This is a genomic window from Corynebacterium sp. HMSC074C03 (assembly GCF_001838285.1).
Taxonomy (GTDB): Bacteria; Actinomycetota; Actinomycetes; order Mycobacteriales; family Mycobacteriaceae; genus Corynebacterium; species Corynebacterium amycolatum.
Genome location: NZ_KV836214.1, coordinates 1 through 57,671 on the forward strand (window position 1 = coordinate 1; position 57,671 = coordinate 57,671).

At 58.1% G+C, this 57,671-nt stretch carries 55 protein-coding genes, 4 tRNA genes and 1 pseudogene (1 of these 60 running past the window's edge); 7 read left to right on the forward strand and 53 right to left on the reverse strand.

Annotated elements, in window-relative coordinates; genetic code table 11:
* From HMPREF2847_RS05210 to secY, 3 genes are all read right to left on the reverse strand, one after another.
* Positions 1–1,592: HNH endonuclease signature motif containing protein (locus HMPREF2847_RS05210; RefSeq protein WP_070851781.1), on the reverse strand; the 1,592-nt coding region annotated here is incomplete at its 3' end.
* Between the two features lie 303 nt (positions 1,593–1,895).
* Positions 1,896–2,447, reverse strand: coding sequence for an adenylate kinase (locus HMPREF2847_RS05215; protein ID WP_005509947.1), 552 nt, complete (start codon positions 2,445–2,447; stop codon positions 1,896–1,898).
* The gene (gene secY / locus HMPREF2847_RS05220; protein ID WP_141765057.1) at positions 2,447–3,778 is read right to left on the reverse strand and encodes a preprotein translocase subunit SecY; all 1,332 of its coding nucleotides are present in this window, start codon (positions 3,776–3,778) and stop codon (positions 2,447–2,449) included. Before secY ends, HMPREF2847_RS05215 begins: the two co-directional genes overlap by 1 nt.
* A 353-nt stretch (positions 3,779–4,131) precedes the next feature.
* Between secY and HMPREF2847_RS11950 the strand changes: the two are divergent.
* Positions 4,132–4,794: pseudogene (locus tag HMPREF2847_RS11950) on the forward strand (6-carboxyhexanoate--CoA ligase); the annotation flags it as partial.
* Positions 4,795–4,803: 9 nt separating this feature from the next.
* Positions 4,804–5,991 carry an aminotransferase class I/II-fold pyridoxal phosphate-dependent enzyme gene (locus HMPREF2847_RS11955; protein ID WP_370523100.1) on the forward strand — a complete coding sequence of 396 codons (1,188 nt, stop codon included), beginning with the start codon at positions 4,804–4,806 and terminating at the stop codon, positions 5,989–5,991.
* Between the two features lie 97 nt (positions 5,992–6,088).
* Here the strand turns inward: HMPREF2847_RS11955 and rplO are convergent, their stop codons facing one another.
* The 10 genes from rplO to rplN all read right to left on the reverse strand — a co-directional run bounded on the left by rplO (position 6,089) and on the right by rplN (position 11,657).
* Positions 6,089–6,535: a 50S ribosomal protein L15 gene (rplO, locus tag HMPREF2847_RS05230; protein WP_070851738.1), complete on the reverse strand. Its 447-nt coding sequence runs from the start codon at positions 6,533–6,535 to the stop codon at positions 6,089–6,091.
* A 7-nt stretch (positions 6,536–6,542) separates the two neighbouring features.
* Positions 6,543–6,728 (reverse strand): 50S ribosomal protein L30, encoded by a 186-nt coding sequence (gene rpmD / locus HMPREF2847_RS05235; RefSeq protein WP_005509843.1) that lies wholly within the window; start codon positions 6,726–6,728, stop codon positions 6,543–6,545.
* A gap of 5 nt (positions 6,729–6,733) precedes the next feature.
* Positions 6,734–7,351 carry a 30S ribosomal protein S5 gene (rpsE, locus tag HMPREF2847_RS05240; protein WP_005510059.1) on the reverse strand — a complete coding sequence of 206 codons (618 nt, stop codon included), beginning with the start codon at positions 7,349–7,351 and terminating at the stop codon, positions 6,734–6,736.
* A gap of 34 nt (positions 7,352–7,385) precedes the next feature.
* Positions 7,386–7,784 (reverse strand): 50S ribosomal protein L18, encoded by a 399-nt coding sequence (rplR, locus tag HMPREF2847_RS05245; RefSeq protein ID WP_005510009.1) that lies wholly within the window; start codon positions 7,782–7,784, stop codon positions 7,386–7,388.
* Positions 7,784–8,320 (reverse strand): 50S ribosomal protein L6, encoded by a 537-nt coding sequence (rplF, locus tag HMPREF2847_RS05250; protein ID WP_005509895.1) that lies wholly within the window; start codon positions 8,318–8,320, stop codon positions 7,784–7,786. Before rplF ends, rplR begins: the two co-directional genes overlap by 1 nt.
* Positions 8,321–8,335: 15 nt before the next feature.
* A complete protein-coding gene (gene rpsH / locus HMPREF2847_RS05255; protein ID WP_005509822.1) occupies positions 8,336–8,734 on the reverse strand; it encodes a 30S ribosomal protein S8 in 399 nt (132 codons plus the stop codon).
* Between the two features lie 403 nt (positions 8,735–9,137).
* On the reverse strand, positions 9,138–10,034 hold the full coding sequence (locus tag HMPREF2847_RS05260) for a GDSL-type esterase/lipase family protein (RefSeq protein ID WP_070851739.1): 897 nt from the start codon (positions 10,032–10,034) through the stop codon (positions 9,138–9,140).
* A 382-nt stretch (positions 10,035–10,416) separates the two neighbouring features.
* Positions 10,417–10,971, reverse strand: a complete 555-nt coding sequence (gene rplE, locus HMPREF2847_RS05265; protein ID WP_005509901.1) for a 50S ribosomal protein L5 — start codon at positions 10,969–10,971, stop codon at positions 10,417–10,419.
* Positions 10,972–10,973: 2 nt separating this feature from the next.
* On the reverse strand, positions 10,974–11,288 hold the full coding sequence (rplX, locus tag HMPREF2847_RS05270; RefSeq protein WP_005509963.1) for a 50S ribosomal protein L24: 315 nt from the start codon (positions 11,286–11,288) through the stop codon (positions 10,974–10,976).
* Complete coding sequence (gene rplN / locus HMPREF2847_RS05275) at positions 11,289–11,657, reverse strand: 50S ribosomal protein L14 (RefSeq protein ID WP_070653456.1); 369 nt, start codon at positions 11,655–11,657, stop codon at positions 11,289–11,291. It lies immediately after the preceding gene.
* A gap of 297 nt (positions 11,658–11,954) precedes the next feature.
* Here rplN and HMPREF2847_RS05280 point away from each other — a divergent pair, with 297 nt between their 5' ends.
* Together HMPREF2847_RS05280 and HMPREF2847_RS05285 are read left to right on the forward strand one after the other, a co-directional pair.
* A complete protein-coding gene (locus HMPREF2847_RS05280; RefSeq protein WP_070851740.1) occupies positions 11,955–13,196 on the forward strand; it encodes a multidrug effflux MFS transporter in 1,242 nt (413 codons plus the stop codon).
* 129 nt (positions 13,197–13,325) lie between these two features.
* Entirely contained in the window at positions 13,326–14,042 is a 717-nt protein-coding gene (locus tag HMPREF2847_RS05285) for a VIT1/CCC1 transporter family protein (RefSeq protein ID WP_070851741.1), read from the forward strand.
* Between the two features lie 44 nt (positions 14,043–14,086).
* On the opposite strand, the gene HMPREF2847_RS05290 is transcribed toward HMPREF2847_RS05285, so the two are convergent.
* The 3 genes from HMPREF2847_RS05290 to HMPREF2847_RS05300 all read right to left on the reverse strand — a co-directional run bounded on the left by HMPREF2847_RS05290 (position 14,087) and on the right by HMPREF2847_RS05300 (position 18,496).
* Positions 14,087–14,869 carry a formate/nitrite transporter family protein gene (locus HMPREF2847_RS05290; protein ID WP_070767584.1) on the reverse strand — a complete coding sequence of 261 codons (783 nt, stop codon included), beginning with the start codon at positions 14,867–14,869 and terminating at the stop codon, positions 14,087–14,089.
* Between the two features lie 162 nt (positions 14,870–15,031).
* Positions 15,032–17,044: a sucrose-specific PTS transporter subunit IIBC gene (locus tag HMPREF2847_RS05295; RefSeq protein ID WP_070851742.1), complete on the reverse strand. Its 2,013-nt coding sequence runs from the start codon at positions 17,042–17,044 to the stop codon at positions 15,032–15,034.
* Positions 17,045–17,146: 102 nt separating this feature from the next.
* On the reverse strand, positions 17,147–18,496 hold the full coding sequence (locus tag HMPREF2847_RS05300; protein WP_070851743.1) for a glycoside hydrolase family 32 protein: 1,350 nt from the start codon (positions 18,494–18,496) through the stop codon (positions 17,147–17,149).
* Between the two features lie 22 nt (positions 18,497–18,518).
* Here HMPREF2847_RS05300 and HMPREF2847_RS05305 point away from each other — a divergent pair, with 22 nt between their 5' ends.
* Positions 18,519–19,415, forward strand: coding sequence for a carbohydrate kinase family protein (locus HMPREF2847_RS05305; RefSeq protein WP_070767581.1), 897 nt, complete (start codon positions 18,519–18,521; stop codon positions 19,413–19,415).
* Here HMPREF2847_RS05305 and HMPREF2847_RS05310 read toward each other — a convergent pair.
* From HMPREF2847_RS05310 to HMPREF2847_RS05400, 19 genes are all read right to left on the reverse strand, one after another.
* Positions 19,395–20,081: a class I SAM-dependent methyltransferase gene (locus HMPREF2847_RS05310; protein WP_083327324.1), complete on the reverse strand. Its 687-nt coding sequence runs from the start codon at positions 20,079–20,081 to the stop codon at positions 19,395–19,397. The genes HMPREF2847_RS05305 and HMPREF2847_RS05310 overlap by 21 nt on opposite strands.
* A 53-nt stretch (positions 20,082–20,134) precedes the next feature.
* A complete protein-coding gene (gene mgtE / locus HMPREF2847_RS05315) occupies positions 20,135–21,484 on the reverse strand; it encodes a magnesium transporter (RefSeq protein WP_070851744.1) in 1,350 nt (449 codons plus the stop codon).
* Positions 21,485–21,683: 199 nt separating this feature from the next.
* Positions 21,684–21,962, reverse strand: a complete 279-nt coding sequence (gene rpsQ, locus HMPREF2847_RS05320; protein WP_048760623.1) for a 30S ribosomal protein S17 — start codon at positions 21,960–21,962, stop codon at positions 21,684–21,686.
* Positions 21,959–22,195: a 50S ribosomal protein L29 gene (gene rpmC, locus HMPREF2847_RS05325; RefSeq protein ID WP_005509851.1), complete on the reverse strand. Its 237-nt coding sequence runs from the start codon at positions 22,193–22,195 to the stop codon at positions 21,959–21,961. Before rpmC ends, rpsQ begins: the two co-directional genes overlap by 4 nt.
* Entirely contained in the window at positions 22,195–22,611 is a 417-nt protein-coding gene (rplP, locus tag HMPREF2847_RS05330; RefSeq protein ID WP_049170015.1) for a 50S ribosomal protein L16, read from the reverse strand. The genes rpmC and rplP overlap by 1 nt, the downstream gene beginning before the upstream one ends.
* A 3-nt stretch (positions 22,612–22,614) precedes the next feature.
* On the reverse strand, positions 22,615–23,355 hold the full coding sequence (rpsC, locus tag HMPREF2847_RS05335; RefSeq protein ID WP_005509954.1) for a 30S ribosomal protein S3: 741 nt from the start codon (positions 23,353–23,355) through the stop codon (positions 22,615–22,617).
* Entirely contained in the window at positions 23,355–23,717 is a 363-nt protein-coding gene (rplV, locus tag HMPREF2847_RS05340) for a 50S ribosomal protein L22 (protein ID WP_005509775.1), read from the reverse strand. Before rplV ends, rpsC begins: the two co-directional genes overlap by 1 nt.
* A gap of 3 nt (positions 23,718–23,720) precedes the next feature.
* Positions 23,721–23,999, reverse strand: a complete 279-nt coding sequence (rpsS, locus tag HMPREF2847_RS05345) for a 30S ribosomal protein S19 (RefSeq protein ID WP_005509882.1) — start codon at positions 23,997–23,999, stop codon at positions 23,721–23,723.
* Between the two features lie 14 nt (positions 24,000–24,013).
* On the reverse strand, positions 24,014–24,856 hold the full coding sequence (rplB, locus tag HMPREF2847_RS05350) for a 50S ribosomal protein L2 (RefSeq protein WP_070851745.1): 843 nt from the start codon (positions 24,854–24,856) through the stop codon (positions 24,014–24,016).
* Between the two features lie 37 nt (positions 24,857–24,893).
* Positions 24,894–25,199, reverse strand: coding sequence for a 50S ribosomal protein L23 (rplW, locus tag HMPREF2847_RS05355; protein ID WP_005509869.1), 306 nt, complete (start codon positions 25,197–25,199; stop codon positions 24,894–24,896).
* Positions 25,199–25,846 carry a 50S ribosomal protein L4 gene (rplD, locus tag HMPREF2847_RS05360; protein ID WP_005510033.1) on the reverse strand — a complete coding sequence of 216 codons (648 nt, stop codon included), beginning with the start codon at positions 25,844–25,846 and terminating at the stop codon, positions 25,199–25,201. The genes rplW and rplD overlap by 1 nt, the downstream gene beginning before the upstream one ends.
* On the reverse strand, positions 25,843–26,499 hold the full coding sequence (gene rplC, locus HMPREF2847_RS05365; protein WP_070767579.1) for a 50S ribosomal protein L3: 657 nt from the start codon (positions 26,497–26,499) through the stop codon (positions 25,843–25,845). Before rplC ends, rplD begins: the two co-directional genes overlap by 4 nt.
* A gap of 31 nt (positions 26,500–26,530) precedes the next feature.
* Positions 26,531–26,836, reverse strand: a complete 306-nt coding sequence (rpsJ, locus tag HMPREF2847_RS05370; protein WP_003938093.1) for a 30S ribosomal protein S10 — start codon at positions 26,834–26,836, stop codon at positions 26,531–26,533.
* 668 nt (positions 26,837–27,504) lie between these two features.
* Positions 27,505–28,695: an elongation factor Tu gene (gene tuf / locus HMPREF2847_RS05375; protein WP_070851746.1), complete on the reverse strand. Its 1,191-nt coding sequence runs from the start codon at positions 28,693–28,695 to the stop codon at positions 27,505–27,507.
* Between the two features lie 502 nt (positions 28,696–29,197).
* On the reverse strand, positions 29,198–31,330 hold the full coding sequence (gene fusA / locus HMPREF2847_RS05380) for an elongation factor G (RefSeq protein ID WP_083327325.1): 2,133 nt from the start codon (positions 31,328–31,330) through the stop codon (positions 29,198–29,200).
* 299 nt (positions 31,331–31,629) lie between these two features.
* Complete coding sequence (rpsG, locus tag HMPREF2847_RS05385) at positions 31,630–32,100, reverse strand: 30S ribosomal protein S7 (protein WP_049193220.1); 471 nt, start codon at positions 32,098–32,100, stop codon at positions 31,630–31,632.
* Between the two features lie 3 nt (positions 32,101–32,103).
* Positions 32,104–32,475 carry a 30S ribosomal protein S12 gene (rpsL, locus tag HMPREF2847_RS05390; protein ID WP_038627636.1) on the reverse strand — a complete coding sequence of 124 codons (372 nt, stop codon included), beginning with the start codon at positions 32,473–32,475 and terminating at the stop codon, positions 32,104–32,106.
* 388 nt (positions 32,476–32,863) lie between these two features.
* On the reverse strand, positions 32,864–34,168 hold the full coding sequence (locus HMPREF2847_RS05395) for an SAM-dependent methyltransferase (protein WP_070851747.1): 1,305 nt from the start codon (positions 34,166–34,168) through the stop codon (positions 32,864–32,866).
* A 91-nt stretch (positions 34,169–34,259) separates the two neighbouring features.
* The gene (locus tag HMPREF2847_RS05400) at positions 34,260–35,798 is read right to left on the reverse strand and encodes an FAD-binding oxidoreductase (protein WP_070851748.1); all 1,539 of its coding nucleotides are present in this window, start codon (positions 35,796–35,798) and stop codon (positions 34,260–34,262) included.
* 296 nt (positions 35,799–36,094) lie between these two features.
* Between HMPREF2847_RS05400 and HMPREF2847_RS05405 the strand changes: the two genes are divergently transcribed.
* Positions 36,095–36,742 (forward strand): SDR family oxidoreductase, encoded by a 648-nt coding sequence (locus tag HMPREF2847_RS05405; RefSeq protein ID WP_070767576.1) that lies wholly within the window; start codon positions 36,095–36,097, stop codon positions 36,740–36,742.
* A 253-nt stretch (positions 36,743–36,995) separates the two neighbouring features.
* Here HMPREF2847_RS05405 and HMPREF2847_RS05410 read toward each other — a convergent pair whose 3' ends face one another.
* The 15 genes from HMPREF2847_RS05410 to HMPREF2847_RS05480 all read right to left on the reverse strand — a co-directional run bounded on the left by HMPREF2847_RS05410 (position 36,996) and on the right by HMPREF2847_RS05480 (position 54,062).
* Positions 36,996–40,967: a DNA-directed RNA polymerase subunit beta' gene (locus HMPREF2847_RS05410; protein WP_070851749.1), complete on the reverse strand. Its 3,972-nt coding sequence runs from the start codon at positions 40,965–40,967 to the stop codon at positions 36,996–36,998.
* A 148-nt stretch (positions 40,968–41,115) separates the two neighbouring features.
* Positions 41,116–44,604: a DNA-directed RNA polymerase subunit beta gene (locus HMPREF2847_RS05415; RefSeq protein ID WP_070566356.1), complete on the reverse strand. Its 3,489-nt coding sequence runs from the start codon at positions 44,602–44,604 to the stop codon at positions 41,116–41,118.
* A gap of 435 nt (positions 44,605–45,039) precedes the next feature.
* On the reverse strand, positions 45,040–46,005 hold the full coding sequence (locus HMPREF2847_RS05420; protein ID WP_049190601.1) for a cell envelope lipid trafficking protein PgfA: 966 nt from the start codon (positions 46,003–46,005) through the stop codon (positions 45,040–45,042).
* A 224-nt stretch (positions 46,006–46,229) separates the two neighbouring features.
* A complete protein-coding gene (gene rplL / locus HMPREF2847_RS05425; RefSeq protein WP_038627619.1) occupies positions 46,230–46,613 on the reverse strand; it encodes a 50S ribosomal protein L7/L12 in 384 nt (127 codons plus the stop codon).
* 124 nt (positions 46,614–46,737) lie between these two features.
* Positions 46,738–47,250, reverse strand: a complete 513-nt coding sequence (gene rplJ / locus HMPREF2847_RS05430; protein ID WP_016422046.1) for a 50S ribosomal protein L10 — start codon at positions 47,248–47,250, stop codon at positions 46,738–46,740.
* Between the two features lie 387 nt (positions 47,251–47,637).
* On the reverse strand, positions 47,638–48,270 hold the full coding sequence (locus HMPREF2847_RS05435) for a hypothetical protein (RefSeq protein ID WP_069359387.1): 633 nt from the start codon (positions 48,268–48,270) through the stop codon (positions 47,638–47,640).
* 249 nt (positions 48,271–48,519) lie between these two features.
* Positions 48,520–49,224: a 50S ribosomal protein L1 gene (gene rplA, locus HMPREF2847_RS05440; protein ID WP_070851750.1), complete on the reverse strand. Its 705-nt coding sequence runs from the start codon at positions 49,222–49,224 to the stop codon at positions 48,520–48,522.
* Positions 49,225–49,326: 102 nt separating this feature from the next.
* On the reverse strand, positions 49,327–49,764 hold the full coding sequence (gene rplK / locus HMPREF2847_RS05445; protein WP_016422043.1) for a 50S ribosomal protein L11: 438 nt from the start codon (positions 49,762–49,764) through the stop codon (positions 49,327–49,329).
* 349 nt (positions 49,765–50,113) lie between these two features.
* A complete protein-coding gene (gene nusG, locus HMPREF2847_RS05450; protein WP_070851751.1) occupies positions 50,114–50,977 on the reverse strand; it encodes a transcription termination/antitermination protein NusG in 864 nt (287 codons plus the stop codon).
* 191 nt (positions 50,978–51,168) lie between these two features.
* Positions 51,169–51,477, reverse strand: coding sequence for a preprotein translocase subunit SecE (secE, locus tag HMPREF2847_RS05455; protein WP_070851752.1), 309 nt, complete (start codon positions 51,475–51,477; stop codon positions 51,169–51,171).
* 529 nt (positions 51,478–52,006) lie between these two features.
* A tRNA-Trp gene (locus tag HMPREF2847_RS05460) sits at positions 52,007–52,079 on the reverse strand.
* Between the two features lie 103 nt (positions 52,080–52,182).
* A tRNA-Met gene (locus HMPREF2847_RS05465) sits at positions 52,183–52,256 on the reverse strand.
* A gap of 39 nt (positions 52,257–52,295) precedes the next feature.
* Positions 52,296–52,368 (reverse strand) — tRNA-Thr (locus HMPREF2847_RS05470).
* A 360-nt stretch (positions 52,369–52,728) separates the two neighbouring features.
* Positions 52,729–52,810: transfer RNA gene (locus HMPREF2847_RS05475), tRNA-Tyr, on the reverse strand.
* A gap of 196 nt (positions 52,811–53,006) precedes the next feature.
* Positions 53,007–54,062, reverse strand: coding sequence for a polyprenyl synthetase family protein (locus HMPREF2847_RS05480; RefSeq protein ID WP_070851753.1), 1,056 nt, complete (start codon positions 54,060–54,062; stop codon positions 53,007–53,009).
* Between the two features lie 118 nt (positions 54,063–54,180).
* Here HMPREF2847_RS05480 and HMPREF2847_RS05485 point away from each other — a divergent pair, with 118 nt between their 5' ends.
* Positions 54,181–55,533, forward strand: a complete 1,353-nt coding sequence (locus HMPREF2847_RS05485; protein WP_222866885.1) for a geranylgeranyl reductase family protein — start codon at positions 54,181–54,183, stop codon at positions 55,531–55,533.
* A gap of 52 nt (positions 55,534–55,585) precedes the next feature.
* Here HMPREF2847_RS05485 and HMPREF2847_RS05490 read toward each other — a convergent pair whose 3' ends face one another.
* The 3 genes in view from HMPREF2847_RS05490 to HMPREF2847_RS05500 are tightly spaced (at most 10 nt apart) and all read right to left on the reverse strand, a layout consistent with a single transcriptional unit that may run on beyond the window.
* Complete coding sequence (locus tag HMPREF2847_RS05490; RefSeq protein ID WP_048732404.1) at positions 55,586–56,278, reverse strand: demethylmenaquinone methyltransferase; 693 nt, start codon at positions 56,276–56,278, stop codon at positions 55,586–55,588.
* A 10-nt stretch (positions 56,279–56,288) separates the two neighbouring features.
* The gene (locus tag HMPREF2847_RS05495) at positions 56,289–57,497 is read right to left on the reverse strand and encodes a glycosyltransferase family 4 protein (RefSeq protein ID WP_070851754.1); all 1,209 of its coding nucleotides are present in this window, start codon (positions 57,495–57,497) and stop codon (positions 56,289–56,291) included.
* Between the two features lie 4 nt (positions 57,498–57,501).
* Positions 57,502–57,671: the final stretch of a DUF3592 domain-containing protein gene (locus HMPREF2847_RS05500; RefSeq protein ID WP_038627602.1), read on the reverse strand. The gene runs 322 nt beyond the window's last position; 170 of the gene's 492 nt are visible here — the last part of the coding sequence; its start codon lies off the right edge, out of view; it ends in the stop codon at positions 57,502–57,504.

Here is a 57,671-nt window from a genome sequence, read left to right on the forward strand (position 1 = left end):
GGCACTTGACAAAAACATAGGGACACCCCCCCTTCGTCATCCACGTCCGCACCGCACCCGCCCGCACCGTTGGGGTCAGCGTCATCCTTATCGCCTTGGTTACGCTTCGCCCCTTTTTGCCGAAGTATTCGCCGCAACCAACGTCCTGGGTTATCAAAAGCGTTTGAATCTTGATTCGAATTCCTGTTGCCCCCTTCCGATGAATCATTCGTCTTTCGGTCTTTTCCTGGCTCAATCCACACCACCCGTTCCGTTTCGACAGGCTCCCCTTCACACTCATCCGGCCGCAACGTCCACCAGGATTTGTCATTCGACCGATTGTCATCAATCTTTCGATGCGTACCGGGGTCAACAAATGTCAGATTTGAAATGTCCGTTCCCCCGCCCCTCGCCCAGGATTCAATATGATGCATATCGCACATAGCCGGAGGCGTAGCTTTGCCCGGTGCGGAAGATCCGCCCTCCTCGCCGCACAGCGCAAGGTACTGGGCCATCGTCCCTAGTCTCTGCGATCGGCCAAGAAACAGACTCTGCCCCTTGTCTCCCAAAACCTGCAAGAACGAATTTCCGGCCGCAACCTTCTCTATCGCCTCAGCGATTGACATTCGCACACCACCATCGCTGATTGCTTTCCCCGCCCCCGGCAGCTTCCAACCATCCGTGCCTTGCAGCTTTACGCCCGCTATTTTCGCGATATCCGAAATATGGGCGACAGTGACAACCGACGTGGTGCCCCGCACCGGCTTTAAGGTCGCACCTATCCCAAAACCGGCATCGACCGCAGCCTCAAGTGCATCATGAAACCGCTGCTCTGGAGCGCGCTCATCCTTAGCGCCTTCCTCCAAGAGTCCACCCGGCCGCCCGTAGTCAGCCTGCAACCTCTTCAGCATCGCCGCGAAGTGCGGCGTAATCAGCCCCGTCAACCGACTCATACCGTCGGCTCGTTGTGGCCCGACCTTCACTCCCCGCAGCCGCTGTCTGTCCTCATCCGTATATGGGTCATCCAATCCCAACATCGCCCGCAGTCGATGTGACAGCGCACCCAAGTCGTCGACACGCACCTGTGTCACAACCTCACTGGCATGCTCATCCAAGGCCTGCGCCACCCGCGCATGTTCTGACTTCGGGAGATCTTTGACAGCTTTATCAATCTTTTGAACCGCATCCGCCCCTACGACCCCTTCGGATACCTTGTCCCGCAGAGCAGGCATTCTTTCATCATCGCTTTTCGACGAAAAAGGCTCCGCTTCCTTCCGGAGCCGCCCTAAACAACTAATTCGCTGACGAGCCTCCGCACGGGAAATATGAGACTCTTCCGCCAGCCAGGCAACTTTCCGGTGATTCGATGAAGGTATCTCCGGCGCAAGCGCCGCCAAGTACTCCGCGTCAACTATGGCTAGGCGCTTCCGAGCCCTCTCAATCAATGCATAGGCATCTCGCATATGAACTGGTGATAAATCACCGAAGCTCTCCACAACTAACCGCGACAGAGCTTCGAATTGAGTTATCAAGTCTAATATCTGCGACACCGACAGTGCTTGATTCAGCCCCCTTGACGGCTCCTGACCTTGCGGTTGATTAGGTCGCATCATTCCCCTCCCCTCGAATCCCCTAGAAATCGCTTTCGCTTTTACTTCCCTAACTATCCCCTACTGCATACAAATATCGCACACCCATTCGGGTACGTCAATACTCTTTTTCGTATTTCTTTTCCCTTTCAGCTCCACACCATTCAAGCCAACTAGGCCCCTTCCCGAGCCCACTCAACACAAAAGCCGCCCTTCCAAACCTCAACGGTTCGAAAGGGCGGCTTCAATAACCATCTATAATCGGCAAACCCATCGGCCCGACCAACGCAAAGTTGCCAGAGCACCAATTACCGGCACGCCAGGAGCTTAGTTCAGCTTCTCCAGCTCGGCCATCGTGCGCTCGTTAATCTCCTCAACGGATCCCTCAGCGGCAATCTTGATGATCTTTTCCGAGTAGTAATCCAGCAAAGGAGCGGTCTCATTGGTGTACACATGCATGCGATTGCGGATGACCTCTTCAGTGTCGTCTGCGCGACCACGGGCCAGCATGCGCTCGACTACGACATCCTCAGAAACGTCGAACTGTACGACCGCATCCAGCTCGGTACCGAGATTGGACAGCAGACGCTTCAGCTCTTCTGCCTGACCAACGGTGCGCGGGAAGCCATCCAACAAGAACCCCTTGGCGGCGTCGTCCTCGTTCAGACGGGACTCGACCATACGCACAGTCACGTCGTCCGGAACAAGGTTGCCGGCGTCGATGTAGGACTTCGCCTCAATGCCGAGCGGAGTGCCTTCACCGATGTTTGCGCGAAACAGGTCACCGGTGGAGATGTGTGGGACACCGAGCTTCTCCGAGAGGATAGCTGCCTGAGTGCCCTTACCTGCACCGGGAGGACCTACAAGTACGAGTCGCATTACTTCAAGAACCCTTCGTAGTTACGTTGCATCATTTGGCTTTCAACCTGCTTGACCGTCGTCAGCGCAACACTGACCAGAATCAGCAGGGCTGTACCTCCAAACATACCGCCTGTACCGGCGTTCGCGTCGCCAAGCCCCATATCAAGAGCGACATTCGGCAGAACGGCAATCAGCGCCAGGTACAGCGAGCCGACAGTCAGCAGGCGAATCAGGACGTAGGACAGGTATTCAGCAGTCGGACGCCCCGGACGGAAGCCCGGAATGAATCCGCCGTACTTCTTCATGTTCTCCGCCTGCTCGTGCGGGTCGTACTGCACGGAGGTGTAGAAGAAGGAGAAGAAGATGATCATCAGGAAGAACAGCAGAATGTACTGCCAACTGGACGGCGCCAGCAGGTACTGAATGACATTGCGCTGCCACCAGTTGTCCATGTTCGGATTCGACTGACCGGACTGAACGATCTGGGTAATCAGAACCGGCACGTAAATCAGCGAGGACGCGAAGATGACCGGGATAACACCGGCCTGGTTCACCTTCAGCGGCAGGTAGGTGGAAGATCCGCCGTACTGGCGACGACCAACCATGCGCTTTGCGTACTGCACCGGAATACGGCGCTGTCCCTGCTCAATGAAAATAACGCCGATGATGAGAATCAGCACCGCAACGATCACGGTGGCGAACACGACACCGGTAGTGGAGCGCAGAATGTTCGCGCCCTGTGCCGGCATACCAGCGGCGATACCGGAGAAAATCAGCAGCGACATACCGTTGCCGACACCTCGGTCCGTGATGAGCTCACCCATCCACATGACCAGCACGGCACCGGAGGTCATCACAACGACCATCACCACGAGGTCAAAGACACCCGCATCCTTGACCAGCAGCGACTGCGAGCCACCCAGCAGGGCGCCACGGTCTGCCATGGCCACAATGCCCGCAGACTGCAGCAACGCCAACGCTACTGTGAGGTAGCGGGTGTACTGGGTCATCTTCGTCTGACCCGACTGCCCTTCCTTCTTCAACTGCTCGAAGTGTGGAATCACCACCGTGAGCAGCTGGACGATAATCGAGGCCGTAATGTACGGCATAATGCCGATGCCGAAAATCGCCATCTGCAGCAGAGCGCCACCTGAGAACAGGTTGATCAGCGAGTAAACGCTGGACTGATCTTTCGAAATCTGCTCGAGCTGCGCGTTGACCAACTGGTAGTCGATACCAGGGGTTGGAATCTGCGAGCCGATTCGGTACAGAATGATCATCGTCAGAGTGAAGAAGATCTTCTTACGCAAATCGGGATCGCGCAACGCCGCAATGAGACCGGAAGCCACGTGCATCCTCCCGAGGTCAAGAAATCCGCTTCTCCCACGCTTTTCCCGAAAGACTTACCCGCTTGTCCGCCAGCAGTCTTCCGTTTTAGTTAAGCAACGCGGATGACGTATTCCTCAAACCTTTAATTGACAGTATTTGACGTAGTGAGTCTACCAGCGTTTCTCCATATCGTCGCAATACGCCTCTATATCACCGTTAGTACAGCGCCCCGCCAATCACCTCTTTTCGCTTGACGACGATTCCAGCGCTCATCCCCTCTGAGCCCACCCCCCTTCATGTGCTCCACCCAACCTTCTCAAACAAAACTTGAACAGTGTTAAAGTTTTGCTCTGTGAGTACCTACAGCCTTCGCATGCGCTCCAGCGCCGATGGTTGCCATATCTCTGGCGCTGAGCGTCTTGCACCGGCCACCGAACTACCTCAGCTGGCTTCTGCTATGACTAGCCGTGCACTTCACCACGACAAGGGTCGTCCCGACACAATTCACATCACTGTGGACAAGATCGAAGAGTCGACCATCAGCACCGTGCCGGCGTTAGTCCCCTTTCTAGAGTCGAACTCCAGCCCTGGGGACGCCCGCAAGCTCATTACTCAACGCCTACACGCTGCAGGTATAGAGGCCGCCGATATCGCCGTCGAGATGGCCTATTCACTCACGGGTCTTCGCGGCGCCGCTCTTATCGATGCCTCCTCCGGTGAGCGGCTCGACCCAAACCCAGCCCGCGGTGTACGGGTTTCCACTTTTGATGCCATCTCACACCCCAGCAAGGACTGTGCCAAGGACCATTTTCACGAGGCGCTCATCCTCGCATCCAAGGTTCACAGCGCCCCGGGCATCGTCGCAGAAATCTGCCTCTCCGACGATCCCTTTTACACGCGTGGCTATCTCGCACTGGACGGAATCTTTCACCGTATCCCCAATATCAAGGACCACGGCAGCACTCTTGGTACTCGCATTTTTATCGTTGAACCCGGCACCGATATCCCCGAGTTGATCGATTACCTGGAGAACACGCCGGTCTATATCGAGCTCCCAGCTGACGCCTGCTCCTCGACGGACACCACCGGCCTCAGCAGCGACCTCTCAGCAATCGCCGCCCAAAGGAACACGGCCTGGGCCGGTGCAGGACTAGCCCGCACACTGCGCACTTTCGAAACTGCACAACTACCGCACAGCCGAATTGACGGAGCCGACTATCTATTGTTTTCTTCTTCGGACTACCTCGGCCTGTCCACGCACCCTGAACTCGTCTCAGCTGCCATCGAGGCAATTGGGCATTTCGGCACCGGGTCCGGCGGCTCTCGCCTGACCACCGGCACGAGCATCCACAGCGCACTTGAAAGTGAACTCGCGCAGTTCTTCGGTTTCGACGATGCCGTTCTCTTTGCGACTGGCTACCAGGCGAACCACTCAACCATCGCAGCCATCGCCACCGCCGACGTTGAAATCTTCTCCGACGCCGCCAACCATGCTTCCATCATTGACGGATGCCGCAATGCCCGGGCTAAAGTCACGGTCTTTCCGCACGCTGACTATCAGACGCTCGACCGTCTCCTCGCAACATCCAGCGCCCGCCACAAACTTGTCATCTCCGACTCCGTGTTCTCTATGTCAGGCGAGGTCATCGACGGCCCGGCACTCGAGCGCACCTGTCGCCGTCGCAACGCATGGCTGATGCTTGACGACGCCCACGGCGTCGGCGTTATCGGAGAACAAGGTCGTGGCACTGCAGCGCACCTGGGCATTCGCCCGGACATTGTGGTCGGCACCGCGAGCAAGGCTCTCGGTGTCGAAGGAGGATACGTTCTCTGCTCGGCACCAGTTGGCGAACTACTACGCAATCAAGCCCGTAGCTTCGTGTACTCAACGTCCATGAACGCTGGTTCTGTCGCAGCTATCCGCGCAGCGTTGAAGCAGTTGGAGGTTGGGGACGTCGTCAAGCGATTGCAACGTAATATTGCGCGCGTCCGCTCCCTGGTTGGCGCGCAGTCAGACCCCGCATCTGCAATCATCCCGCTGCCCGTCGGGGACGAGACCGTAGCGATGGACACCTCAGCACAGTTAGCGGAGCTAGGCGTGTTCATACCTGCAATTCGCTTTCCGACGGTCCCCCGTGGTGAGGCAATGTTGCGATTGACCATTACCGCGCTCCATACGGACGCTGACATCGACCAACTGGAGCGGGCTCTGCGCAATACCGGCCTGCTGTAAGCCAGCGGTTCGCGCTGCTCTCTCCCCTTGCCCTCTTAATACAACGAGAGCTCCTAACCACGCGGGTTAAGAGCTCTCTTGTTAAAGCTTGAATGCTTTAGGCCTCAGTGACAGAGCCGCCTGCAGCCTCGATCTTGGACTTTGCGGAGCCCGAGAACTTGGTTGCGGTGACGTTGACAGAGACATTGATGTCGCCGTCGCCGAGGACCTTCACCGGCTGGTTAGCGCGGACAGCGCCCTTTGCAACCAGGTCGGCGATGGTAACGTCGCCACCGTCCGGGAACAGACGCTCCAGATCCGAAACGTTGACCACCTGGAAGGTGACCTTCGCCGGGTTCTTGAAGCCCTTCAACTTCGGCAGACGCATGTGAAGTGGCATCTGGCCACCCTCGAATGCTGCCGAAACCTGCTTGCGGGCCTTGGTGCCCTTGGTGCCGCGACCAGCGGTCTTACCCTTGGAAGCCTCACCACGGCCGACGCGAGTCTTCTTCTTCTTAGCTCCCGGAGCCGGGGCCAAGTCGTGGAGCTTAATTGGTTCGCTCATGGTTTACCTACTCCCCCGCTACTTCTTCAACCTCGACCAGGTGACGCACAACGTTCACGAGACCGCGCACAGCCGGAGTATCCGGGCGAACGGCGGAATCGTTGATGCGCTTCAGGCCGAGGGTGCGCAGCGAATCCTTCTGGTTCTGCTTGGTACCAGCGGTACCACGGACCTGGGTAATCTTCAGTGCCATGGAAATCACGCTCCCTGACCTGCGCGTGCGCGCAGCATACGTGCTGGGGTGACCTCTTCGAGGGACTTGCCACGACGTGCGGCGACCTCTTCAGGGCGAACCAGCTGCTTGAGAGCATCAACGGTTGCGTGAACAACGTTGATGGAGTTGTTGGTACCCAGCGACTTGGACAGAACATCCTGAACACCGGCGCACTCGAGAACCGGGCGGACAGCGCCGCCGGCAATCAGACCGGTACCCGGAGCAGCCGGGCGCAGCAGCACGATGCCAGCAGCGGTCTCACCCTGAACCGGGTGGGTGATGGTGCCAGCAATCATCGGGACGCGGAAGAAGTTCTTACGAGCCTCTTCAGCACCCTTCTGGATAGCTGCCGGTACTTCCTTGGCCTTGCCGTAGCCGACGCCGACCATGCCCTCGCCGTCACCGACGATGACCAGAGCGGTGAAGCTGAAGCGACGACCACCCTTGACGACCTTGGAAACTCGGTTGATAGTTACTACGCGCTCGATGTACTGCGAACGCTCGTCCTGCTGGCGACGGTCGTTACCGCGGCCACCACGACGGTTGTTGTTCTTGTTGTCAGCGGAGTTACGTCCGCCTTCGCGCTTATCGCGTTCCGACATCACGCATTCCTTCCGTTGGACTTGTAAGTGCGCATTAGAACTTCAGACCACCTTCACGGGCAGCCTCGGCCAGAGCAGCAACACGGCCGTGGTACTGGTAGCCACCGCGGTCGAAAACGACCTTCTCGATGCCAGCATCCTTAGCGCGAGCAGCAATCAACTCGCCGACCTTGGCGCTCTTGGCCTTCTTGTCGCCCTCGAAGCCACGGAGATCTGCGTCCAGAGTGGAAGCAGCTGCCAGGGTACGACCGATAGAATCGTCGATAACCTGAGCGGTGATGTGGCGGGAAGAGCGGTGCACGACGAGGCGCGGTGCCTCGGAGGTGCCGCGGACGTTCTTGCGCAAGCGTGCGTGACGGCGGGCGCGGGCGACACGACGACGAGTCGAGATGTCCTTGCCTACCGGGAGGCGCTTTTCGTTGGTGTTGCTCATTACTTACCCGTCTTTCCGATCTTGCGACGGATCTGCTCGCCATCGTAACGAATGCCCTTGCCCTTGTAAGGATCATCCTTACGCAGACGACGGATGTTAGCTGCGAGCTGTCCGACCTGCTGCTTATCAATACCTGTGATCGACAGCTTGGTGGTGCCGTCGACATCGAAGGTGATACCTTCCGGTGCTTCGATCAGGACTGGGTGCGAGTAGCCCAGGGAGAACTCGAGGTCCTTGCCCTTCTTGGCGACACGGTAACCGACACCGAAGATTTCCATCTTGATGGTGTAGCCCTCGGTCACACCGACAACCATATTGTTAATCAGCGAACGGGACAGGCCGTGCAGGGAGCGGCTCTTGCGGTGGTCATCCGGGCGGTTGACCACAATCTCATTGTCCTTCAGCTCAACGGTAATTGGAGCCGGGATAGAGACAGACAGCTCGCCCTTCGGGCCCTTGACGGAAACGTCCTGGCCGTTGACCTGGGCAGTAACGTTTGCCGGGACAACGACAGGGTTCTTACCAATACGAGACATTGTGTAGTTCCCCCTTTACCAGACGTAAGCGAGGACTTCCCCGCCAACCTTCTTCTCGTAAGCCTGACGGTCAGTCAGCAGGCCCTGAGACGTGGAGATGATAGCCACGCCCAGGCCACCGAGGACCTTCGGCAGGTTAGTGGACTTTGCGTAAACACGCAGACCCGGCTTGGAGACGCGACGCACGCCAGCGATCGAACGCTCGCGGGACGGGCCGTACTTCAGGTTCAGGGTCAGGGTCTTGCCGACCTTGGCATCCTCGACTGCGTAGTCCGCAATGTACCCCTCAGACTTGAGGATCTCGGCGATGTTAGCCTTCAGCTTGGACGACGGCATCGAGACAGAGTCGTGGTACGCGTTGTTAGCGTTGCGCACGCGCGACAGCATGTCGGCGATTGGGTCAGTCATGGTCATGGTTAGTGACCGCTTCCTTTCTCGCTGCGGTTCCTTCCCACCTCGTGGCTAACTCCAATGACCGCGCAAACAGCAACTGTCACACGGCAAAAGCTTATGATGGAGCGATTACCAATATCGTGATTCCGGCGATTTAAGGGCTACTGTTCGCCAACTCGGTTCAATAGCCGAGTCAGCTCGCCACCCAGGTGACGCCAGAGACGATGCGAGGCGAGGGGCCTACAGCAAAGTTCTTACATTTTTACTGCCGCACCTCTTATAGAGGGCAGACCTGGTGATACTAACAAATACCGACCGAAATGCAAAAACGCCGCAGACGGACGTTAGTCCGCTCGCGGCGTGAGGCCCCACCAATTAGCAGTGGAACTCAATTCCTAGCCGACGTGACGCCGGCTGCAGAAAACTAGTAGAGCTGGTCGGCGATGATGTTACCCATAGCCTTTTCGCCAGCCACCGTCGGGTGATTGGTCATCGGGCCCATCACCGGATCTGCGAAACCAGCGACGAAGCGCTCATCCGGGTTTGGGTTGCAGGTACCGTGGCCGAGGGTTGCCTCGTAGACGTCAATGAAGCCGGCACCTACGTGCTGAGATGCGGAGCGAATGCTGTCACGGAATGCACCCTGAACCTCGCTGGCACCCGGTGCCGGGATCGGGAAGGTCTGGTTCGGGGTGTTCACCAGGCACAGCTGGTCATCAGTGGCGTACTCAGGGTACGAAGCCAGGACGACCTGAGCGCCCGGAGCAACCTGGTGAACGCGGTCAGTGAACTGACGCAGCGTCTGCTTAAACAGCGACGGAGCCTTGGGGTCCGGCTTTGCGACAAGCTCGCCTGCCACGTCAACCCACTGGACCCAGTCCATGCCGCCGTACATCAGGACAACCTTCTCAGTGCCCTCTCCGATGTCGCCGTACTGGATGGAAGCTTCCAGGTATGCGAGGAGCTGACCCGGGAAGCCACCAAGACCGTTACAGGACCAGTCACCCAGGGACTTGTTCAGCTTCGACGCTGCAATCTTCGGCCAGTTTTCCATGTCGGTAGCGCAGTTAGCGACCAGTGCGTTCTGTCCCGGCGCCAGGCCACGCGGGCCACCCTTACCGGCATTAGCGGTGAAGGAGTCACCGAAGGTGACAATCTGCTTGACGCCCTTCGGGCCGGTGTCGCCGATACCCGGAATCGGAATGTTCGGCATTTCCGGCAGTGCCGGCTGTGCGTTGGCAGCACCGGCGCCCAAGCTCAGACCCAGAGCCGCAACAGTTGCAATAGCAGCCGAGCGGACGGCCACGGAGAAGTTCTTCATGTAGTTAATCCCTTTGCGTTTTAACTTAAGGACCGCTCTGTGTAGAACCACTGGCTCAACCACACAGAAGCTGAAGTCACTTAAATCTTGCCCAAATTGATAACGACCACAATGCATTTTGGCGGCCGTCACTATGACGAATGGCAGTTTACAACGAAATCATCACGAACGCCTAACTTTCATCTAAGAAAGCTTGTGACTTTACTAATTTTCAACCCCCAAAAAGGGTCAACTTTCACACCGGCAACACTGGTAACTTTTACGCAGGCCCCGCACAGTGACCTCACTCCCCCACGAACATAAGCAGTTAACAGAGCAGCAAAAAGCCCCGGACGCCAAGCGGCATCCGGGGCTTCAGATAGAAGCTACCGAAGAGGCAAAACTACTTCTTAAACGGGAAGCCCAGCTCGCGCAGCAGCGCGCGGCCTTCTTCATTGTTGGTAGCGGTGGTCACGACGGTGATGTCCATACCGCGCGGGCGGTCGATCTTGTCAACGTCGATCTCGTAGAACATGGTCTGCTCAGACAGGCCGAAGGTGTAGTTACCGTGACCATCGAACTGCTGATCAGACAGACCGCGGAAGTCGCGGATTCGCGGCAGAGCCACGGTCAGCAGACGATCCAGGAACTCCCACATACGGTCGCCACGCAGGGTGACGCGAGCGCCGATGGCGTCGCCTTCACGAAGCTTGAAGTTAGCAATCGACTTGCGAGCACGACGGGTCTCCGGCTTCTGGCCGGTAATCAGAGTCAGGTCGTTGATAGCACCGTTGATCTGCTTCTTGTCCTGAGCAGCAGCGCCGACGCCCATGTTGACGACGACCTTGGTAACGCCCGGAATCTGCATGACGTTCTCGTAGGAGAACTCTTCCTGCATCTTGCCGCGAATCTCATCGCGGTAACGGGCCTTCAGACGAGGGGTGTAATTTTCGCTCATGCTTAGATGTCCTTCCCGGTACGGCGGGAGATGCGAACCTTCTTGCCGTCCTCATCGAAGCGGTAACCAACGCGAGTCGGGGTACCATCTTCGTCGACCAGCATGACGTTCGACACGTGAATCGGAGCTTCCTGAGTGACAATGCCACCCGAGGATGCACCGCGCTCCGCAGCGGAGTTTGCAACGTGCTTCTTGATACGGTTAACGCCCTCGACCAGGACCTTGTCGCGCTTCGGGTAGGCCTCGATGACCTTGCCCTGAGCACCCTTGTCCGGACCGGAGATAACCAGCACGGTATCGCCCTTACGGATCTTCACTTAAATCACCTCCGGTGCGAGCGAGACAATCTTCATGAACTTCTTGTCACGCAGCTCACGCGCGACAGGGCCGAAAATACGGGTGCCCTTTGGCTCACCGTCGGCCTTGATGATGACAGCTGCATTCTCGTCGAACGAGATGTAGGAGCCGTCCGGACGACGGGTCTCCTTCTTCGCACGGACGATGACTGCCTTAACAATTTCGCCTGCCTTGACGTTGCCGCCCGGAGCAGCTTCCTTGACAGTTGCGACAATGGTGTCGCCAATGCCAGCGAAGCGTCGGGTCGAGCCGCCGAGAACGCGGATGCACTGGATTTCACGTGCACCAGTGTTGTCGGCAACGCGCAGACGGGATTCCTGCTGAATCACTGCGTTTCTCCTGACCTGGTTGCATTGTGCGTCAGATTTCCGTCCTAAACGCACGCGGTCTTTATGTCTTGCGTTTACGCTTTACGACGAAAGCACCTGCTAGAGGCAACTTCCATATCGCTTTGACCCCGTGCTAACTACGGCCATAGACCGTTGAGAGCAGCACGCAGCCACTTCGCGCAACCTGTGTATTATGGCACGTTCGTGCGGGACAACAAAATCTCTTAGTTTCATGCCCCCAACATGGTTTATACCCTCCGCAGCAACCCTATACCGCGGCAACCCTACACTGAAACAGTGACAAATCCACATTCCGAGAACGCTCAGACACAGCCAGCACAGACGCTTCCGGTATCGCTACTTGCCGGGTTAGCCTTATTATCCGCCGCCGCCCCGTTCGGCGCAGATACATACCTGGCCTCCTTCGTGGAGATAGCCAAGGAGTTCTCCGCGACCGAGTCAATGGTTCAGCTCACGCTGACAACCTTCATGATTGGCATGGCTGCAGGGCAGCTCGTCATTGGCGCTCTCTCCGATAGTTTGGGCCGTAGGAAGTTGCTTCTCATTGCGACTATGGTGTTCTTGGGCTCGTCAATCCTCTGTGCAATAGCACCGAATATTGGCACGCTTATTGCAATGCGCCTGTTCCAGGGGTTAGCTGGTGGCTCCACAGTGGTTCTGGCTCGTGCTGTAGTCCCAGACCTCTTGACGGGCAAGGCATCAGCGAGAGCTTTCTCCACGCTGATGGGCATTTCCTCCATCGCCCCGGCAATCGCTCCCCTTGTGGGTGGCTTTCTGGGCCCCACATTCGGCTGGCGCAGCGTGTTCTGGTTTCTCGCAGCCATCAACGTCGCGATGGTCGCGATTGTGGTTCTGATGGTTCCGGAAACTCTGCCACCAGAGCGACGCTCCACAGGCTCTCTGCGCAATCTCCTGCCTAATATCGGCAGGCTGCTACAGCGGCCCGTATTTGTCGGCTACTTGTTAGCTTTCGCTGGTGGCTTCTCGGTGATGTTCTCCTATATCGCTGCGTCACCCTTTATCTTCCAGGAGCTACTGGGGCTCACCCCTACTCAGTTCTCTCTCGTGTTCGCTTCCAATGCAGCGATGTTGACATTTGTGTCAATCCTCAACGGCAAGATGATCAACCGGCTTCATCCCCGTAAGGGCATTTTAGTTGCCCTTACGGTCATGCTCGTGACGTCGATAGGCCTGATTGTTAATGCCATCGTCGGGATTACCTTCTTCACTACTTGGCTGTTGCTGTTCATTACGGTACCGATGATGCCGCTGATCTTCGCCAATGCCACGGCACTCGGAATTGAGGAGGTTCGAGATATCGGAATTGGCTCAGGTTCCGGTCTCATGGGCTTCACACAGTTCCTCGCGGCCGCCACGGTTTCCCCGTTGGTGGGGCTTGGTTCCAATCTGCCCTTATCAATGGCTATATCAATGTTGACCTGCGCGCTGATTGCGCTAATCGCGGTATTGACATTGACGCGCGACGGCCTCCGCAAACACCCACATAAGCTGGCATAAAACTACATACGAGAGGACTGCCCTCGTTTCACTTCGCTGGTTGAGAATGTGCCCGAATCGGCATTAAATCGATGGTGAGGCCTCGTACCACCCGTAGGCGTGAGGCTGACATGGGAGAAAGGTCCTGCCATGACCACGTACGCGCATCCTCATGAACCGCATAAGTCTTCTGAGACGTCGAAGCTCAACTGGCTTCGCGCCGGAGTCCTCGGAGCCAACGACGGCATCGTCTCCACTGCTCTAATCTTGCTCAGCGTGATTGCAGCAGGTTCTTCTCGCGAAGCCATTCTGACTGCTGGTGCCGCCGCCGTTATCGCTGGTGCTATCTCGATGGCTCTGGGGGAATACGTCTCGGTTTCAACTCAGCGCGATACTGAGCGAGCACTGATTGCCAAAGAAAAGGCCGAGCTCAAGGACTTTCCAGATGAAGAGCATAAGGAGCTCGTGGGGATTCTCTCTGGCTACGGCATCCCACAGCATATCGCCGAAGATGCTGCCCACGGCATCGCACAAAATGATCCGCTGGCAGCTCACCTAAAGCTGGAATTGGGCATTGACGGCGAGGAACTTACCAACCCCTGGGCGGCTGCTGGTTCTTCGGCACTGTCGTTCCTACTCGGCGCCATCCTGCCGATGATTGCGGCTCTGGTGTTCACCGGCTCCACCTCCGGCGCGATTGCGGTCACCGTTGTCACCATCGTGACGTTGGCCTTGACCGGCTACATCAGCGCCAAGCTCAGCTCCACGCACTCCGGCAAGGCTGCGCTACGTCTGGTCATCGGTGGCGCGCTCGGTTTGATTGTGTCCTACTTCGTCGGCCTGCTCTTCGGGCAGGCCGTCGGATAGCCCTTGAGATAGGTCGTCGGATAGGCTCCGGCAAAGCTCAAAAGCTAATCAACATAGCTGGTCTTCGTCTGGTTCAACCAGGCGTAGACCGCGCCAATTCCCAGGCCACCGCCTACGAAGTTGCCCAACCACACTGCCACCCAGTTGCCTGTAATGTGCAGGCCATCGAAGCCGGCAGGACGCGGATCGGCGAAAAAGGCCAAGGAAAACAGCGAGAAGTTCGCAATCACATGCTCAAGCCCGAGCCCAACGAACACCGCAATAATCGGCAGAATCACAGCGAACTTCGAAATGATTTCTTTGGCTTGTAGCGCGCCTAAAACAGCCATATTGACCACGAAGTTCGCGCCCATCGCCTCTACGAAAGCACCGAAGAACGGCTTGGCTAGCTTCCCCTCGGTCAAGGTGGAAATCAGATGTGTGTCATCAATCCCACCGAGTTTGGCGCTCTGGCTTAGCACCAGCGCCACAATCGCGGCACCGATGAAGTTGTAGAACGTGGCGACGGCCACCATCCGAAGAGCCACTCCCCACGGCATGCGACCGCGGGTGGCGGACCAGGACACAAACATCATGCTGCCGGTAGCCAGCTCCGCGCCGAGCACCACAATGGCGAACAGCCCAAGCCCGAACAGGCACGCAAAAACCAGTCCCCCGGTCCCCGGCGCGACGCCCTCTGCTACTTGGCCAGCGACCGCTGCAAAGGCCGTCCCGAGCGTCAGGTACATGCCCGCCAGGACCGCTCGCACGGCAAAACGTCCGTAGTCCTGCGTCAGCAGTTCCTGTTTCTTGTCGCCAGCCGTATCCAGCGTTTCGTATAGCGTCACCGCCGAAGCCTTTCCCTGCGTGCCGTTAATTGCAGTTATTCGCATAAAAGAATAACGACAGGCCGGCACAGAATCGCAACTGCTTTACGACGATCACAGCGCTTTACCCCCACTTAGGCACTGTAACCAGGAACGGCAATCCACCGCCGAAGAGCAGCAGATTTACTTCTTTTCTGCTGTGGTAGCTGGCTCTGGCTTCGGCTCATCCTTAACCTTTGGATCAACCGTTAGCAATGGTGCCCCAAACGAAATTGGTTGGCCATCGCGGAAGCCTTCAGCTGGCAGCACAGGGCCGGTCTTCTTCGAGTTGGAAATAACGACCGGCGTAGTTACCGGGTATCCAGCGGCCTTGATTGCCTCGATATCAAACTCGGCCAATGTATCTCCCTGCTGAACTTCGTCGCCCTTATTGACCAACGAAGTGAAGTGCTCACCCTTCAAGTTCACGGTGTCAAAACCGATGTGCATGAGGATGTCCACCTTGTTACCTTCAGCATCGAAGCCGCGCATGGCGTAGGCGTGCTTTGTTGGGAAGGTCACCATGACCTTTCCTGAAATAGGAGCCACCAGCTTTCCGACGGTCGGCTCCACAGCCACTCCCTGACCGAGCTTGCCGCCGGCAAACATCGGGTCGGACACAGTTGGTAGCGCAACTGCCGTCCCCTCCAGCGGGGAGGCCACTGGGAATGCGTTCTCCGCAGCGTCGGAAACAAACTCGACCGTGCTGGTCGGAGTTGCAGTACCTACCTCGTCGGGATCGACCGAACCATTCTTGGAGACCAGGAACCGTCCGTAGAGGAACGCACAGGTAAACGAAATGGCAAGTGAGACCAGCGCACAGAGGAAGAACTGCATAATGTCCGTTGGGCGCATCGAAACAAAGCCAACGAAACCAGCTGCGCCAAGTGCGGTCGCCTTTACGTCAAGGATTGCAATCATTGTTGAGGCAATGGCCGAGGCACCCATGCCGATGTAAAACGGCCAGCGCAAACGTAGGTTCACACCGAAGATGGCTGGCTCGGTAATTCCGAATAGTGCCGACATACCGGACGCACCAGCCAGGCCCTTGAGCTTCTCGCTCTTGGCCAGGAAGTACACTGCCAGCGCGGCACCACCTTGGGCAATATTGGCCATCGATGCCGTCGCGAAAATGAATGAGCCTCCCTGGTCCCACAGCATGTACTCGATTGGTGGGAAGGACTGGTGCAGACCGGTAATGACAATTGGCGAGTAAACCAAGCCGAACAAGAAGCCGCCCACAGGGCCCGCGAATTCGTACAGATTTGCCAGGCCGATACCCAGCCATTCACCTGCAGTGCGCAGTACTGGGCCAATGGCGGCAAAGGTGATGAAACCAGTGATGAGCAACGTCAACAGTGGTGTCAGCATGAAGTCGACAGTGCCCTTGAGACGCTTATGGAAGAACTTCTCAATCGTTGCCAAAATCCATGAAATAACCAGAATCGGCAAGATGGATCCCTGGTAACCAGCCTGCGCGACGTTGAGACCGAAAATGTCCCAATACGGCATTTCTCCGGCCTGAATTGCCTCCGCCACCTGGTACCCATTGACCAGGTCGGGCATCACCATCGCCATTGCAATACCGGCGCCCAGGAATTCATTGCCGCCGAAGCGCTTGGTCGCGGTAAAGCCAACCAGCACCGGCAGGAACGCAAATGGCGCCGAGGCCAATAGGTTAATAAGGCCCGCCACATCCTCCATTGCCGGGAACATCTGAATAACTGACTGCTCGCCAAAGAGTCCCTCGGCAGTCAGCACATTGTTCAGGGCCATCAGTAAACCGCCGCCGACCAGGATTGGAATCAGCGGCACGAAGATATCGGCCAGTACCTTGATGAAGCGAGAGAACCAATTTCCCGAGTTAGCAGCGATATCCTTCAACTTGTCCGTTGAGACCGCGATGTCCTTCGAGGACATCTTGCTGATCTCATCGAAGACGATATTGACGTCACCAGGGCCGACAATGACCTGGAACATACCGCCAGCTTCGAAGATGCCCTTGAGGTCTGGATCTGACTCCAGGGCGTTTTTGTCGACCTTCTTCGAGTCTTTGAGCACCATGCGCAGACGCGTCGCGCAGTGTGCCATACCCACTACATTTTCTTCACCGCCGATAGCTGCGAGAGTTCTGGCGGCAACTCCCCTATGATCCATTTTCAGACCCTTCAGTGATGCGGGTTAATTGTTACTAATACCAATTAGACCCATAATTCGCACATAACTCCAACAAATCCAACAATCTGTATGCAACGTCACTCAGGACGGCAGCTGAACCCAGCCTTTCCAGCGATGACCTCGGGTTGCGAACACCGATTGCGACGCCGCAATGGCACCATCTCCGGCATAGACTTCCACTACACAGCCATCGGCTACCAAAAACAGACTTCCGTTCGGGCACGCTATTCGACGCTGCTCTCCCCCACGCTCCAGTTGAAGAATTCCCTCCTGGAATTCCGCCTTGAAAGCCACGCGGTCAGCCTGGTCGACGAGCTCCCACGTGCCCTCGCCTTCAGCCTTAGCAACAACCACATTTCCGTAACCGTCTATCTCCGGAGTGTTACTGCCTCCTGCGACGGCGGAGAGGTTTTCCCACATCGGTTGCTGCCGGAGGGTGCCGTCGTAAAGCGAAACTCGACGCGGCAATGTGAGCGAATGTGCCCATCCGTCGGCGACGGTGGGCTTGTCATCCTGGGCGGGCAGGCCGACCCAGCCGAGCATGATGGCGTCGCCGGCTCCGGTTTCGATTAGTTGTGGTGCGTAGAATTCGAAGCCGTAATCGAGTTCGCTAAACCCGCGCTCAACGTGGAATGTGGCGCCATCGAGCGTGCCGACAAGATAGCCGCACTGATCAGACGAGGCGTAATGAGTTTGCCCATCGACGTTCACTGGGTCGAGCCCCTGCGGGCAGAAGACCAGAATCTGCTTCTCCTCCGCTGAGGCCTCATCAATCAATGTGATGAGGTTCGGGCATTCCCACATGTAGCCGCCGGGAAGAATATCTGGGCTCAGGCCCGGCTTGGTGCCGGTGATATCGAATTGCAGTGGCCCTTCGAAATGCCAGTTCACCAAATCAGCTGAGCGATAGAGGACCACTGTGCCTTTCTCGCCCTCGGTCTGGGCGCCGATAGCCATGCGCCAGCCATCTGCTTCACGAACAATCTGGGGGTCACGGAAGTGCCCGGTGAACCCCGGTTCGGTGTCAGGAATCAGAGGGGTAGCCGGATCGCGCAGATAGATGCCACCCTCCGGACCGGAGGGAGCAAGCGCACGGACGCGGTTCTGCGATGGTATACGGCGTCCGTCTACCTTCAAGTTGCCGGTATAGAAGAGCCACACATCATCGCCATCAACAGCCGCGCCGCCCGAATAACAACCATGCTTGTCATAGGGCATGTCTGGATACAGCGCATCGGGGTGATGACGCCACCGCTCGGCCGTAGTGAGCGACGCGGACGCATGTCCCCACCCAGTTCTCTTCGGCGCATGTGGAAAGCATGGATCATGCTGGTAGAACACATGCAGCGTCTCACCGTCCACGAAAAGGCCATTCGGGTCATTCAGTCGGCCCTGTGGCGGTGACAGATGGTAATTCGGCCGATAGCTCATACTCCCCGATATTATTGAAGTCATGGCTATTTGTGTTTGCGGCGAAGGTCTGGTTGACCTCGTTCCGGTATCTCCTGGCAGCCTCAATAACCACGTGCCGGCGCTAGGCGGGGGCCCCTACAACGTCGCGGTTACGGCCTCTCGCCTCGGTGCAGATGTTATTTTCCAGTCGCGCCTATCTACGGACGGATTCGGAAATGAGCTGGTCAAACACTTAGAAAACGAAGGGGTCGATACCTCTTACATCCAGCGTGGTCCGGAGCCAACCATTTTGGCTGTGACCACCATCCACGAAGATCGCTCCGCGACGTACACCTTCTATACCGATGGCACCGCCACTCCGCTTGTGGAGCCGAAGCTCATCGATGCGAATATCGCATGCTTCGGAACACTCTCGCTGGCGCTGGAACCAGGTGCCAGCCGGTACGCGGAATTGCTCAAACAGTTCGCTGCCAATGGCGCTTTGGTCGCTTTGGATCCAAATATTCGCCCCATTTACGCAACGGATGCACACCGCGAATTCCTCATGGGCTTGCTCCCCTACGCCAACTTATTGAAGCTTTCCGATGAGGAAGTCGAGTTCCTTGGCGAAGAGGCACTGACTAAAGTTCCGGTCGCCGTTATCACCCGAGGTGGCGATGGACTCACTTTGCTTGCCGACGGAAACCGCATTGATGTACCAGCCGTCAACGCGAATGTCGTTGACACCATCGGCGCTGGCGACACGATTATGGGAGCACTTTTGGCGCAACTTGAGGAACGAGGTCTGACGGCCGCTGACCTGACTTCCGTATCACCAGATCAGTGGCGCGAGATTCTGCACTATGCGGCCGCCGCGGCTGCCATCACTGTGTCCCGCAAGGGCGCGCAGCCGCCGACCAAGTCTGAGGTCGCAGCACTACTGGCCAAGGATTCCTAGTCCGCGCCACTTAGTCCGCTCGAGCACTGCAACCAGGAACTGAGACTCATCGTCAAAGGGACGAAGATTCCACGTGGAGTAACGCTGAATCACGGTGAGCCCGGTCTCCTGGGCAGCGGTTTCAAAATCCACAAAGTCCCAGCCCCGGCCGGCGCCGAAGCCGACGATGACACGGCCGCCCTCCGGATTTAGCACCTCTGCGAAGCCTTGCAACACCTTTGCGCGGTCTTCTGGCGCTACAAAAGTCAGCACATTGCCGGGGCAAATGATGACATCGAAAGCGGATGCCGTGTCATCGTGGGGCGTGTTCTCGAGGCCGTCGTCAAGCACGTGGGGCAATTGCGCCAAGTCCCCTACCAGCCACGTCGCATCCGGGAACTGTCGCTTCGCCTCATCGATGAGATAGGGGTCGACGTCGACGCCCATGACCTGGTGTCCAGCCTTCACCAGGTAACCGCCCACGCGCCCCTGTCCGCAGCCGGCATCCAGAATTCGAGAGTGGCGTGGCGCCATCGCATCCACCAGCCGCGCCTCGCCATCGATATCGCGGCCCTCGCGCACGAATCCCCGCCATCGGTTGGCGTAGCGCCGGGAATGCTGCGAATCGGCGGCAATAATTTCTTTCCAAGTACGGTGATTGTGGGTGCCATCGCTCATGGCCACCATTATGGCGCAGCTGGACACTTTTTATGTATCGGTGCAGCTGCGCACCGTGGGGTCTAAATCCCCAGTACCGACTTAGCGATCAGGAAGTAGATGATCAGACCGGAGGCGTCGACAAGCGTCGTAATGAACGGGTTAGCGAAGACTGCTGGGTCAATGCCAAACTTCTTACCAATCAGCGGCATAATGCCACCGACGGTTGCCGCGAGAGTACAAATACCCAGCAGCGTAAGGCCAATCACTAGGCCGATGTCCCAACCGTAAACCAAGCCAGCTAGCAGCAGGCCGAGAGTGCCAAGCAATAGACCGAGGAACGCGCCGACCCTCACCTCTCGGAGAATGACTTTGAATATATCGCGGGGTTGGACATCCCCCAGCGCCAACGCACGCGTAATCGTAGTTGCAGCCTGGTTACCGGTATTGCCACCTGTACCAATCAGCAGCGGCACGAACACCGAAAGAACCACCATCTGAGACAGCGTCTCTTCGAAGGTTTCCAGGACTTGCACGGTCAATGTCGCACCGATAGCAAGTACGAGCAGCCACACCACACGAGAGCGAACGATCTCGAAAATGGGCGTCGCGAGATAGGGCAATCGCAGAGGCTCAGAACCGGAAATACGAGCTTGGTCCTCGGAGTCTGCCTCCTCCAGAATCCGGAGTGCATCGTCCACCGTGAGCAGACCGATAACACGCTGCTCGCTGTCGACAATCGGCAGAGCTAGGCGCTTACGATCAGCGCACATGCGAGCCACCTTCTCTTCAGACTCGGTGGCCTCTGCGTAGTCTGCCTTCCGCAAAATCGCCGCAACATGGATATCACTGCTGGCGCGCATCAAATCACGAAGGCTGACCACGCCCACCAGGCGGCGATTCCGGTTCGACACCGGCAGGGTGTAGATGGATTCGGCATCATCCAGATGCTTGTAGACGGTCTCCAGAGCCTCCCCCACCGTCATATCGTCGTGAAGCGACACCAGCTCCGGGCTCATTCGACGCCCAATGGAACCATCGGCGTAACCGAGAACAATGTTGGTCAGCTCTCGCTCATCATCCGGTAGATCGGCGAGCAGTTTTGAAGCAACCGAGGCTGGTAGCTCATCGAGCAACTCAGCTCGGTCGTCCGGTTCCATCTCCGCAAAGACTGCGGTGACTTCGGGATCTCGGAGGCTTTCAATCAGGTGCGCCTGCAGAGCCGAGTCCAGCTCATCGAAGGTTTCAACCGCAGTGTCCTTCGGCAGTGTGCGGTAGAACAGTGCACGGTCCTCATGGCTGAGGCGGCGCATCTTTCGAGCGGCAGCCTTGGGCTCAATATCAGTTAAGAGCCGCGACAACGTCGCCACGTCGTGTGAGCGAAGTGCGGACTCCAGGTCTCGATCATCAATCCTGGTCACGTCAGTAGTCACCGAACTTCTCCCCTCACAAAGCATAAATCCTCGCCAATGCTATCAGAGATAAATACCCATCAAACCTTGACTGAGGCGACTAGAAACACGAGGAAACTTGGCTTGCCAAAAACAAAACCCCGCCACAGAAAACACTTGCGTGTTTCCCGCGGCGGGGTTCTCGTCGTAAAGCCCTAGCTGATTGCTCAGCTATCGGGTCTTACTTAGCCTTCTCGACGATCTCGAGCAGGCGGTAGTGCTTGTCCTTGGAGAGCGGACGGCACTCTTCGATGCGGACGCGGTCGCCCACGCCAGCCTCTTCGTTCTCGTCGTGCGCCTTGACCTTGGAGTTCGTGCGCATGATCTTGCCGTACAGGGCGTGCTGCTTGCGGTCCTCGAGCTCGACAACGATGGTCTTCTGCATCTTGTCGGACACGACGTAACCGGTGCGCACCTTACGTGCGCCAGCCTCGGTGGTGTTCATGTTTTCCTCACTCATGCTGCATCACCATCGGTTGGTGCAGCAGACAGGCCGAGCTCGCGCTCACGCATAACGGTGTAAATGCGAGCAATATCCTTGCGGACAGTGCGGAGACGGCGGTTGTTGGTCAGCTGACCGGTAGCGCTCTGGAAACGGAGGTTGAACAGCTCCTCCTTAGACTCCTTGAGCTTGGCAACCAGGTCATCGTTATCCAGCGAGCGAAGCTCGTGGGCGGGAATGCCGTTCGACATCAGTACTGATCCTCCTTCCGAACGATTCGGGTCTTAATCGGCAGCTTAGCGCCTGCGCGCTTCAGTGCCTCGACGGCAACTGCCTCGTCCGGGTAGGACATCTCGAACATGATGCGACCCGGCTTGACGTTTGCAATCCACTTCTCGACTGGGCCCTTACCGGAACCCATACGAACACCCAGCGGCTTCTGGGTCAGCGGACGGTCCGGGAAAATCTGAATCCAGACCTTACCACCACGCTTGACGTGGCGGTTGATGGCAATACGCGCTGCCTCAATCTGACGGTTGGTGATGTAGGCCGGCTCGAGAGCCTGGAGACCGTATTCACCGAAAGTCACCTTGTTGCCGCCCTTGGACATACCAGAACGGGTCGGGCGGTGCTGGCGACGGAACTTAACGCGCTTCGGGATGAGCATGAATTAGCCCTCCTTCTTCTCAGATGCACGCTGACGACGCTTGCCACCGCGACGCGGGCGGTCGTTGCCGCGACGCTGGCGGGCGTTGCCGGCGTTGATCTCGGACTCGCGACGGCCACCGATCACGTCACCCTTGTAGATCCACACCTTGACGCCAATGCGGCCGAAGGTGGTGTGAGCTTCGTGGGTGCCGTAGTCGATCTCCGCACGCAGGGTGTGCAGCGGAACGCGACCCTCGTGGTAGCGCTCGGTGCGGCCCATCTCGGCACCGCCGAGACGACCGGAGCAGACAACCTTGATGCCCTTGACGTGCGGCTGACGCATTGCAGACTGGATAGCCTTGCGCATTGCACGACGGAAAGCGACACGGTTGGCGAGCTGCTCAGCGATGGACTGAGCAACCAGCTTCGCATCCGCGTCAATGTTCTTGACCTCGAGGATGTTCAGCTGAACCTGCTTGCCGGTGAGCTTCTCGAGCTGGCCGCGGATGCGGTCAGCCTCGGAGCCACGACGACCGATAACGATGCCCGGGCGTGCCGTGTGGATGTCCACACGCACGCGGTCACGGGTGCGCTCGATAACGACATCGGAGATGCCGGCGCGCTCAAGACCGGTGGACAGCAGATCGCGGATCTTGATGTCCTCGGCCAGGTAGTCAGCGTACTGCTTGTCGGCGTACCAGCGGGACTTCCAGTCGCTGGAAATACCGAGGCGAAGACCGTGTGGATGGATCTTCTGTCCCACTATCGGTCACCTTCCTTCTGGCTCTCGACGACCACGGTGATGTGGCTGGTGCGCTTGCGGACGTGGAAAGCACGGCCCTGCGCACGCGGGCGGAAGCGCTTCATGGTCGGTCCCTCGTTGGCGTAAGCCTCGGAGATGACCAGAGTACGACGGTCCAGGCCGAAGTTGTTCTCAGCGTTTGCAGCTGCAGATGCAACAACCTTGGCAACTGGATCAGCAGCACCCTGCGGAGCGTACTCCAGGATGTTCAGTGCCTCGTCCACGGACTTACCGCGAACGGTGTCCAGGACGCGACGTGCCTTCATCGGAGTAACGCGGACGAAGCGCGCAGTTGCGCGTGCAGAAGTAATGTCGTTGCTCATGGCTTATCGACGTCCCTTCTTGTCATCCTTGACGTGACCCTTGAAGGTCTTGGTCGGGGCGAATTCGCCCAGCTTGTGGCCGACCATAGAGTCATCCACGAACACCGGCACGTGCTTGCGACCGTCGTGAACGGCGAAGGTGTGGCCGATGAAATCGGGGAGAATCGTGGAGCGGCGAGACCAGGTCTTGATGACCTGCTTGGTGCCCTTCTCGTTCTGTGCATCGACCTTCGCGAGGAGGTGCTCATCGACGAACGGGCCCTTCTTAAGGCTGCGTGGCATTCTCAGTTCCCTCCTTAGCGCTTCTTATTCTTGTTGGTACGACGGCGACGAACGATCAGCTGGTCGCTCGGGCGGTTCGGCTTACGGGTGCGGCCTTCCTTCTGGCCCCACGGGGAAACCGGGTGGCGACCACCGGAGGTCTTACCCTCACCACCACCGTGCGGGTGGTCGACCGGGTTCATAACAACACCGCGGACAGTCGGGCGCCAGCCCTTCCAGCGCATACGGCCGGCCTTGCCCCAACGAATGTTGATCTGATCCTGGTTTCCGACCTCACCGACGGTTGCACGGCAACGAGCGTCGACGCGACGGATCTCAGAGGACGGCATACGCAGAACTGCGTACTTGCCTTCCTTACCGAGAAGCTGAATAGAAGCACCAGCAGAACGTGCCAGCTGTGCGCCGGCACCCGGCTTGAGCTCCACACAGTGAACGGTGGAACCGGTCGGGATGTTACGCAGCGGCAGGTTGTTACCAACCTTGATGTCGGCATTAGCGCCGGACTCAACGATGGCACCCTGCTTCAGGTTCTTCGGAGCGATGATGTAACGCTTCTCACCGTCTGCGTAGTGCAGCAGTGCGATGTTGGCGGTACGGTTCGGGTCGTACTCGATGTGAGCGACCTTTGCCGGAATGCCGTCCTTGTCATTACGACGGAAGTCGATGACACGGTACTGGCGCTTGTGTCCGCCACCCTTGTGGCGAGTGGTGATGTGACCGTGTACGTTACGGCCACCAGTCTTCGACAGCGGGCGCAGCAGAGACTTCTCAGGAGTCGAGCGAGTAACCTCGCTGAACTCGGAGACGGAGCTCTGGCGGCGACCCGGCGTAGTCGGCTTGTACTTACGAATAGCCATACTTTTGCTCTTCCTTAACTTCCTCGTCGGCTAGCGGCTAGGCTGCCGAACCGCCGAAGATGTCGATGGGATCGCTGCCGGCCGCGAGAGTCACGTAGGCGCGCTTGGTGTTCTTGCGCTTGCCGTAGCCGGTGCGGGAACGCTTGCGCTTGCCCTCACGGTTGAGGGTGTTGACGGAAGCGACCTTGGCACCGAAAATCTCCTGGACCGCGATCTTGATCTGGGTCTTGTTAGCGTCGGTGTGAACCAGGAACGTGTAAACGCCCTGCTCCATAAGTCCGTAGGACTTCTCAGACACTACCGGTGCAACAATGATGTCGCGGGGATCTGCGATGGTAGCCATTACTTCTCCTCCTTACCGGCGGTGCGAGTGATGAAGTCATTGAGTGCCTGAACGGCGAAAATGACGTCATCGGCCTTCAGAACGTCGTAGGTGTTCAGCTGATCCTCAGACAGGATGTGGACACCTGGCAGGTTACGAACCGACTTCCACGAGTTGACGTCCTCGCGTGGCAGAACGACGAGCACGTTGTGGCGCTCAGTCAGACGCTCGACGAAAGTACGAGCTGCCTTGGTGGACGGGGTCTGGCCTGGGACCAGTTCCTCGACAACGTGGATGCGGTCGTGGCGAGCACGGTCAGAGAGTGCGCCGCGCAGAGCAGCTGCAATCATCTTCTTCGGGGTGCGCTGGCTGTAGTCGCGCGGCACCGGGCCGTGGACAATGCCACCGCCGGTCCAGTGCGGAGCACGAATCGAACCCTGACGGGCGCGACCGGTACCCTTCTGGCGCCACGGCTTGCGGCCACCGCCGCGAACCTCACCGCGGGTCTTGACCTTGTGGGTGCCCTGGCGAGCTGCTGCACGCTGTGCGACAACAACCTGGTGCATCAGGGCGATGGACACCTCCGCGTCGAACACGGAAGCAGGAAGCTCAACCGAACCGTTCACGCCGCCTTCAGCGGTGTGTACGTCTAGCTTGAGGTTGGTCATGCGTGAGCACCACCCTTCGTGGCAGTCTTAACAACCAGCAGGCCGCCGCGTGCACCCGGAACTGCGCCCTTGATGAGCAGCAGGTTCGCGTCAGCGTCAACCTTCTGGATCTTCAGGTTCTGGGTTGTGACCCGGTCGTTACCCATGCGGCCTGCCATGCGCTTGCCCTTGAAGACGCGTCCTGGCGTGGCGCAGGCGCCAATGCCACCAACACGACGGTGAGCAGCCTGGTTACCGTGAGCTGCACCCTGGCCAGCAAAGCCGTGGCGCTTCATACCACCGGCGAAGCCGTGGCCCTTGGAGGTACCAGTGACGTCGACGTACTCAATTTCGCCGAAGATGTCGACACCAACGGACTGGCCGACCTCGTAAGAGGAAGCGTCCGGGGTGCGAATCTCGACGCTGTGGCGACGCGGGGTCACACCGGCCTTCTTGAAGTGGCCGGATTCCGGCTTGTTGACCTTACGCGGGTCAATTTCGCCGTATGCAATCTGGACGGCGTCGTAGCCGTCGGTTTCCTTAGTGCGCACCTGAGTCACTACGCACGGCCCAGCCTCAACGACGGTAACCGGAACAACGCGGTTTTCCTCGTCGAAGATCTGAGTCATACCGAGCTTCGTGCCCAGGATGCCCTTGATCTCGTTTTCACTCATTTATCTTGTCTCCGCTACCAAAAGTCCAGGATCACTGAATGTTCACATCGACACTTGCCGGAAGGTCAATGCGCATAAGTGCATCGACGGTCTTCGGCGTTGGATCGAGAATGTCGATCAGACGCTTGTGAGTGCGCATCTCGAAGTGCTCGCGCGAGTCCTTGTACTTGTGCGGCGAACGGATAACGCAGTAAACGTTCTTTTCGGTTGGCAACGGCACCGGGCCAACGACGCGTGCACCCGTGCGGGTAACGGTCTCCACGATCTTTCGCGCAGAAGCGTCGATAGCCTCATGGTCGTAGGCCTTGAGCCTGATGCGGATCTTCTGTCCGGCCACGCTTGTCCTCTCCTCGGTCGGCGCGCCCCAATTAAAGGGGCGTCGACCCTGTCAATGTTTCTCGACGCCGTCAGCAACTATGGCCAGCGCCAGAAATTAAAACTGGGTTGTGCATTACTTCAAAGCGATTTCGTCTTCGATCGTCATGGCAAATTAACTTTTGGCCATGACCCGAGCGGACGAATAATGCCTGTACTCAAATCCCAGTGGAAAACAAGTCCCCCTCGTGGGGCTCTTCATTTTGCCTACTGCCGCTGTTAATTTGCCATGCCACCTCCGACCCCCGCGGTCGGGCGTGTCGCCCGTTTTCTCCGTGAGGCACGATTGGGAACAAAGTCCCTACGTGGTCATGCTCGCCTTACCATAGGCGCTAAGTCCAATTTCGTACTGGTTCCCAGCTGGGCCTGGTACGACAATTGGCGTGAACGCCTTTGTTAAAGCAACCTCCGTATTAAAGCACGTCCGCACTGCGAATGTAAAATCACGGTTCCAAAGTGCAACGTACATCACACCCATTACGGCACAGTCTGCTTAACGACGGCTATTGCGCCACGCTCATCCCGTCTAGTGTCGGCTATGTACAGATACAAAAAATCCCGACTTCCGCTTACGCGGAGTCGGGATTCTTCTAAGACCTACTTAAAGCATCTCCCCTTTGGGGAGAAGACTTACTTAATGATCTTGGTAACGCGGCCAGCGCCGACGGTGCGGCCACCCTCGCGGATAGCGAAACGCAGGCCCTCGTCCATTGCGACCGGCTGGATCAGCTTGACAGACATGTCAACGTTGTCGCCCGGCATGACCATCTCGACACCTTCCGGCAGGGAAACGACGCCGGTGACGTCGGTGGTGCGGAAGTAGAACTGCGGACGGTAGTTGTTGAAGAACGGGGTGTGACGGCCACCCTCATCCTTGGACAGGATGTAGACGGAACCCTCGAACTCGGTGTGCGGGGTGTAAGCGCCCGGCTTAGCAACGATCTGACCGCGCTCGATGTCCTCACGCTTGGTACCGCGGAGCAGCAGACCACAGTTGTCGCCAGCCTCAGCGGAATCCAGCAGCTTGCGGAACATCTCGATACCGGTAACGGTGGTCTTCTGGGACTTCTCCTTGATGCCCAGGATCTCCACCTCGTCGTTGACGTTCAGAACGCCGCGCTCAACACGACCGGTAGCAACGGTGCCGCGACCGGTAATGGTGAAGATGTCCTCAATCGGCATCAGGAACGGCTTGTCGGTCTCGCGAACCGGATCCGGGATGTTCTCGTCGCAGGCTTCCATCAGCTCGACGATGGAGTTGACCCACTTCTCTTCGCCCTCAAGAGCCTTCAGAGCGGAGATGTGAACGATCGGAGCTTCCTCGTCGTAGTCCTGCTCAGCCAGCAGCTCGCGGACCTCCATCTCGACGAGCTCGATAATCTCTTCGTCGTCGACCATGTCGCACTTGTTCAGTGCAACGAGGATGTACGGAACGCCAACCTGGCGAGCCAGCAGAACGTGCTCGCGGGTCTGCGGCATCGGGCCGTCAGTAGCAGCAACAACCAGGATTGCGCCGTCCATCTGAGCAGCACCGGTGATCATGTTCTTGATGTAGTCGGCGTGGCCCGGGGCATCGACGTGAGCGTAGTGGCGCTTCTCCGTCTGGTACTCAACGTGGGAAACGTTGATGGTAATGCCACGTTCCTTCTCTTCCGGTGCCTTATCGATGGCATCGTAAGCGAACGACTCGTTCAGGTCCGGGAACTTGTCAGCCAGAACCTTGGTGATAGCGGCGGTAGTGGTGGTCTTACCGTGGTCAACGTGACCAATGGTACCGATGTTGACGTGCGGCTTCGTACGCTCGAACTTCGCCTTTGCCACTTTTAGTCCTCCTGGAGGTCTAGGTGGCCACGACTCTCGCAGCCACAATTTTGTGGTCACTCTATCCGCCTTCACAACATCAGAAGCCTTCAAACTGTTCGCTTACGACTTCGGAACGTGCGCGCGCAAAAGAGCACTATTCTTTCACTGTGCCAGTTACTCGATACTAGGGCAGGATACTGGAGTTTTCCAAACCAGACCAACCCCCTAGTTAAGGGTGGGTAACGGCCAGCAACTCACATCGTTATTTACCAGCATAAATGCTGGATATTTGAGTTGCGATCTAAAATCGCCCAACGATATGAATTGCGAGCAGCTACCCCCTAGAGCTTGCCTGTGCTAACACACGCCAACGGTCTGACGATGTCTCAGCACAGTCAAAGCTAGAGGGAATCTACTAAAGCTGCAGACCCTCGCACTGCGTTCCCTAAAAAGAGTGACAGTGCAGTGGGTGCAGGGGTGGGGTCAGCGCTGAATGAGTGCCCCACCCTACCGACACAACTTAAGCGCCGGTACGAGCTGCAATGATCTCCTCGGCCACGGAGGACGGAACCTCAGCGTAGGAGTCGAAGATCATGGTGTAGTTAGCGCGACCCTGGGTCTTGGAACGCAGGTCACCAACGTAGCCGAACATCTCGGACAGCGGAACCAGTGCCTTGACAGCCTTGACGCCGGTGCGGTCTTCCATGGAGTTGACCTGGCCACGACGGGAGTTGATGTCACCGATGACCTCGCCCATGTACTCTTCCGGAGTAATGACCTCAACGGCCATCATCGGCTCGAGCAGAACCGGCTTAGCCTTCTGAACAGCTTCCTTCAGAGCCTGCTGACCAGCGATCTTGAAGGCCATTTCAGAGGAGTCAACCTCGTGGTAAGCACCGTCGAGCAGGGTTGCCTTGATGTTCACCAGTGGGTAGCCGGCGACGGTACCGTACTGCATTGCATCCTGAATACCAGCGTCGACAGACGGGATGTACTCCTTCGGAACGCGGCCACCGGTGACCTCGTTTGCGAAGAGGTAAGTTGTGGACTCGCCTTCTTCCACCTCTTCAGCGGACGGGGAGTACGGCTCCAGAGCAATGATGACGCGGGCGAACTGACCCGAACCACCGGTCTGCTTCTTGTGGGTGTACTCGAACTTCTCGACAGGCTTGCGGATGGTCTCGCGGTAAGCAACCTGCGGGTTACCGATGTTTGCTTCGACCTTGAACTCGCGCTTCATGCGGTCAACCAGGACGTCGAGGTGGAGCTCGCCCATACCGCCGATAACGGTCTGGCCGGTCTCGTCGTCCAACTTGACGGTGAAGGTCGGGTCCTCTTCAGCCAGACGCTGAATAGCAGTACTCAGCTTCTCCTGATCAGCCTTGGACTTCGGCTCAATAGCAACGGAGATAACCGGATCCGGGAAGGACATGGACTCCAGAACAATCGGAGCATCCTGTGCACACAGGGTGTCACCGGTGGTGGTGTCCTTTAGACCGATGAAGGCGTAGATGTTACCTGCCACTGCCTCGTCAACAGGGTTCTCCTTGTTGGCGTGCATCTGGAACAGCTTACCGACGCGCTCCTTCTTGTCCTTGGTGGCGTTCAGGACCTGCTGGCCAGGCTCCACGCGACCGGAATAAACGCGGACGAAGGTCAGCTTGCCGAAGAATGGGTGAGCAGCGATCTTGAATGCGAGAGCGGAGAACGGCTCATCCTTAGACGGCTTACGGACCATATCGACGTCCTCGTCGCCCATCTGGTGGCCGTGAACTTCACCGATGTCCAGCGGATTCGGCAGGAAGTCAATGACAGCGTCGAGCAGCGGCTCAACACCCTTGTTCTTGTAAGCGGTACCACAGTAGACCGGGTAAACCTCAGAGTTCAGGACCATCTTGCGGATGGCGCCCTTGATCTCGTCCATGGTCAGCTCTTCGCCACCGAAGTACTTCTCCATGAGCTCCTCGTCGGACTCAGCGACGGTCTCAATGAGCTTCTCACGGTACTCGTTAGCCTTGTCGACCATGTCCGCCGGAATCTCCTCGACCTGCGCAGGAGTACCGATCTCAACCTTGCCCGGCCACATGAGGGCCTTCATCTCCAACAGGTCAACAACGCCGTCGAAGTCATCCTCAGCGCCAATCGGCAGCTGCATAACCAACGGCTTAGCACCGAGGCGGTCAACGATGGTGCCAACGGTGTAGTAGAAGTCAGCGCCCAGCTTGTCCATCTTGTTGACGAAGCAAATACGCGGGACATCGTACTTCTGAGCCTGACGCCAAACCTGCTCAGACTGCGGCTCGACACCTTCCTTACCGTCGAAGACTGCGACGGCACCGTCGAGCACACGCAGGGAACGCTCAACCTCAACGGTGAAGTCGACGTGGCCCGGGGTATCGATGATGTTGATCTGGTTGTCGTTCCAGAAACAGGTCACAGCAGCGGAGGTAATGGTAATACCGCGCTCCTTCTCCTGCTCCATCCAGTCGGTTGTGGACGCACCATCGTGAGTCTCGCCGACCTTGCGGTTAATACCCGTGTAGTACAGGATGCGCTCGGTCGTAGTCGTCTTACCAGCATCGATGTGCGCCATGATGCCGATGTTGCGGACCTTGTGGAGGTCCTTCTTAACGGGAAGTGCACCTTCAGCCACTTGATTCCCCACTCGTTTCAAATCGGTTTGGCGGTGAGACTCAATCACGGGATTGCAATTGGCCGTCAAATCCGCCGTCGGTCGGGTTTGCTTTATCTATAATGCCACCGTCTTGGCGCGAAGTCGCGCCGTGACGTACACCTATTGCGTAAATTCTACGCAAGACATCGGGTGTAAGCGCCGGGCTGGCCCCTATTGAGTGACCCTTAAAGATCTGTGGACCGCGACCGACGCGCGCCGTTGACATACCGGCTGCTGCTTTACGACGGTGACCACTCGCGGCCTCCGTCGATAAGCGATTACCAGCGGTAGTGAGCGAATGCGCGGTTAGCTTCCGCCATCTTGTGAGTGTCCTCACGACGCTTGACGGATGCACCCAGGCCGTTGGATGCATCGAGGATCTCGTTAGCGAGACGCTCGGTCATGGTGTTCTCACGGCGCTGACGGGAGAACATCAGCAGCCAGCGCAGTGCCAGCGTGGTGCCGCGGCCCGGGCGAACCTCGACCGGGACCTGGTAGGTGGCGCCACCAACGCGGCGGGAACGAACCTCAAGAGCCGGCTTGACGTTCTCGATTGCGCGCTTCAGAGTCAGCACCGGATCAGTACCGGTCTTCTCTTCGCACATCTCAAGTGCACCGTAGACGATGCGCTCTGCAGTCGACTTCTTACCGTCGATCAGAACCTTGTTGACCAGCTGCGACACCAGAGGGGAGCCGTAGACCGGGTCGTTGACGACAGGACGCTTCTGTACTGGGCCCTTACGTGGCATGGCTTACTTCTCCTTCTTTGCGCCGTAGCGGGAACGAGCCTGCTTGCGGTCCTTGACGCCCTGGGTGTCAAGGGAACCACGGACGATCTTGTAGCGGACACCCGGGAGGTCCTTAACACGACCACCGCGAACGAGCACCATGGAGTGCTCCTGCAGGTTGTGGCCCTCACCCGGAATGTAAGCCGAAACCTCGACACCGGAGGTCAGGCGAACACGAGCGACCTTACGAAGAGCCGAGTTCGGCTTCTTCGGGGTGGTGGTGTAAACACGGGTGCAAACGCCGCGGCGCTGAGGGGAACCCTTCAGAGCTGCGGTTGCAACCTTAGCCTTCTTGTCATGGCGGCCCTTGCGGACCAGCTGCTGAATAGTGGGCATGAAGCCTCTTTCTGTTTTCAATCCTCGCTGGACATTCTCACGACCGATGCCAACCGCAGCGGAGTAACCACCTTCCGTGTGAATGCATCACAAGAAAAGTTATTACTCATCCAGTGGTGAGCCCATCGGTTGAACGCAAGAAATGGAGGGATTTTGAACGTGCGAAACCCAGTCAGCCGCTCTCGCTGGCCTACTGGGTAATGTCTCAAGTTCCCAATTCTTTTCTGGGATCGTTGTATAACAGTACGCGAGCTGCGGGTTTAGTCCAAACACCCTGGTAACAGCGCAAAAATTTCAGCCACTTTGAGTGCAACTCCGGTTTGGGACCAAATTTTCGTCGTAAGGCGCGGCGCGCCTCACCCCACAACCTCTTGCGCCACTGGAGTCTCTAATCCTCCCACCACTGTCGCTCGGGGACATCGCCGCGGGAGCCGTCAGGAAGCAACTTAACTCCTAGCACCTGGTGCAGCTGGATGGCGTTATGACGGAAATTGTATTCCGAGCCGGCCATGTACATGCCCCACAACTTCGCCGTCTGTTCCCCGACGAGCTCAACTGCCTTATCCCAGTCGTTCTCCAGGTTTTCGCACCAGTCGTTGAGAGTGCGGGCATAGTCAAAGCGAAGGTTCTGCTGATTGACCATCTCGAATCCCTGGTCCTGCATGGCATGCATGATTGTGCCAACGCCAGTGAGCTCGCCATCCGGGAAGATGTAGCGATCAATGAAGGTGCCCTTGCGGGTGCGGTGATTATCCCAGTAAGTAATGCAATGGTTGAGCATCAAACCGCCCTCCTTCAGCTTTCCGTAAAGGAAACCAAAGAAGCTCGGGTAGTTCTTAACGCCAATATGCTCCAGGATGCCGATCGCAGAGATGGCATCGAAGTTCTGTTCGGAGACATCTCGGTAATCCTGAAAGCGCACCTCAGCCAGATCCTCGAGACCTTCTTCCTTGATTTTCGCCTGTGCCCACTCTGCCTGCTGTTCAGAGAGAGTCACGCCAATCGCCTTCACTCCACGCCTAGCTGCATAGAGAACCATGCCACCCCAACCGCAGCCAACGTCGAGAAGCCGGTCGCCTTCCTTTAGACGCAACTTATCGAACACCAGGCGGTACTTGTTCTCTTGAGCCTCTTCAAGCGTGGAGTCTTCATTCGGATAGTACGCACAGGTGTACGTCATCGAGGCGCCGAGTAGTAACTCATAGAATTCATTACTCACGTCGTAATGCGAAGAGATTGACGCTGCGTCGCGTTCCTTAGAATGGCGAGCCAAACCGTTGTGCAGGCGCTTCTTCCACCATGCGGTGCGCTCGATCTCCGGGATTTCAGGAACATATGGCAGCCCCATCGCCCGTAGCGAGCGGACGACCTTTGCCAAAGTTGCAGCAGGTGGAACCTCGAATTGATCATGCAAGTCCATCAACGCCCCGAAGGCCTCGATGGGGTGCCCGAGGCTCACGCGGGTCAGTTCCAGTTCACCGGTAACGAATGCGCGTCCAAAGCCGACATCGTCGCGCAGATGGGTCACGATGTGATTCAAAGCGTCGCGCGAGCGTACATTGATGCCAACTTTCGCATCCTCCGGGCCTGCAGCCGAACCGTCGAAAGCAGTCAAACGCAGCGGCAGTGGCTTTTCCGAAGTATCGATGAAGGTCTCGAAGATCTCTGCAACAGTCATTTGAGTAAACGCCATGATGAGTCCTTATCTGTGAAAGATGTGGCTAAGTGATCTGTTTTTGATTTAGACGTCAGCGCAGGGTTAAACACTCGGCACTGCGATTGAGTTAGGCGCCAGCAACGGTCTTGTCATAAAGGCGCGGGAACCGCGAGTTGGGATCGTAGATCTCCTTGAGCTCGTCGGGCAGACTGCCTCCATAGAGCTCTTCAAACTGCTCCGGCGAGTAGAAAGCCTCGGAATACAGTGACTTATGACCACCCAATTCACTGACTTTTTCCTCGATGACCCGGTTAAAGGCACCGGGACGCGAATCGCCGGGCACCAAATTGATTGGCACTGCTGACCAGAACCCCACGTTGACCCAGGTGGTCTCGGGATCAAGCGGATAGAGCGGCCACGGGCTGTCGCTATCGCCCAATTTGTCACCGCTACCAATAAGATTCTCTGAACCTTCCCGAAGGTGGATTGGGCACATCCACACTGGCTGGATATCGCAAGCTTCGAAGAACCAATCCAAAAACTCAGCCAGTCGGTCGACAGTGACTTCGATATCCTGAACGACGCGCTCGTTAGCTGGCAGGCCCTTCCGAGCCTTCATCTTGTTCTCAAGGTCATATTTCTTATCGAGTCCAATCAGCTTCCAATAGAAAGACGAACGCTTGAGCTCTCGCGGCCACATAGCCCGCACTGTCGGATTCTGGGTTCCAAAAGCTCGAGAGCACCAGAACCAGTCAACATCCCAGCGCCAGATGTAATCGCGAATGGTGAGACGATCTCGGGTGATTCCCGATGGATGCTGGAGCGAGCGGTAGTAAACCTTGTCCCGGGTGTAGTCCGAGACAGGACCTTCTTCCTCCGTCTTACGGCCGAGCACAAGGTAGATTTCTTCCGGCGAGAACGCCACACCATCAAGAAAATCAACGGGTTCGCCTTGGTATTCCTTCTCGGCGACAACGGTTGCGAGCTTTTCAGCCGCCTCTGTTGTGGAGTGGCATCGCACGTGCCGGAGTTCAACGTACGGCAGTACTTCTTCCAGCTCAATCTTTAGTCTCACGACGTACCCGAGCGACCCATAGGAATTAGGAAAGCCACGGAACAGGTCCACATTTTCAGTACGAGAGCAGGTAATAATCTCGCCAGTGCCCGTCAGAATATCCATTTCCAGGACCGATTCATGCGGCAGACCATTGCGAAACGCTGTGGACTCTACGCCCATGCCTGTGACAGCTCCGCCGAGCGTGATTGTCTTCAGTTCAGGGATTACAAAGGGCATGAGCCCATAGGGCAAGGTGGCATCCACCAAGTCTTCGTACGTGCACATTCCCTGCACATCGGCAGTCTTTGCAACAGGGTCAACGGCCACTACCCCACCGAGGCCACTGACATCGAGGCCAGGAACATCGGTTTCACTGCGGGTCCGAAAAAGGTTCGACGTTTGCTTCGCCAACCGCACTCGCTTATCGACGGGAATAGATTGAAAACTCTCCAGAAGTTTCTGCACTCCCTGCTCATGCGCGTACCAGCCCACCGGTTCAACACAGACCTGGTCAATCCCCCGCCCTGGTGCCAGCTTTGCTGCCGCGGCAGTGAGCCTTCCGGCTAAACGAGGGACAGTGCCAACACCAGGATTCTGTTGATGAGCCATGAAAGCTACCGTAACCGCAGGTCTTGGGTGACTTCTATGCAAGTTGACGGATTGTTTTTCGCATCTTCGTGGGAAGCCACCAAACTTTGCATTCTCCGTGGAGAGCAATTCATCGCCTGAAAAGGGGATTTACCTCTATATCTATAACTTGCTATGGGTAACCTTAGTGTCCAGTCGGCTTACCCTTTAAAAGGGGTGGCGACCGAATGCGGTATGAAACAGAATTTCGCCATGCTCACCACAGGCGAATGCCTTCTTCATTGCCAGCAGTGTACTGACAGCGTATAGGTGGGGACATGTCTAAGAAGGTTATTGTCATTGGCGGCCACGGCAAGGTGGCCCAAATCGCTACTCCCCTACTTATCTCCGATGGCTACGAGGTCACGTCTGTTATTCGCAACCCCGACCAGGTTCCGGATATCGAGGCTCTCGGTGCCACTCCAGCCGTTTACGACATCACCAGTCTCTCGACCGAGCAGTTTGCGGACCTCCTGCGCGGGCACGACGCTGTGATTTGGTCCGCCGGCGCTGGTGGAGGTTCACCAGAACGGACGTACGCGATCGACCGCGACGCAGCTATTACTTCGATTGCCGCAGCCGAGCAGGCTGGCGTTAAGCGCTACGTCATGGTCTCCTACTTTGGTGCGGGTCACGACCATGGCGTTCCAGAGGATCACAGCTTCTTTGCCTATGCCGAGTCCAAGGCTGCAGCCGACGAAGCGCTGCGCGCGTCAGACCTCGAATGGACCATTCTCGGCCCAAGCACACTTACCCTTGATAAGGGTCCGGATTCCATCGACACTGCTGCAACTAAGGCAGGCAAGGTCGCTCGCGCGACCGTCGCCAATGTCATCGCACAGACCGTATTCAACGACGCCACTGTTCGTCGCATGATCAACTTCAACGAGGGCAACACTCCGATTTCGGAGGCACTCAAGGCTTAAGCGACATCCGAGAGCGGTACATAATTAGCTCTCATCTTCTTGGAAACCGCTAACTCCTGACAAAGAAAAATCCTCCGGCACAACCGTGACGAACTAGCAATCCGCTAGTAAGCCACAACTGTGCCGGAGGATTTTTCCGGTTGCCACCTAACAGTTAGCGCACGAAGCCCCAACTGTCAGGCGAGGTGCTTTGCCCGACAGTGACCGAGGGAATTCTCCCGCTCCCCAGCCACTGCCGCAAAGCTATTGGTTTTTACTCGAAGGTTCCGATGTCATCCAGCGGAACTGCGGAACCGACCTGGTCGATGCCGTAGGTGTCCTCAGCGCCGTAGAAGCCCTCACCGAAGGAAGCGAACGGGGCGGCTGCCTGGCGGGCAGCTTCCTCAGTCGGCTCAACCGTGATGTTGCGGTAGCGCGAGATACCCGTACCAGCCGGGATCAGCTTACCGATGATCACGTTCTCCTTCAGGCCGATGAGCTTATCCGAGCGCTTGTTGATAGCGGCGTCGGTAAGCACGCGCGTCGTCTCCTGGAAGGAGGCGGCGGACAGCCAGGACTCGGTGGCCAGCGATGCCTTGGTAATACCCATCAGCACGCGACGACCCTCGATGACGCTGCCACCGGAGGCAACAATCTCGCGGTTCTTAGCCATGACCGTGGAGCGCTCGACCAGTGCACCTGGCAGCAGGTCGGAGTCACCCGGCTTAGACACAATCACGCGGCGCAGCATCTGGCTGACGATAACCTCGATGTGCTTGTCGTGAATGGCCACACCCTGGTCACGGTAGACCGACTGGACTTCCTCGATGAGGTGACGCTGAACGCCTCGGCGACCCAGGACCTCGAGGACCTCGTGCGGATCGGCAGCGCCCTTGAGCAGCTGCTGTCCCTTGACCACATGGTCACCATCGCGGATGGCGCGACGACGGCCATCGACGGTGATTTCAGCAAGGCCCTGACGCTTGGACAGCTTGTCGTAGACGACCTCGTCCTCGCTGTTGGCATCCGGGATGAGGGTGAGCGTGTAGAAGTGCTCATCCTCTTCCAGGCGCACGCGTCCGTTTTCGCGGACCAGCGGAGCCTTGTTCTTTGGCACGCGGGCCTCGAACAGCTCCTGGACACGCGGCAGACCACCGGTAATGTCGCCACCGACACCACCCTGGTGGAACGTACGCATGGTCAGCTGGGTACCCGGCTCACCAATGGACTGCGCAGCGACAATACCGACAGCCTCTCCGATGTCGACCAGCTTGCCAGTTGCCATCGAGCGACCGTAGCACTTGGCACAGACACCGGTTGCGGTGGAACAGGTCAGAACCGAGCGGACCTTGACTTCCTTGACACCGTGGCTGAGAGCCAGGGTGATGTGGTCGTCGTTCAGGTCGGTGTCAGCCTCGATAAGGACATTGCCCTCAGCGTCGGTGACATCGGCTGCCAGCACACGAGCGATCGCGGCGGTCTCGACGTACTTCGCACGACGGATCTCGCCGGTCGGGTTGCCGGTTGCGTCCAGGACATCCTCGCCAATCTCGACAACGACACCGTCGTGGGTGCCACAGTCCTCTTCGCGAACGATGACGTCCTGCGCAACGTCGACCAGACGACGGGTCAGGTAACCCGAGTCAGCGGTACGAAGCGCGGTATCGGCCAGCCCCTTTCGGGAACCGTGCGAGTTGTTGAAGTACTCGAGAACCGACAGGCCTTCGCGGAATGAGGTCTTAATCGGGCGGGTGATGTATTCACCACGCGGGTTCGTAACCATGCCCTTCATACCGGCCAGCGAGTGAATCTGGCCCATGTTACCGGCAGCACCCGACTTCACGATCATCGGAATCGGGTTGTCATCCGGGTACAGAGCCTCGACCTTTTCACCGACCTCAGAGGTCGCGGCCTTCCACAGGTTAACCAGCGACTCGTGACGCTCAGCAGCCGAGAGCTTACCGCGGCGGAACTTCTTCTCCACCGTGGCGGCCTTCTCTTCGTAGCCGTTCAGGATCTCACGCTTGTTCGGGAGGACCAGCACGTCAGACATAGCAATGGTGACACCAGAACGGGTAGCCCAGTAGAAACCAGCATCCTTGAGCTTGTCGACGGTCTGAGCGACCGTAATCATCGGGTACTTGGCAGCCAAGTCGTTGATGATCGCGGCCTGCGGCTTCTTAGCCATGACGCCTTCGACGTATGGGTAGTTCCACGGCAGCAGGTCGTTGAACATAACGCGGCCAAGCGTGGTCGAAGCCAGCCAGGTATCGCCCTTGTTCCAACCATCTGGGAACTGCTCGGCCTCAATCTCAGCCGGCGGACGCAGGTGGCTGATGCGCACCTTAATCGGGCTCTGCAGGCCAATTGCACCGCGGTCGTAAGCCATGATGGCCTCGGCCGGGCTGGTGTAAATACCCTGCTCCGGTGCGTCCTCGGTGGCATCCTGGTGGCCACCCGGCAGCTCCGGCTTCTCCAACGTCAGGAAGTACAGGCCAGTGACCATATCCAGACGCGGCATAGCCAGCGGCTTACCGGAAGCCGGCGACAGAATGTTGTTCGAGGACAGCATCAGGACGCGAGCCTCTGCCTGTGCCTCAGCGGACAGCGGCAGGTGAACTGCCATCTGGTCACCGTCGAAGTCGGCGTTGAAAGCCTCACATGCCAGTGGGTGCAGCTGAATTGCCTTACCCTCAACCAGGACCGGCTCGAACGCCTGAATACCCAGGCGGTGCAGCGTAGGTGCACGGTTCAGCAGGACCGGGTGTCCGGTAATGACATCTTCGAGGACGTCCCACACCTCTGGGCGCTGACGCTCAACCATGCGCTTCGCGCTCTTGATGTTCTGCGCGTAGCTCTTGGCCACGAGCTCCTTCATAACGAACGGCTTGAACAGCTCAAGAGCCATCAGCTTCGGCAGACCACACTGGTGCAGCTTCAGCTGCGGGCCGACGATAATAACCGAACGACCGGAGTAGTCCACACGCTTACCCAGCAGGTTCTGACGGAAACGACCCTGCTTACCCTTGAGCAGGTCGCTCAGGGACTTCAGCGGGCGGTTACCCGGACCAGTGACCGGACGACCGCGACGACCGTTGTCGAACAGTGCGTCAACGGATTCCTGAAGCATGCGCTTCTCGTTGTTGACGATGATCTCCGGAGCGCCGAGGTCAATCATGCGCTTCAGGCGGTTGTTGCGGTTGATGACACGACGGTAGAGGTCGTTCAGGTCGGAGGTCGCAAAGCGGCCACCGTCGAGCTGGACCATCGGGCGCAGCTCCGGTGGGATCACCGGGATGCAGTCGAGCACCATAGCGGCCGGATCGTTGCCGGACTGCAGGAATGCAGTGACAACCTTCAGGCGCTTCAGGGCGCGCATCTTCTTTTGACCCTTGCCGTCGCGAATAATCTCGCGCAGCTCCTCGGCCTCCTTGGCCAGGTCGAAGTTGCGGATCAGGGTCTGAATAGCCTCAGCACCCATACCACCGGTGAAGTAATCCTCGTAGCGGTCGACGAGCTCGGTGTAAATGCCCTCGTCGATAATCATCTGCTTCGGCTCAAGCTTGATGAAGGTGTTCCAAATCTCGTCGAGACGATCCAGCTCGCGCTGGGCGCGCTCACGGATGTGGCGCATCTCGCGCTCGGCTGCAGACTGAACCTTCTTACGGGCATCAGCCTTGGCACCCGCTGCCTCGAGTTCAGCCAGATCCTCTTCCAGGGTCTGGGCACGCTCGGCCAGCTCCTGGTCGCGATCGTCCTCAACCAGCTTCTTGTCCACGAGCATGTCTGCTTCGAGGGTTTCCTGGTCGTTGTGGCGAGCCTCTTCATCCACGGAGGTGATGATGTTGGCAGCGAAGTAGATGATCTTTTCCAGATCCTTCGGAGCCAGGTCGAGCAGGTAGCCGAGGCGGGACGGCACACCCTTGAAGTACCAGATGTGAGTGACCGGAGCGGCCAGCTCAATGTGGCCCATGCGCTCACGGCGAACCTTCGACTTGGTCACCTCAACGCCACAGCGTTCACAGATGATGCCCTTGAAGCGAACGCGCTTGTACTTACCACAAGCACACTCCCAGTCACGGGTCGGGCCGAAGATACGCTCACAGAAAAGACCATCCTTTTCCGGCTTCAGCGTACGGTAGTTAATCGTCTCGGGCTTCTTGACCTCACCGCGAGACCAGCGGCGGATGTCGTCGGCGGTAGCGAGCCCAATCCGGAGCTCGTCAAAGTTGTTGACGTCGAGCACCTGTTTTCCCTTTCCCTCCGCATCGAAGTAATGCGGAAACCAAATTCTCTGCGGAGGTTTTTGTACGTTGTCGTCTGTGTTGGGTTATTCGCGAGTTAGGGCTTCCCGACCCTGATACTCACGCAATGTTTCGTCGTGAAGCGAGAAACTATGCGGAGTCAGCGTCGGAACGCTCATCGCGGGACAGGTTAATGCCGAGGGAAGCGGTCGCGTGGTCGAGTTCCTCATCGTCGGAGGAGCCCAACTCAACCGGAACGCCGTCGGCCGAAAGGACCTCAACGTTCAGGCAGAGCGACTGCAGTTCCTTCAGAAGCACCTTGAACGACTCCGGAATACCCGGATCCGGAATGTTGTCGCCCTTCACGATTGCCTCGTAGACCTTGACGCGGCCAACCACGTCATCGGACTTGATGGTGAGCAGCTCCTGCAGGGTGTAGGCAGCGCCGTATGCCTGCATTGCCCACACCTCCATCTCACCGAAGCGCTGACCACCGAACTGAGCCTTACCACCCAGCGGCTGCTGGGTAATCATGGAGTACGGACCGGTGGAACGAGCGTGAATCTTCTCGTCGACCAGGTGGTGCAGCTTCAGCATGTACATGTAGCCCACCGAAACCGGGAACGGGAACTTCTCGCCAGAGCGGCCGTCGAACAGCGTGGCCTTACCGTCAGCGTTGACCAGCACCTCGCCGTCACGGTTCGGGCGGGACGACGCGAGCAGACCAGCGAGCTCCTCGTTCTCAGCACCGTCGAACACTGGGGTTGCAACCAGGGAGTCGGACGGAACGTCGTGCAGGTCGGCCGGAAGACGCTTAGCCCAATCCGGGTCGCCCTCAATGCTCCAGCCGGCCTTCGCCAGCCAGCCGAGGTGAACCTCGAGAACCTGGCCGATGTTCATACGACGCGGAACACCGTGGGTGTTCAGAATGATGTCGACCGGGGTGCCGTCCGGCAGGAACGGCATGTCCTCCTGCGGCAGAATCTTGCCGATAACGCCCTTGTTACCGTGGCGACCTGCCATCTTGTCGCCGTCCTGGATCTTGCGCTTCTGCGCAACGTACACGCGGACCATCTCGTTGACACCCGGTGCCAGGTCGTCATCGTCTTCACGGGAGAAGACGCGGACGCCGATGACCTTGCCGGACTCACCGTGCGGAACACGCATGGAAGTGTCACGGACCTCGCGGGACTTCTCGCCGAAGATAGCGCGCAGCAGGCGCTCCTCCGGAGTCAGCTCAGTCTCGCCCTTCGGCGTGGTCTTAGCGACCAGGATGTCACCGTCGCGAACGTCGGCACCGATGCGGACGATGCCGCGTTCATCCAGATCCTTCAGCATCTCCTCGGACGCGTTCGGGATGTCACGGGTGATTTCCTCCGGCCCCAGCTTGGTGTCGCGGGCGTCAATCTCGTGCTCCTCGATGTGAATCGAGGTCAGGATGTCCTCCTCAACCATGCGCTGGTTCAGGATGATGGCGTCCTCGTAGTTGTGACCTTCCCACGGCATGAATGCCACGAGCAGGTTCTTACCAAGTGCCATCTCACCGTTGTCGGTACCCGGACCGTCAGCGATGACCTGGCCGGCCTCAACGCGCTGGCCCTCGTCAACCAGTGGCTTCTGGTTGTAGCAGGTGCCCTGGTTGGTGCGCTCGAACTTGCGCAGCAGGTAGGTGTGGCGCTGGCCCTCATCGTCCATGATGGTGATGAAGTCTGCCGACACGGACTCGACCACACCGGTGGCCGAAGCGACAATGACATCGCCGGCGTCGTAAGCAGCACGCTGCTCCATACCGGTACCGACGAACGGAGCCTCCGAACGCAGCAGCGGCACAGCCTGACGCTGCATGTTCGCACCCATCAGGGCACGGTTGGCGTCGTCGTGCTCGAGGAACGGAATCATGGCAGTAGCCACGGAGACCATCTGACGCGGGGAAACATCGAGGTAGTCGACCTCATCGGCGCGGACGGACTCGACGTCACCACCCTTCTTACGAACAGACAGGGTCTCCTGAACGAAGCGGCCGTTCTCATCAATCGGGGTGTTAGCCTGCGCGACAACGTAGCGGTCTTCCTCATCAGCGGTGAGGTAGTCGACCTCGTCGGTGATGACACCATCGCGGACGCGGCGGTACGGAGTCTCAATGAAACCGAACGGGTTCACGCGTGCGTAGCAGGACAGCGAACCAATCAGGCCAATGTTCGGACCCTCTGGGGTCTCAATTGGACACATGCGGCCGTAGTGGGACGGGTGAACGTCTCGAACCTCGAGACCAGCACGGTCACGGGTCAGACCACCCGGACCCAGTGCGGACAGACGACGCTTGTGGGTCAGACCCGACAGCGAGTTGTTCTGGTCCATGAACTGGGACAGCTGGGAAGTACCGAAGAACTCACGGATAGCCGCGGAGACCGGGCGCACGTTAATCAGAGTGGTCGGCTGGATCGACTCCACGTCCTGAGTGGTCATGCGCTCACGAACCACGCGTTCCATGCGGGACAGCCCCACACGAACCTGGTTCTGAATCAGCTCGCCTACGGTACGCAGACGACGGTTACCGAAGTGGTCGATATCGTCGGTCTCAACCGGGATCTCGACCCCTTCCGGCGAGGTCATAACATTCTCGCCGTCGTGCAGGCGCACGAGGTATTCAATGGTGGTAGCGATATCCTGTTCGGTCAGGACCATCTCGCCAGAGACCTCAGTACCCAGGCCCAGCTTGCGGTTGACCTTGTAGCGACCGACCTTGGCCAGGTCGTAGCGCTTCGGCTTGAAGAAGTTGTTCTCCAGCAGAGCCAGTGCGGACTCGCGCGTCGGCGGCTCACCCGGGCGCTGCTTGCGGTAAATCTCCAGCAGAGCCTCGTCGGTGTTTGCAACACCGTCCTTCTCCAGGGTGGCCATCATAATCTCAGAGAAGCCGAAGCGCTCCTTGATTTCCTCAGTGGTCCAGCCGAAAGCCTTCAGCAGAACCGTGACCGGCTGGCGACGCTTACGGTCAATACGAACGCCGACGGTGTCCCGCTTGTCGACGTCGAACTCCAGCCACGCACCGCGCGACGGAATAATCTTCACCGAGTGCAGCGGGCGCTCGGTGGACTTGTCGATGGTCTCATCGAAGTAGACGCCCGGAGAGCGCACCAGCTGAGAAACAACGACACGCTCAGTTCCGTTGACGATGAACGTACCCTTATCCGTCATCATCGGGAAGTCGCCGATGAAGACAGTCTGGCTCTTAATCTCACCGGTCTCGCGGTTGGTGAACTCCGCGGTGACGTAGAGGGGAGCCGAGTAGTTGATGTCCTTATCCTTGGACTCATCCACGGTGTTCTTGACGGAGTCGAACCATGGGTCCGACAGCGTCAGAGACATCTTCTGGGAGTAGTCCTCAATCGGAGAGAGCTCTTCTAGAATATCTTCGAGACCGCTGGTAACCCGAGCGTCTTCTCCGAGCTCCTCCTGGCGACGAGCGCGCCACTCAGGCGTGCCAATGAGCCATGCGAAAGACTCACGCTGCAGGTCGAGCAGACCAGGAACCGCGATCGGCTCCTGAATCTTTGCAAACGAGTACCTCTTCGAAGCTCCGGGAATACCGGTTACTGCCTTGGTCTGGCGGGAGACTGCCAAGATGCGTCCTTCCAGCACCTCACGCGGTGGAGCACACCGGCAACCGGTGGTGCGCTCCGCCCGCTTGGTTTATACGCGATTCAAGTTGCAGGAATTATTTCTGTTGCGCACCGGGATACTTTGCGTCTAACCTTTGGTCACACACGAAAGTGATTCCCCCGCCACTTGGCCTCCAAGACCAGCCTTTAAAAGGCGAGCCCCCGAGCCCTAACGACGGCGCCGCGGCAACTCCTTTAACAGCTAGATGCACGAAAAACGGTGCTACATAATAGCCCCGAGCCCCGAGCGCAAACTATAAAAGAGCTGGCGACAGATACACTAATTCCAGCGCAACGATTTAGCCTATATCAAAAACTGGCAGTTGTCTAGTACAACTTGACAAATCGGGCGTGTCGCATTCACCCGTCACCGATATAAAGGGTGAGGCCTGGGCGCTATGGCCGTCGTAAAGCGTTACTCTGCTTTACGACGGGTCGAAGGACGCACGATGCCCACGATTGCGATGAATACCAGAATCGAACCGGACGTAATGAGACCGATTGACCACGGCTCTAGAGCCGGGCGCTGGAAATTCTGTATTGCGCCGAAGAGAAGCTGATTGGAAAGGCCTTCGTCCATCTTTCCGTTGAAGCGCAGGTAGTCCATGATCGGCTCGCCGTCGCGAGTCTCCCACCAAAGGTGGATGTCCTCGGCCATATCGATGACCGAGCCAGACTTCGGCTCAACCCACAAATCACGGGTGCCCTGGTACTGGAGGAACCCGGATTTGTCATCCTGAGTTAGCTGAGAGACGTAAGAACGGTACTTCTGGGCGAGATTCGTCTTCTCAATATCCTGACGGAAATGCAGAATGCGGTTGCCACCGCGCTCCTCTTCCCCGACAAACTTTGCCGGCAGGGAATCGTGGAGGAAATCATCAAAGATCAGGTATTCTTTTTCCTCAGTGTCGGCCGGGAGCTTCACCCAGTTCCCCTCGAAAGCCACTGATCGTGGAACGCCCGCCATTCGGTCGACAAGCGTCGCAGGAGCCAGCGCCTCGCCGGTGAGTCGGTCGATGGTCACTGTCCAGATATTGGCCTCGATAAGCTCGGTCAGCGGGTCGGTGCCCATGACCTCCGGGGGAAGCTCACGCATTTCAGTCACACCGACACGGAGCGAAACCTTGTCCGCATCGGCGGGTTCGATGAGCACGCCGTGGAGCTGTCGCTGCAGCGGCGAGTGCACTTCTTCCCGCTTGCCTTCTTCGTTAATCCTGGTGGACACGCCGTCTTCCGCCCGCAGGGTGTACGACACCGGCGGCAGGTCAAGCGGCATTTTGGGATCAACATTGAGCACTTTGGGCAGCAAGATGCCAGCAGCAAGCAGTGCGGTGCCTAGACCCAACAGAAGGATAGACAGAATTCTCGGCCGTGAGAGCATGTTAGATACTTTACAGGCCAATAGGGGCAATCAAGACAATGAGTGGTCTGGTTTTTGCCCCCAACTCCCTGTGACGGGTGAGATTAGTGAGGTTTTGCCGGGGTCGGGTGGGTTAGCAAAGGCCCCAGAAACAAAAGAACCGCCAACCCCGGGTAAAAATCCCAGAATTGGCGGTCAGAATCGGTAGCTTTAGGCCACTACCGGAGCCGAAGCAAGTAACTGAATTACTTGAGGGAGACCTTTGCGCCAGCCTCTTCCAGCTTAGCCTTAGCAGCCTCAGCGTCGTCCTTGGAAGCACCCTCCAGGATAGCCTTCGGAGCGGACTCAACCATCTCCTTAGCCTCCTTCAGGCCCAGGCCGGAGACGATCTCGCGGACAGCCTTAATAACGCCAATCTTCTTAGCGCCAGCGTCCTCGAGGACGACGTCGAACTCGTCCTTCTCCTCAGCAGCAGCCTCGCCGCCAGCAGCGCCTGCAGCAGCAACTGCAACCGGAGCAGCAGCGGTGACGTCGAACTCCTCCTCGAAAGCCTTCTTGAACTCGGTGAGCTCAACGAGGGTCATTTCCTTGAAAGCCTCGAGCAGTTCCTCAGTGGTGTACTTAGCCATGGATATTCTCCTATGAGTGTGGTGCGGCCGCTCCCCTCAGAGATCCCTGGGGTCGAAGCCGTCAAAGTGATATTTAAAAGTTTTTCGCGTGATTTAGTTCGCGTAGTTCGCGAGCCGCTCGGGATTACTTCTTTTCCTCGAGTGCCGCAGCAAGGCGGGCAACCGAGGAGGTCGGAGCATCGAGCAGGCCAGCGACGTTCGCCAGAACGCCGTTGAAGGCACCAGCCAGCTTTGCCAGCGTGGTCTCACGGTTATCCATATCCGCAAGAGCCTCGAACTGTGCTGCATCCATTGCAGCACCGTCCATGTAGCCGCCCTTGATCACGAGGTTCTTGTTGTCACCGGCGAACTTCTTAATCGCCTTAGCCGCATCCACAGCCTCGCCCTTGATGAAGGCGACTGCAGTCGGGCCGTTCAGGTGCTCATCAAGACCCTCAATCCCTGCCTCGTCGGCAGCGATCTTGATCATGGTGTTCTTGGCGACGGAGTACTTAACATCAGCACCGAGGGCGCGACGCAGTTCCGTGATTTCCGCAACGGACAGGCCGCGGTACTCAGTCAGCACGATAGCGTTAGACTCTTCGACGTCCTGCTTCAGTGCTGCAACAGCTGCAATCTTCTCAGCATTTGCTGCCATGTGTACTCTCGCCTCCTTCCTGGTCTTTGCAATTTTCCGCTCGGCCAAGTGAAGGAGTCTTTTGCGCAAATACAACAAACGCCCCAATCCTCGCACAAGGATGGGGCGCACAATTCTTTTGGCATGTTCCACTTCAACTCCGCCAACTCCAAGGTCAGCAGGTGAAGTCAAACTGCGCAAGCGCTTCCAAGTCCTCCTGCGTGGGCCGCTCACTGTATTCCTACAATGAAACCTTCAATCCGCTTCTTTCGAAGCGAATGACCGACGGTCTTCGGTGAAACTTGAGTACCAACCTCCATCTTCCCAACTCGATGTTGGTACCGATTGGAAGCCGGTCAAACTTCGTGAAGAAACTCTATACCAGACCCAGGCAATTAACCAAATCGCCTATCCAAACCGCGCTGCACCAGGCTCTCCAAAGCGGCCGAACTCCAGGTCCTTCTCACGTTGCTGCACAATCATCTCAAGCTCGGCAAAGTACGCATTCAGGTCATCGTCGGCAAGCCAGAGCACTTGGTCGGCGTAGTCGAGTACCACGCGCACCATGTCGTCGGGATGCGCGTCTAACCTAGCGGCGTCGAGAATATCCACGGTGAGTGTCAGCGCCACACGCACGACCGGCGGAATCTGCGATGCCAGGCACTGTTGCGCCACGACATTGCGCAGCTCCACGGCTTCCATCCGCGCGATAATGCGCAGCAGCCGCACTACGACGACTTGCGCCGCCCGAGCTTGCAGAGCTTCCTCCTCACTCATCCCCGGAAGCACCACAGAATCCTGGATATTGCGGCGAAGGACCTCAGCTACGCGCTCGTCCTCCCCTAGACCCGTCAGCACCTCGCCCAGCAGAGTCTGCCCCGCGATGCGCAGGCAGGGCATGTCATAGGCGTCGTCGCCCAACGAGTCGAGATACGAGATGAGCTGCGGTTCAATAATTCCGGAACCGTCGTCGAGCTGCGCCAGGCGATTAATCTCGCCGAGCGCCTCCAGCCCTTCTTCGGGTTCCAAAATCAACGTCATAGTCGCGATTTTAAGCAACAAACTTTGGCTGTGAGTCCATTTCGGCTCGATTAGTTGTTTGGATTAGCAATTCGCTTTACGACTACCGCGCCCAACCCCCCACCGCGCTATCGATATCCCTTACGAGAATGCAAAACCGCCGCCTCACACACTTGGGAAAGTGCGCGCGGCGGCGGTTTTAAAGAGCTTGGCTCTGAGTCACCCTCGAGCGACTTGTGAAGAGCAACTCGCCTATCGGCTGATGCTGATTTAGGCGGTGTAGTCCTTGATCACGCTGGTGTCAACCGGGATGCCCGGGCCGTTGGTGGCGGAGACGGTGATCTTCTTCAGGTACTTACCCTTAGCAGCGGACGGCTTGAGACGCATCAGCTCGTCGATAAGCGCACCGTAGTTCTCGGCCAGCTTCTCGGCGTCGAAGGAAGCCTTACCGATAACAGCCTGCAGGTTTGCAGCCTTGTCAACGCGGAAGGAAATCTTACCGCCCTTGATCTCGGTGACAGCCTTAGCGACATCCGGGGTAACGGTGCCGGTCTTCGGGTTCGGCATCAGACCACGCGGGCCGAGGATACGAGCCACGCGACCAACCTTGGCCATCTGGTCCGGGGTTGCGATCGCAGCATCGAAGTCGGTCCAGCCGCCCTGAATCTTTTCGATCAGTTCCTCGGAACCGACGAAGTCAGCGCCGGCCTCTTCAGCCTTGGTGGCGTTCTCGCCAGCAGCGAAAACAACAACGCGGACGGTCTTACCGGTGCCGTTCGGCAGGGAGACAGTGCCGCGAACCAGCTGGTCGGCCTTGCGCGGGTCAACGCCCAGGCGGATAGCGACGTCGATGGTGGCGTCGTAGTTCTTGGAGGAAGTCTCCTTGACCAGGTTAGCGGCCTCGAGCGGAGAGTAGATGCGGCCGGCGTCGATCTTCTCGGCGGCGGCGCGGTATGCCTTGGAGTTCTTGCTCATGAAAAGTCCAATCTCAATTAAGTGAAATGGTTGGATTGTGGTGTGTAGCGGGCCGAAGCTGGCCCTACCACTTGGTGAAGGTGCAGCTAAACGCTGACGGTTTTACTTAGCGCCCTCGACGGTGATGCCCATGGAGCGAGCGGTACCGGCGATGATGCGTGCACCCATCTCGATGTCGTTGGCGTTCAGGTCCGGCTTCTTCAGCTCGGCGATTTCCTTGCACTGCTCCCAGGTCACGGAACCGACCTTGTTGGTGTGCGGAACGCCCGAACCCTTCTGGATGCCAGCGGCCTTCAGCAGCAGCTTAGCTGCCGGCGGGGTCTTCAGAACGAAGGTGAAGGAGCGGTCTTCGTAGACGGAGATTTCAACCGGGACAACGTTGCCACGCTGGTTCTCAGTTGCTGCGTTGTAAGCCTTGCAGAACTCCATGATGTTGACACCATGGGCACCCAGTGCCGGACCAACCGGCGGAGCCGGGTTAGCCTGACCAGCCTGGATCTGCAGCTTAATAATCGCAGAAAGCTTCTTCTTCGGAGCCATCGGATTAACCTACTTCCTAGTTACCGGGGCACGCCGCCCCGATGAAAAGGCGACTCACCCCGTCCGGATGCCGACGCTTTACGACGACCCTTGCGCCCACGACCATCATGGCCGCTGGCGCTGGTCATCGAGTTGGTGCCAGCCACCGGGGATACGAATTACTTGGCGCATCTGTGCTCAAGGCACAAAAATGCACGCCTGGCTACGTTACCGCAGCGTATGGCGTGCATCAAAATCCGTTACCGGATTGGTTGCTCGAGAGAGCTAGCTGGTGCCTTTGCTCGGCGCTTGGCTTGCTGCCCGGCTTAGTGCGAGGCCCGCTTAGTGCGAGGCCCGCTTAGTGCGAGGCCTAGTTCAGCTTCTCGACCTCATCGATGCCCAGCTCGACCGGGGTCTCGCGGCCGAAGATGGAAACCAGGGCCTTCATGCGGCCGGTGTCCGGGTCGATCTCGGAGATGGTCGCAGCCACAGATGCGAACGGGCCGGACAGGATGGTGACGGACTCGCCGACCTCGTAGTCGATGGCTACGGCCTTCTTCTCTGCCTGCGGAGCCGCTGCGACAGCCAGCTCACCGTCGGCATTTGCAGCTTCCTCAGCGGCGTCCGCGGTGATGGTCTCCTTCGGCATGAGGAACTTAGCGACCTCGCGAATCTTGACCTTGGACGGCTGACCCTCGCTACCGACGAAGGAAGTAACACCCGGGGTGTCGCGGACGACGGACCAGGACGGGTCATCCAGGCTCATGCGGACCAGAACGTAGCCCGGCAGCAGCTTGCGCTTAACGATCTTCTTCTTGCCGTCGTCCTTGCGCTCTTCGACTTCCTCAACCGGAACGATGACCTCGTGGATCTGCTCATCGACACCCATGGTCTGGGCGCGCATTTCCAGGTTGGTCTTCACCTTGTTCTCGTAGCCGGAGTAGCACTGGATGATGTACCAGTCGCCCGGACGACGCTTGAGCTCACGCTGGAACTCGCGCAGGCGCTTACGGTACTCGGCGTCTGCGTCAGCAGCTGCTTGCGCCTCAGCGTCAGCGGCGGTCTCCTCTGCCGGCGCTGCTTCTGCTGCAGCAGTGTCAGCTGCGGCTGCGTCGGCTGCGGCTGCACCCTCGGCCGGAGCTTCTACCTGAGCCGGTGCGCCCTGCGCATCCTGCTCAGTTGCGGCAGCATCCGCGGGCTGGGCGTCGGAGAAAATATTCTGACCATCATTCATGTCGTGCTAACCCCTCTTGTATCTACATCAACGGTTCGCGACATTGGCATCTTCGCTCAAAGAGTCTTAAGAGCCAATATGCCATCCGCAATCACTTCGCACAGCAAGACACCAGCTGCGCTAACGAATAATCCCGCCGTCCGGAACTCGGAGGCGGGATGAAAAGCATCACTGCGAAACAGTATAACCGATTACTTGCCCAACACCGATCGGACACCCAGACCGGCCAGCGTGTCCACACCCCACACGAGAGCGATCATGGCAATCAGGAACAGAATCACGATGATGCTGTAGGTGACCATCTGGCGGCCGGTCGGCCAAATCACCTTGCGCAGCTCGTCAACAACCTGCTTGATGAAAACCAAAGGGTTACGAGTCGAAAACTCGTTGGTCTCCTTCTCACGCGCAGGCTTCTTCGCCACGGTGGTCTGCGCGCCCGTCGCCTGGCGCTTACCGGACGGGCGAGCCGCCGCCTGGAAAGTCTGGTTTTCCTCAGACACGATGCTCCTTCGCTACTTCGTGCATATGAGACCTAAAGATACTGCACAGTGAAACTCAAACGTGAATTCTCCAAGGGCAAACTCCAGGGATGTTCTCCGGAGCCAACCCCCCACTGTGCAGAGCAAGTCTGGTTCAGTGCGTAAATTCTAGCCGATTATCCACACTATCGAAGAAATGCCCTTCGTGGGAACCGCAGGCTTCGAGATTCGATTCCCCTGCTGGCCTTGCGGCGATACTCACTGACGGCCACTTCACTGCTGCTTCGCCCTAGCTCGGGCTGCAAGCTTGGGCTGCTCGCTCGTGCTGCAAGCTTGGGCTGCAAAAACGACGACCAACAGCCTACGGGCTGCAAATGTGAAACTGTGCGAGTTTATGGCACTTTCAAGCCATTTTTACTTTCAAGCCATTTTTCGAGCCATTTTTGCCATAACCGCAGTCAGTAACTCGCTTTGCCCCACCGCCGCCGAATATAAACGAAAAACCCGCCACCCAGGCGCATTTTCATACGCCCCGGATGACGGGTACTTGCAGGGGCGACAGGACTCGAACCTGCAACCTGCGGTTTTGGAGACCGCTGCTCTACCAATTGAGCCACGCCCCTTCACCACCAGCAAAAGAACTTTCTAATCCTTAGCTGACAATGTCCCACCTTACTGCATTGCTGCATAATCAAGGCGGGGTTCGACGAACATCACTGTCCGTAGTAGCGATGGGGGGGATCGAACCCCCGACCTCACGATTATGAGTCGTGCGCTCTCACCATCTGAGCTACATCGCCCCTATTCTCTACCGGACATAAGTCCGCATAAAAGAACAGAGCCCCCTGACAGAATCGAACTGTCGACCTTTTCCTTACCATGGAAACGCTCTGCCGACTGAGCTAAGGGGGCATCAGCATCCATTGAACTCAGCACGTAACTCCGGGCCAATAATTGACCGCTTCGTTTCGTTCTGTGCTCTCCGTGAAGCCTTGCAAAGATTAACCCGAAATCACCGCTAAGCACAAATCAGCAGGTAGGCAGCGGTATTTCTTGTCATGTTTGCTGACATTTTGGCGGCCACTTATGGATAATCTATTCACTTATCGATGAGCCCCAGCGGAACCATAAGTGAATAGCCCATCGATAAGTGGCCGCCCCTAACCCGAGCTCCTAACCCGAACCTCTAACCCAACCCCTGCCCCGTATCCCCACCAACAGCCCCTACAAACAAAAAATCACCGCGAGAAAATTCTCGCGGTGATTTCACTGTGCCAGATGATGGATTCGAACCAACGAAGGCAATGCCGACGGATTTACAATCCGCTCCCTTTGGCCGCTCGGGCAATCTGGCGTGCACTCTTAAACGGTGCGAATGGAATGCTACCCACTACTCTGTCATTTACACAAATCGCCAGGTAAGGAGGATATTTTCCTACTTGGATTCACCCCTCAGCAGAGCTCACCCCCAGCAGAGCTCAACTCTCAGCAGAAATCACTCCAGAGCAGAGCTCGCCCCTTGGTTCATCTCGACAGTGGAGCTCAATCCACTACCCCACGCGCTCCACGGTGTAGCGAGCAACGTGGCGCAGAGCGTCCTTGGCCGCACAGTCGGGAAGGCCAGCGATGACGCGGTCGGACTCATCCAGCAGTTCATTGACCTTCTCCATCGCGCGAGCCACACCGTTGGTCTGAGCCAGGAGCTCGAGGGCCTCGTCGACAAGCGCATCGTCGGAGACTGGGCCGACGAGAATCTCGCGGAGGCGGTCAGCTGCTGGAGTGTCCTCCTGTAGCGCGTAGAGAACCGGTAGCGTGAAGACGCCCTCGCGCAAGTCAGTGCCCGGAGTCTTGCCGGACTGATCTGTGTTGGAGGAGATGTCGATGATGTCGTCGACGATCTGGAAAACGATTCCAATTAGTTCGCCATAGCGGCGCAGCGCATTGGAAATATCGGCGGACGCACCGGCGTGATAGGCACCGAGATAACCAGCCGATGCGATGAGCACACCGGTCTTTTCGGCAATGACCTTCAGGTAGCGCTCGATGCGCTCTTCAATCGGCAGGTCCAAGTCGTTGAGGCACTCACGCATCTGACCTGTGACAAGGACACCGAAGGTCTCGGCGAAGTGGGCTACGCTCTCGGAACCGAGCTCCGCCAGCAGGCGGGATGCAGCAGCGAAGAGGTAGTCACCGGCCAGAATGGCGACGGTGTTGTCCCAGCGCGAGTTTGCGGAGGACACACCGCGGCGCTTATCCGCTTCATCCATGACATCGTCGTGGTAGAGCGTCGCCAGGTGCGTCAGCTCCAGCACCGTCGCGGCGGTGATGACCTTATCGCTCTCCGGGTTCTCACCGAACTGCGCGGCAAGCATGGTAAACATTGGGCGGAAGCGCTTACCACCAGCCTGAGCTAGGTGGGAAACCCGCTCGGCTAGGAAGTCCTCGCCGCGCCCCAGCTCAGTAATCAGGAGGTCCTCGCTCTTGCGCATTCCCTCGGTGATTGTTGCTTCCAACGCCTCATCAACGAAGTGAGAACTAGTGGCGGTGTGCTCACCAGTGCCCTGAGCACTTCCGGAACTAAGCCCGGAGTAGTCTCCAGTACGCATTCGAGACCTGCCTAACTGACGATAAAAGATAAGAAACTGCTAAATAAACTACCCTACGAGCATAGTGGCTAGCAGACCAGTTCCCATATTTGTTTCAACGTCGTTATACGCTGGGGCAATGACCTCAAGCCCGATTTCGCGAGTTTCCCCCACGTTCGACGGCGCCGTCGCTCTACCCAGCAGCACTGACGTGCTCATTGTTGGCGCTGGCCCCACCGGCTCCGCAGCCGCAATTCACGCCGCCCGCGCCGGTTTTTCGGTCACTGTGGTCGACTCGCAGCGCTTCCCGCGCGACAAGACTTGTGGCGACGGACTCACTCCTCGCGCTATCGCTGAGCTACGTCGCCTAGGGCTTGACGACGAGCTCCTGCGCCGCAACCGCAACCGCGGACTCAAGCTGCACGGATTCGGCGGCTCCATCACCGCACCTTGGCCAGATGATGCCTCCGGCACTTTTCCCGCTGTCGGATCCGCGATGCCGCGAGTTGAGCTCGACACTTTCTTACTCAATGCCGCCGCTGATGCCGGTGCACAAGTCTTTGATGGGGTCGCTGCGCGGAAGGTAGTTCCCGGAGCGTTGAGCAGTGGTGGCACGCGGGGCCACAGTGTGCGCGAGGTGGAACTTTCCGACCGCGAAGGCAAGCCACACACCATCTCGGCCCGCTGGCTGCTCGTGGCCGATGGGGTCCGAAGTACCGTCGGCAAGCAGCTGGGGCGTGCGTGGCATCGGGACAGCGTGTTTGGCGTGGCCGCGCGGTCATATGTCAGCTTCGACAGCGCGGACGTAGCGGATGACTGGATTCACTCGCACCTGGAACTGCGCGACTCCGAGGGGCAGACGCACCCGGGCTATGGCTGGATCTTCCCGCTGGGAGAAGGCCGGGCGAACGTGGGGTGTGGGGCGCTGGCGACGTCGGCACGCCCGGCGCGCACGAACGTGAAGAAGTTGCTACGCGAGTACCACGGGCAGGTGCGTGATCAGTGGCAGATGAGCGAACCAGAGCACGTGACGTCGGCGCTGTTGCCGATGGGTGGTGCTGTATCGAATGTGGCGGGGCCGAACTGGGCGTTGCTCGGTGATGCTGTGTGCCTGGTCAACCCGCTCAACGGTGAGGGCATTGACTACGGCATGGAGTCGGCGCGGCTGGCGGTGGAGCTGATTAGTTCGATTGGTGCGTGCAGCGATGGGCTGACTCACTCCTGGCCCGCCCTGCTTCGCGAGCACTACGGCACTGGCTTCTCGCTGGCTCGCAAGTTGGCGCTGACGTTGACGTACCCGAGCTTCCTCCCCACGGTCGGCCCGCTGACTATCGGCGCCCCGTGGGGCAGCCAGCTCATGGGCGTTGCCGCACGACTGATGGGAAACCTGGTCACGGAACACGACCGCGATGTGGTGGCGCGACTGTGGCGCGCTTCGGGGCAGGCGGCGCTGGCCTCCGATAAGTGGTTCGGGCGCCAGCCCTGGCAGTAAAAATCGCTTTACGACGGGCCCCGCGACCCAGCCCCGATTGCGAGCTCGCGAGCTACTGCGCGGGCTTGGTTGCCGAGTGCAGCGCCGCGATGCCAAAGGTGAGGTTCTGCCACCCGGCATCCTCCCAGCCAGAGGCATTGATGTCGCGGGCAAGCTGCGGCTGGTTCGGCCAGGCGCGAATCGACTCCGCCAAGTACACGTAGGCCTCCGGGTTCGAGGAGACGACCTTGGCGATCTGCGGCAGTGCCCGCATCAGGTACTCCTTGTAGAAGGTGCTGAACACTGGCACCACAGGGGTGGAGAACTCACAGACTGTCAGCTGGCCTCCGGGCTTGGTCACGCGGGCTAGTTCGGCGAGGCCCGCCTTGTAGTCCACGATGTTGCGAAGACCGAAGCTGATGGTCACCGCGTCGAAGGTGTTGTCCGGGAATGGCAGCTTCATGCCGTCACCGCAGACCTTGGGAACATCGCGATGTGCACCGGCCTTGAGCATGCCTCGGGAGAAGTCACAGGCAACGACGTATGCGCCAGACTTTGCCAACTCCACTGAGGAAACAGCCGTACCAGCGGCCAGGTCGAGGACCTTCTGGCCAGGCTGCAGGTTCAGGCGCTTTGCCGTGCGCACGCGCCAGTAGTGGTCAATACCACCAGTGAGCACGGTATTAGTGATGTCGTAATTCTTCCCCACGCCGTCGAACATCGAGGCGACTTCGCTGGGATTTTTCGTTAAATCAGCCCTAGACACGATGTCCAGATTACGCGACCGACTTCTGACGCGTAGCAGCACCTGTACGGGAAGCGTCAATCGTATCTGCTGCGACCTTGCTTGACGTCTCGGCCGAGGAGACCCCAGAAACCTCCTCGTAGTGACAAACAAGGTCTGCACACAGTGCTTCCCAGGTACGTTCGGTCACGGTGTCGCGGCAGCGGTTGCGCAGCTGCTTGCGTGCCAGCTCATCGTCGACGAGCAGCAGCTTGTCGACCGCCTCAGACAGATCGCGGGTGAAAGTCTTGGGCTCCAGCAGATAGCCGTTGACATCGTTAGTAATCAGGTCGCGCGGGCCGCCTGCGTTCGGAGCGATGGCCGGAACACCGGAAGCGTGGGCTTCCTGTACGGCCTGGCAGAAGGTTTCAAAGTCACCGGTGTGAACGAACACGTCCAGGCTGGCGAATGCCGCTGCCAACTTATCGCCGGTGAGCTGCCCAGTGAAGACGGCATTCGGCATCTGCTTCTGCAGCTTCGGCAGCTCCGGGCCATTACCAACAATGACCACCTGGATATCATCGCGGCCGTTCAGCGCTGCCAGCCGCTCCACCGACTTCTCCGCCGCCAGCCTGCCGACATAACCAACAATTGGCTTGCCCTCCGGGCTCCACTGCTTCCTGAGCTCTTCACTACGCTTTGTCGGAGTAAAGCGAACCGCATCAACACCACGACCCCAGCGGTAGACGTCACGAATCTTGTGATTCTGCAGGTCCTCAATAGTCGGCGACGACGGCGCCAGCGTTCGGGCGCAGGAGTTGTGAATCACGCGCGTCCACAACCACGCGGCCGTGGAGAGCCCCGCCAACTTGTAGTTCTTGGCAAAACCCGCAACGTCCGTCTGATAGATAGCCACAGCCGGGATGCCCAGCGCCTTAGCAGTCAAAGCACCGGCACCACCGAGCACAAATGGCGAAGCCAAGTGGACAACATCCGGCTTAAACTGCGTCAGCGCCGACGCTACCCTGCGGTTCGGCACACCAATCGGTAGTGAATCAATCAACGGCACCATCACGGTGGGCACACGCTCAATGCGGTAGTCGCAGTAGAACTCTGCTTCTTCCTGCCAGTCTCGAGCACCCGGCGCAATCACCAGCGCCTCGTGTCCCTCACGGCGTAAGTGTTCCAACACCCGCAGCACGGAGTTTGTCACTCCATTGATGTTGGGCAAGAAGCTTTCAGCAATGATGGCAACGCGCATGGTGCTAGTTTTCCATCTCGTCGGAAAGCGAAAGTGACCCTCTGTTTACCTTTTGGGGATCTCTTTGTAAACGACGGGTTGCGCGCAACGACAACCACCACAACGGCGCGACGACGATAAACGCAACCACAGCGATGCTGGCAGCCGGGAGAAGCGACAGCGTCCAAGTGCGTC

Bases quoted from the DNA above. Each gene is read 5' to 3' on its own strand.
- HMPREF2847_RS05215 (WP_005509947.1), bottom strand. From the start codon at position 2,447: ATGCGACTCGTACTTGTAGGTCCTCCCGGTGCAGGTAAGGGCACTCAG.
- rplO (WP_070851738.1), bottom strand. From the start codon at position 6,535: ATGAGCGAACCAATTAAGCTCCACGACTTGGCCCCGGCTCCGGGAGCT.
- rpmD (WP_005509843.1), bottom strand. From the start codon at position 6,728: ATGGCACTGAAGATTACCCAGGTCCGTGGTACCGCTGGTACCAAGCAG.
- rpsE (WP_005510059.1), bottom strand. From the start codon at position 7,351: ATGTCGGAACGCGATAAGCGCGAAGGCGGACGTAACTCCGCTGACAAC.
- rplR (WP_005510009.1), bottom strand. From the start codon at position 7,784: ATGAGCAACACCAACGAAAAGCGCCTCCCGGTAGGCAAGGACATCTCG.
- rplF (WP_005509895.1), bottom strand. From the start codon at position 8,320: ATGTCTCGTATTGGTAAGAACCCTGTCGTTGTCCCGGCAAACGTTACT.
- rpsH (WP_005509822.1), bottom strand. From the start codon at position 8,734: ATGACCATGACTGACCCAATCGCCGACATGCTGTCGCGCGTGCGCAAC.
- HMPREF2847_RS05260 (WP_070851739.1), bottom strand. From the start codon at position 10,034: ATGAAGAACTTCTCCGTGGCCGTCCGCTCGGCTGCTATTGCAACTGTT.
- rplE (WP_005509901.1), bottom strand. From the start codon at position 10,971: ATGAGCGAAAATTACACCCCTCGTCTGAAGGCCCGTTACCGCGATGAG.
- HMPREF2847_RS05285 (WP_070851741.1), top strand. From the start codon at position 13,326: ATGACCACGTACGCGCATCCTCATGAACCGCATAAGTCTTCTGAGACG.
- HMPREF2847_RS05295 (WP_070851742.1), bottom strand. From the start codon at position 17,044: ATGGATCATAGGGGAGTTGCCGCCAGAACTCTCGCAGCTATCGGCGGT.
- HMPREF2847_RS05300 (WP_070851743.1), bottom strand. From the start codon at position 18,496: ATGAGCTATCGGCCGAATTACCATCTGTCACCGCCACAGGGCCGACTG.
- HMPREF2847_RS05305 (WP_070767581.1), top strand. From the start codon at position 18,519: ATGGCTATTTGTGTTTGCGGCGAAGGTCTGGTTGACCTCGTTCCGGTA.
- HMPREF2847_RS05310 (WP_083327324.1), bottom strand. From the start codon at position 20,081: ATGGTGGCCATGAGCGATGGCACCCACAATCACCGTACTTGGAAAGAA.
- rpsQ (WP_048760623.1), bottom strand. From the start codon at position 21,962: ATGAGTGAGGAAAACATGAACACCACCGAGGCTGGCGCACGTAAGGTG.
- rpmC (WP_005509851.1), bottom strand. From the start codon at position 22,195: ATGTCGAACGGCATTCCCGCCCACGAGCTTCGCTCGCTGGATAACGAT.
- rplP (WP_049170015.1), bottom strand. From the start codon at position 22,611: ATGCTCATCCCGAAGCGCGTTAAGTTCCGTCGCCAGCACCGCCCGACC.
- rplV (WP_005509775.1), bottom strand. From the start codon at position 23,717: ATGAGCAACGACATTACTTCTGCACGCGCAACTGCGCGCTTCGTCCGC.
- rpsS (WP_005509882.1), bottom strand. From the start codon at position 23,999: ATGCCACGCAGCCTTAAGAAGGGCCCGTTCGTCGATGAGCACCTCCTC.
- rplB (WP_070851745.1), bottom strand. From the start codon at position 24,856: ATGGCTATTCGTAAGTACAAGCCGACTACGCCGGGTCGCCGCCAGAGC.
- rplW (WP_005509869.1), bottom strand. From the start codon at position 25,199: ATGGCTACCATCGCAGATCCCCGCGACATCATTGTTGCACCGGTAGTG.
- rplD (WP_005510033.1), bottom strand. From the start codon at position 25,846: ATGACCAACCTCAAGCTAGACGTACACACCGCTGAAGGCGGCGTGAAC.
- rplC (WP_070767579.1), bottom strand. From the start codon at position 26,499: ATGAGTGAAAACGAGATCAAGGGCATCCTGGGCACGAAGCTCGGTATG.
- rpsG (WP_049193220.1), bottom strand. From the start codon at position 32,100: ATGCCACGTAAGGGCCCAGTACAGAAGCGTCCTGTCGTCAACGACCCG.
- rpsL (WP_038627636.1), bottom strand. From the start codon at position 32,475: ATGCCCACTATTCAGCAGCTGGTCCGCAAGGGCCGCCATGACAAGAAG.
- HMPREF2847_RS05395 (WP_070851747.1), bottom strand. From the start codon at position 34,168: ATGGCGTTTACTCAAATGACTGTTGCAGAGATCTTCGAGACCTTCATC.
- HMPREF2847_RS05400 (WP_070851748.1), bottom strand. From the start codon at position 35,798: ATGGCTCATCAACAGAATCCTGGTGTTGGCACTGTCCCTCGTTTAGCC.
- HMPREF2847_RS05405 (WP_070767576.1), top strand. From the start codon at position 36,095: ATGTCTAAGAAGGTTATTGTCATTGGCGGCCACGGCAAGGTGGCCCAA.
- HMPREF2847_RS05420 (WP_049190601.1), bottom strand. From the start codon at position 46,005: ATGCTCTCACGGCCGAGAATTCTGTCTATCCTTCTGTTGGGTCTAGGC.
- rplL (WP_038627619.1), bottom strand. From the start codon at position 46,613: ATGGCTAAGTACACCACTGAGGAACTGCTCGAGGCTTTCAAGGAAATG.
- rplJ (WP_016422046.1), bottom strand. From the start codon at position 47,250: ATGGCAGCAAATGCTGAGAAGATTGCAGCTGTTGCAGCACTGAAGCAG.
- HMPREF2847_RS05435 (WP_069359387.1), bottom strand. From the start codon at position 48,270: ATGACGTTGATTTTGGAACCCGAAGAAGGGCTGGAGGCGCTCGGCGAG.
- rplA (WP_070851750.1), bottom strand. From the start codon at position 49,224: ATGAGCAAGAACTCCAAGGCATACCGCGCCGCCGCCGAGAAGATCGAC.
- rplK (WP_016422043.1), bottom strand. From the start codon at position 49,764: ATGGCTCCGAAGAAGAAGCTTTCTGCGATTATTAAGCTGCAGATCCAG.
- nusG (WP_070851751.1), bottom strand. From the start codon at position 50,977: ATGAATGATGGTCAGAATATTTTCTCCGACGCCCAGCCCGCGGATGCT.
- HMPREF2847_RS05480 (WP_070851753.1), bottom strand. From the start codon at position 54,062: ATGCGTACTGGAGACTACTCCGGGCTTAGTTCCGGAAGTGCTCAGGGC.
- HMPREF2847_RS05485 (WP_222866885.1), top strand. From the start codon at position 54,181: ATGACCTCAAGCCCGATTTCGCGAGTTTCCCCCACGTTCGACGGCGCC.
- HMPREF2847_RS05495 (WP_070851754.1), bottom strand. From the start codon at position 57,497: ATGCGCGTTGCCATCATTGCTGAAAGCTTCTTGCCCAACATCAATGGA.